Annotated in this window: 57 protein-coding genes and 1 riboswitch (2 of these 58 running past the window's edge); of the genes, 33 read left to right on the top strand and 24 right to left on the bottom strand. The window is 70.2% G+C overall.

Annotated features, from left to right (window positions below):
- A protein-coding gene (locus ACLQ2O_RS01910) for an ABC transporter permease (protein WP_425826466.1) crosses the window boundary here: on the top strand, positions 1–409 show its 3' portion. Its footprint begins 371 nt before the window's first position; the window shows 409 of its 780 coding nt (coding positions 372–780); its start codon lies off the left edge, out of view; its stop codon occupies positions 407–409.
- Positions 410–456: 47 nt separating this feature from the next.
- On the opposite strand, the gene ACLQ2O_RS01905 is transcribed toward ACLQ2O_RS01910, so the two are convergent.
- The 3 genes from ACLQ2O_RS01905 to ACLQ2O_RS01895 form a co-directional block, all read right to left on the bottom strand.
- Positions 457–918: a peptidoglycan-binding domain-containing protein gene (locus ACLQ2O_RS01905; protein ID WP_425826464.1), complete on the bottom strand. Its 462-nt coding sequence runs from the start codon at positions 916–918 to the stop codon at positions 457–459.
- A 103-nt stretch (positions 919–1021) separates the two neighbouring features.
- Positions 1022–2080: an acyltransferase family protein gene (locus tag ACLQ2O_RS01900; protein ID WP_425826462.1), complete on the bottom strand. Its 1059-nt coding sequence runs from the start codon at positions 2078–2080 to the stop codon at positions 1022–1024.
- A 136-nt stretch (positions 2081–2216) separates the two neighbouring features.
- Positions 2217–3167, bottom strand: coding sequence for a helix-turn-helix domain-containing protein (locus ACLQ2O_RS01895; RefSeq protein WP_425826460.1), 951 nt, complete (start codon positions 3165–3167; stop codon positions 2217–2219).
- 83 nt (positions 3168–3250) lie between these two features.
- Here ACLQ2O_RS01895 and ACLQ2O_RS01890 point away from each other — a divergent pair, with 83 nt between their 5' ends.
- Positions 3251–3505: a hypothetical protein gene (locus ACLQ2O_RS01890; protein WP_425826458.1), complete on the top strand. Its 255-nt coding sequence runs from the start codon at positions 3251–3253 to the stop codon at positions 3503–3505.
- Between the two features lie 251 nt (positions 3506–3756).
- A complete protein-coding gene (locus tag ACLQ2O_RS01885; RefSeq protein ID WP_425826456.1) occupies positions 3757–4578 on the top strand; it encodes a class I SAM-dependent methyltransferase in 822 nt (273 codons plus the stop codon).
- Between the two features lie 136 nt (positions 4579–4714).
- On the opposite strand, the gene ACLQ2O_RS01880 is transcribed toward ACLQ2O_RS01885, so the two are convergent.
- On the bottom strand, positions 4715–4858 hold the full coding sequence (locus ACLQ2O_RS01880; protein WP_344177384.1) for a hypothetical protein: 144 nt from the start codon (positions 4856–4858) through the stop codon (positions 4715–4717).
- Positions 4859–5017: 159 nt separating this feature from the next.
- On the opposite strand from ACLQ2O_RS01880, the gene ACLQ2O_RS01875 reads away from it, so the two are divergent.
- Positions 5018–5875 carry an Fpg/Nei family DNA glycosylase gene (locus ACLQ2O_RS01875; RefSeq protein ID WP_425826453.1) on the top strand — a complete coding sequence of 286 codons (858 nt, stop codon included), beginning with the start codon at positions 5018–5020 and terminating at the stop codon, positions 5873–5875.
- Positions 5876–5884: 9 nt separating this feature from the next.
- Here ACLQ2O_RS01875 and ACLQ2O_RS01870 read toward each other — a convergent pair whose 3' ends face one another.
- Positions 5885–6757: a hypothetical protein gene (locus tag ACLQ2O_RS01870; protein WP_425826452.1), complete on the bottom strand. Its 873-nt coding sequence runs from the start codon at positions 6755–6757 to the stop codon at positions 5885–5887.
- 232 nt (positions 6758–6989) lie between these two features.
- On the opposite strand from ACLQ2O_RS01870, the gene ACLQ2O_RS01865 reads away from it, so the two are divergent.
- Both ACLQ2O_RS01865 and ACLQ2O_RS01860 read left to right on the top strand, forming a co-directional pair.
- Positions 6990–7313 carry a rhodanese-like domain-containing protein gene (locus ACLQ2O_RS01865; RefSeq protein WP_425826450.1) on the top strand — a complete coding sequence of 108 codons (324 nt, stop codon included), beginning with the start codon at positions 6990–6992 and terminating at the stop codon, positions 7311–7313.
- A gap of 138 nt (positions 7314–7451) precedes the next feature.
- Entirely contained in the window at positions 7452–10889 is a 3438-nt protein-coding gene (locus ACLQ2O_RS01860; protein ID WP_425826448.1) for a phosphodiester glycosidase family protein, read from the top strand.
- Between the two features lie 75 nt (positions 10890–10964).
- Here the strand turns inward: ACLQ2O_RS01860 and ACLQ2O_RS01855 are convergent, their stop codons facing one another.
- Together ACLQ2O_RS01855 and ACLQ2O_RS01850 are read right to left on the bottom strand one after the other, a co-directional pair.
- Complete coding sequence (locus tag ACLQ2O_RS01855; RefSeq protein ID WP_425826446.1) at positions 10965–11615, bottom strand: PhzF family phenazine biosynthesis protein; 651 nt, start codon at positions 11613–11615, stop codon at positions 10965–10967.
- A complete protein-coding gene (locus ACLQ2O_RS01850) occupies positions 11612–11899 on the bottom strand; it encodes an antibiotic biosynthesis monooxygenase family protein (RefSeq protein WP_425826444.1) in 288 nt (95 codons plus the stop codon). Before ACLQ2O_RS01850 ends, ACLQ2O_RS01855 begins: the two co-directional genes overlap by 4 nt.
- Positions 11900–11972: 73 nt before the next feature.
- Here ACLQ2O_RS01850 and ACLQ2O_RS01845 point away from each other — a divergent pair, with 73 nt between their 5' ends.
- The gene (locus ACLQ2O_RS01845) at positions 11973–12884 is read left to right on the top strand and encodes a S66 peptidase family protein (RefSeq protein WP_425826442.1); all 912 of its coding nucleotides are present in this window, start codon (positions 11973–11975) and stop codon (positions 12882–12884) included.
- Here ACLQ2O_RS01845 and ACLQ2O_RS01840 read toward each other — a convergent pair.
- Positions 12878–13816 (bottom strand): helix-turn-helix transcriptional regulator, encoded by a 939-nt coding sequence (locus ACLQ2O_RS01840; RefSeq protein WP_425826440.1) that lies wholly within the window; start codon positions 13814–13816, stop codon positions 12878–12880. The two genes, ACLQ2O_RS01845 and ACLQ2O_RS01840, sit on opposite strands and share 7 nt — an antisense overlap.
- Before the next feature lie 61 nt (positions 13817–13877).
- Between ACLQ2O_RS01840 and ACLQ2O_RS01835 the strand changes: the two genes are divergently transcribed.
- Both ACLQ2O_RS01835 and ACLQ2O_RS01830 read left to right on the top strand, forming a co-directional pair.
- On the top strand, positions 13878–14276 hold the full coding sequence (locus ACLQ2O_RS01835; protein WP_425826438.1) for a RidA family protein: 399 nt from the start codon (positions 13878–13880) through the stop codon (positions 14274–14276).
- Entirely contained in the window at positions 14273–14713 is a 441-nt protein-coding gene (locus ACLQ2O_RS01830; RefSeq protein ID WP_425826436.1) for an SRPBCC domain-containing protein, read from the top strand. Before ACLQ2O_RS01835 ends, ACLQ2O_RS01830 begins: the two co-directional genes overlap by 4 nt.
- Here ACLQ2O_RS01830 and ACLQ2O_RS01825 read toward each other — a convergent pair.
- From ACLQ2O_RS01825 to ACLQ2O_RS01815, 3 genes are read right to left on the bottom strand one after another with little or no spacing between them, the layout of a single operon-like run.
- A complete protein-coding gene (locus ACLQ2O_RS01825) occupies positions 14700–16481 on the bottom strand; it encodes an alpha/beta fold hydrolase (RefSeq protein ID WP_425826434.1) in 1782 nt (593 codons plus the stop codon). The two genes, ACLQ2O_RS01830 and ACLQ2O_RS01825, sit on opposite strands and share 14 nt — an antisense overlap.
- 27 nt (positions 16482–16508) lie before the next feature.
- A complete protein-coding gene (locus ACLQ2O_RS01820) occupies positions 16509–18287 on the bottom strand; it encodes an ABC transporter ATP-binding protein (protein WP_425826432.1) in 1779 nt (592 codons plus the stop codon).
- The gene (locus ACLQ2O_RS01815; protein ID WP_425826430.1) at positions 18284–20050 is read right to left on the bottom strand and encodes an ABC transporter transmembrane domain-containing protein; all 1767 of its coding nucleotides are present in this window, start codon (positions 20048–20050) and stop codon (positions 18284–18286) included. Before ACLQ2O_RS01815 ends, ACLQ2O_RS01820 begins: the two co-directional genes overlap by 4 nt.
- Positions 20051–20198: 148 nt before the next feature.
- On the opposite strand from ACLQ2O_RS01815, the gene ACLQ2O_RS01810 reads away from it, so the two are divergent.
- A complete protein-coding gene (locus ACLQ2O_RS01810; protein ID WP_425826428.1) occupies positions 20199–21611 on the top strand; it encodes an MFS transporter in 1413 nt (470 codons plus the stop codon).
- Here the strand turns inward: ACLQ2O_RS01810 and ACLQ2O_RS01805 are convergent.
- Positions 21604–22626, bottom strand: coding sequence for a GTP pyrophosphokinase (locus tag ACLQ2O_RS01805; protein WP_425826426.1), 1023 nt, complete (start codon positions 22624–22626; stop codon positions 21604–21606). The two genes, ACLQ2O_RS01810 and ACLQ2O_RS01805, sit on opposite strands and share 8 nt — an antisense overlap.
- 165 nt (positions 22627–22791) lie before the next feature.
- Here ACLQ2O_RS01805 and ACLQ2O_RS01800 point away from each other — a divergent pair, with 165 nt between their 5' ends.
- From ACLQ2O_RS01800 to ACLQ2O_RS01775, 6 genes are all read left to right on the top strand, one after another.
- Positions 22792–23985 carry an ATP-binding protein gene (locus ACLQ2O_RS01800; RefSeq protein WP_425826424.1) on the top strand — a complete coding sequence of 398 codons (1194 nt, stop codon included), beginning with the start codon at positions 22792–22794 and terminating at the stop codon, positions 23983–23985.
- A gap of 77 nt (positions 23986–24062) precedes the next feature.
- Positions 24063–24926 (top strand): DUF3152 domain-containing protein, encoded by an 864-nt coding sequence (locus tag ACLQ2O_RS01795; RefSeq protein WP_425826422.1) that lies wholly within the window; start codon positions 24063–24065, stop codon positions 24924–24926.
- A gap of 55 nt (positions 24927–24981) precedes the next feature.
- The gene (locus ACLQ2O_RS01790) at positions 24982–25764 is read left to right on the top strand and encodes a hypothetical protein (protein ID WP_425826420.1); all 783 of its coding nucleotides are present in this window, start codon (positions 24982–24984) and stop codon (positions 25762–25764) included.
- On the top strand, positions 25761–26420 hold the full coding sequence (locus tag ACLQ2O_RS01785) for an alpha/beta fold hydrolase (RefSeq protein WP_425826418.1): 660 nt from the start codon (positions 25761–25763) through the stop codon (positions 26418–26420). Before ACLQ2O_RS01790 ends, ACLQ2O_RS01785 begins: the two co-directional genes overlap by 4 nt.
- A gap of 24 nt (positions 26421–26444) precedes the next feature.
- A riboswitch (TPP riboswitch) is annotated at positions 26445–26566 on the top strand.
- Positions 26559–27890 carry a purine-cytosine permease family protein gene (locus ACLQ2O_RS01780; RefSeq protein ID WP_425826416.1) on the top strand — a complete coding sequence of 444 codons (1332 nt, stop codon included), beginning with the start codon at positions 26559–26561 and terminating at the stop codon, positions 27888–27890. It overlaps the preceding riboswitch by 8 nt.
- Before the next feature lie 25 nt (positions 27891–27915).
- A complete protein-coding gene (locus tag ACLQ2O_RS01775) occupies positions 27916–28593 on the top strand; it encodes a class I SAM-dependent methyltransferase (protein WP_425826414.1) in 678 nt (225 codons plus the stop codon).
- A gap of 98 nt (positions 28594–28691) precedes the next feature.
- On the opposite strand, the gene ACLQ2O_RS01770 is transcribed toward ACLQ2O_RS01775, so the two are convergent.
- Both ACLQ2O_RS01770 and ACLQ2O_RS01765 read right to left on the bottom strand, forming a co-directional pair.
- A complete protein-coding gene (locus tag ACLQ2O_RS01770) occupies positions 28692–29264 on the bottom strand; it encodes a methylated-DNA--[protein]-cysteine S-methyltransferase (RefSeq protein ID WP_425826412.1) in 573 nt (190 codons plus the stop codon).
- Entirely contained in the window at positions 29257–29751 is a 495-nt protein-coding gene (locus ACLQ2O_RS01765) for an RNA polymerase sigma factor (RefSeq protein WP_425826410.1), read from the bottom strand. Before ACLQ2O_RS01765 ends, ACLQ2O_RS01770 begins: the two co-directional genes overlap by 8 nt.
- A 355-nt stretch (positions 29752–30106) precedes the next feature.
- Here ACLQ2O_RS01765 and ACLQ2O_RS01760 point away from each other — a divergent pair, with 355 nt between their 5' ends.
- The 6 genes from ACLQ2O_RS01760 to ACLQ2O_RS01735 all read left to right on the top strand — a co-directional run bounded on the left by ACLQ2O_RS01760 (position 30107) and on the right by ACLQ2O_RS01735 (position 34895).
- Entirely contained in the window at positions 30107–30244 is a 138-nt protein-coding gene (locus tag ACLQ2O_RS01760) for a hypothetical protein (protein WP_425826408.1), read from the top strand.
- A 135-nt stretch (positions 30245–30379) separates the two neighbouring features.
- Positions 30380–30931 (top strand): flavin reductase family protein, encoded by a 552-nt coding sequence (locus ACLQ2O_RS01755; RefSeq protein ID WP_425826406.1) that lies wholly within the window; start codon positions 30380–30382, stop codon positions 30929–30931.
- Between the two features lie 28 nt (positions 30932–30959).
- Positions 30960–32012: an ABC transporter substrate-binding protein gene (locus tag ACLQ2O_RS01750; protein ID WP_425826404.1), complete on the top strand. Its 1053-nt coding sequence runs from the start codon at positions 30960–30962 to the stop codon at positions 32010–32012.
- A complete protein-coding gene (locus ACLQ2O_RS01745) occupies positions 32009–32857 on the top strand; it encodes an ABC transporter permease (RefSeq protein ID WP_425826402.1) in 849 nt (282 codons plus the stop codon). The genes ACLQ2O_RS01750 and ACLQ2O_RS01745 overlap by 4 nt, the downstream gene beginning before the upstream one ends.
- Positions 32833–33561 (top strand): ABC transporter ATP-binding protein, encoded by a 729-nt coding sequence (locus tag ACLQ2O_RS01740; protein WP_425826400.1) that lies wholly within the window; start codon positions 32833–32835, stop codon positions 33559–33561. Before ACLQ2O_RS01745 ends, ACLQ2O_RS01740 begins: the two co-directional genes overlap by 25 nt.
- Positions 33558–34895 (top strand): LLM class flavin-dependent oxidoreductase, encoded by a 1338-nt coding sequence (locus ACLQ2O_RS01735; protein WP_425826398.1) that lies wholly within the window; start codon positions 33558–33560, stop codon positions 34893–34895. The genes ACLQ2O_RS01740 and ACLQ2O_RS01735 overlap by 4 nt, the downstream gene beginning before the upstream one ends.
- On the opposite strand, the gene ACLQ2O_RS01730 is transcribed toward ACLQ2O_RS01735, so the two are convergent.
- Positions 34872–35984: a DUF4132 domain-containing protein gene (locus ACLQ2O_RS01730; RefSeq protein ID WP_425826396.1), complete on the bottom strand. Its 1113-nt coding sequence runs from the start codon at positions 35982–35984 to the stop codon at positions 34872–34874. The genes ACLQ2O_RS01735 and ACLQ2O_RS01730 overlap by 24 nt on opposite strands.
- A gap of 165 nt (positions 35985–36149) precedes the next feature.
- On the bottom strand, positions 36150–37133 hold the full coding sequence (locus ACLQ2O_RS01725; RefSeq protein ID WP_425826394.1) for a zinc-binding alcohol dehydrogenase family protein: 984 nt from the start codon (positions 37131–37133) through the stop codon (positions 36150–36152).
- Between the two features lie 98 nt (positions 37134–37231).
- Between ACLQ2O_RS01725 and ACLQ2O_RS01720 the strand changes: the two genes are divergently transcribed.
- The 3 genes from ACLQ2O_RS01720 to ACLQ2O_RS01710 all read left to right on the top strand — a co-directional run bounded on the left by ACLQ2O_RS01720 (position 37232) and on the right by ACLQ2O_RS01710 (position 39762).
- Complete coding sequence (locus tag ACLQ2O_RS01720) at positions 37232–38089, top strand: glycerophosphodiester phosphodiesterase (protein WP_425826392.1); 858 nt, start codon at positions 37232–37234, stop codon at positions 38087–38089.
- A 250-nt stretch (positions 38090–38339) separates the two neighbouring features.
- On the top strand, positions 38340–38756 hold the full coding sequence (locus tag ACLQ2O_RS01715; RefSeq protein WP_425826390.1) for an ATP-binding protein: 417 nt from the start codon (positions 38340–38342) through the stop codon (positions 38754–38756).
- 37 nt (positions 38757–38793) lie between these two features.
- Positions 38794–39762 (top strand): DUF5926 family protein, encoded by a 969-nt coding sequence (locus ACLQ2O_RS01710; RefSeq protein WP_425826388.1) that lies wholly within the window; start codon positions 38794–38796, stop codon positions 39760–39762.
- A gap of 283 nt (positions 39763–40045) precedes the next feature.
- Here ACLQ2O_RS01710 and ACLQ2O_RS01705 read toward each other — a convergent pair whose 3' ends face one another.
- Positions 40046–41242, bottom strand: a complete 1197-nt coding sequence (locus ACLQ2O_RS01705) for an arginine deiminase (protein ID WP_425826386.1) — start codon at positions 41240–41242, stop codon at positions 40046–40048.
- Positions 41243–41446: 204 nt separating this feature from the next.
- Between ACLQ2O_RS01705 and ACLQ2O_RS01700 the strand changes: the two genes are divergently transcribed.
- The 3 genes from ACLQ2O_RS01700 to ACLQ2O_RS01690 are packed head-to-tail and all read left to right on the top strand — an operon-like array spanning position 41447 to position 44087.
- Entirely contained in the window at positions 41447–42196 is a 750-nt protein-coding gene (locus ACLQ2O_RS01700; RefSeq protein ID WP_425826384.1) for a glycosyltransferase family 2 protein, read from the top strand.
- Positions 42196–43755 carry a DUF2029 domain-containing protein gene (locus tag ACLQ2O_RS01695; RefSeq protein ID WP_425826382.1) on the top strand — a complete coding sequence of 520 codons (1560 nt, stop codon included), beginning with the start codon at positions 42196–42198 and terminating at the stop codon, positions 43753–43755. The genes ACLQ2O_RS01700 and ACLQ2O_RS01695 overlap by 1 nt, the downstream gene beginning before the upstream one ends.
- Positions 43756–43769: 14 nt before the next feature.
- Complete coding sequence (locus tag ACLQ2O_RS01690; RefSeq protein ID WP_425826380.1) at positions 43770–44087, top strand: cupin domain-containing protein; 318 nt, start codon at positions 43770–43772, stop codon at positions 44085–44087.
- Positions 44088–44194: 107 nt separating this feature from the next.
- Here ACLQ2O_RS01690 and larC read toward each other — a convergent pair whose 3' ends face one another.
- Both larC and larB read right to left on the bottom strand, forming a co-directional pair.
- On the bottom strand, positions 44195–45715 hold the full coding sequence (gene larC, locus ACLQ2O_RS01685) for a nickel pincer cofactor biosynthesis protein LarC (RefSeq protein WP_425826377.1): 1521 nt from the start codon (positions 45713–45715) through the stop codon (positions 44195–44197).
- Positions 45712–46428: a nickel pincer cofactor biosynthesis protein LarB gene (gene larB, locus ACLQ2O_RS01680; protein ID WP_425826375.1), complete on the bottom strand. Its 717-nt coding sequence runs from the start codon at positions 46426–46428 to the stop codon at positions 45712–45714. Before larB ends, larC begins: the two co-directional genes overlap by 4 nt.
- 131 nt (positions 46429–46559) lie before the next feature.
- On the opposite strand from larB, the gene ACLQ2O_RS01675 reads away from it, so the two are divergent.
- Positions 46560–47078, top strand: coding sequence for a DUF4446 family protein (locus ACLQ2O_RS01675; protein ID WP_425826373.1), 519 nt, complete (start codon positions 46560–46562; stop codon positions 47076–47078).
- A gap of 17 nt (positions 47079–47095) precedes the next feature.
- Here the strand turns inward: ACLQ2O_RS01675 and ACLQ2O_RS01670 are convergent, their stop codons facing one another.
- On the bottom strand, positions 47096–48685 hold the full coding sequence (locus ACLQ2O_RS01670) for a diacylglycerol kinase family protein (protein WP_425826371.1): 1590 nt from the start codon (positions 48683–48685) through the stop codon (positions 47096–47098).
- A gap of 105 nt (positions 48686–48790) precedes the next feature.
- Here ACLQ2O_RS01670 and serS point away from each other — a divergent pair, with 105 nt between their 5' ends.
- Both serS and ACLQ2O_RS01660 read left to right on the top strand, forming a co-directional pair.
- Positions 48791–50065: a serine--tRNA ligase gene (gene serS, locus ACLQ2O_RS01665; protein WP_425826369.1), complete on the top strand. Its 1275-nt coding sequence runs from the start codon at positions 48791–48793 to the stop codon at positions 50063–50065.
- On the top strand, positions 50062–50856 hold the full coding sequence (locus ACLQ2O_RS01660) for an HAD family hydrolase (RefSeq protein ID WP_425826367.1): 795 nt from the start codon (positions 50062–50064) through the stop codon (positions 50854–50856). Before serS ends, ACLQ2O_RS01660 begins: the two co-directional genes overlap by 4 nt.
- A 99-nt stretch (positions 50857–50955) precedes the next feature.
- Here the strand turns inward: ACLQ2O_RS01660 and ACLQ2O_RS01655 are convergent, their stop codons facing one another.
- Entirely contained in the window at positions 50956–51465 is a 510-nt protein-coding gene (locus tag ACLQ2O_RS01655; protein ID WP_425826365.1) for a WhiB family transcriptional regulator, read from the bottom strand.
- Positions 51466–52085: 620 nt separating this feature from the next.
- On the opposite strand from ACLQ2O_RS01655, the gene ACLQ2O_RS01650 reads away from it, so the two are divergent.
- Positions 52086–52883: an HAD family hydrolase gene (locus ACLQ2O_RS01650; protein WP_425826363.1), complete on the top strand. Its 798-nt coding sequence runs from the start codon at positions 52086–52088 to the stop codon at positions 52881–52883.
- A gap of 3 nt (positions 52884–52886) precedes the next feature.
- On the opposite strand, the gene ACLQ2O_RS01645 is transcribed toward ACLQ2O_RS01650, so the two are convergent.
- Positions 52887–53495, bottom strand: coding sequence for a bacterial proteasome activator family protein (locus ACLQ2O_RS01645; protein WP_425826361.1), 609 nt, complete (start codon positions 53493–53495; stop codon positions 52887–52889).
- A gap of 55 nt (positions 53496–53550) precedes the next feature.
- Entirely contained in the window at positions 53551–54081 is a 531-nt protein-coding gene (locus ACLQ2O_RS01640) for a CGNR zinc finger domain-containing protein (protein ID WP_425826359.1), read from the bottom strand.
- Positions 54082–54106: 25 nt separating this feature from the next.
- On the opposite strand from ACLQ2O_RS01640, the gene ACLQ2O_RS01635 reads away from it, so the two are divergent.
- Positions 54107–54277, top strand: a complete 171-nt coding sequence (locus ACLQ2O_RS01635) for a hypothetical protein (protein ID WP_184801156.1) — start codon at positions 54107–54109, stop codon at positions 54275–54277.
- 13 nt (positions 54278–54290) lie between these two features.
- On the opposite strand, the gene ACLQ2O_RS01630 is transcribed toward ACLQ2O_RS01635, so the two are convergent.
- On the bottom strand, positions 54291–54579 hold the 3' portion of the coding sequence (locus tag ACLQ2O_RS01630) for an FtsX-like permease family protein (protein ID WP_425826357.1). 2342 nt of this gene lie beyond the right edge of the window; the window shows 289 of its 2631 coding nt (coding positions 2343–2631); the start codon falls outside the window, past its right edge; it ends in the stop codon at positions 54291–54293.

Here is a 54579-nt window from a genome sequence, read left to right as displayed (position 1 = left end):
CTTCGGCATCGGCCTCGCCGCCGGCGCCCGGTACGACGGGGGCGTGGTCGGGTTCCTCGTCACGGTCGCGGCGTCGGTGCTGATCGGGACGGCGTTCGGCTCGCTGTCGAACGCGGTCGCGCTGCTCACCCGCCGGCAGGAGGCGCTGATCGGCATCTCCCAGTTCGTCTCGCTGCCGCTGACGTTCATGTCGTCGATCATGATCGACCCGAAGCTCGCCCCGCACTGGGTCGAGGTCGCCGCCCGCTTCAACCCGGTCGACTGGGCGACGATCGCCGCCCGTGAGTCGCTGTCCGCCAACCCCGACTGGGCCTCAGCAGGTCGCCACGGCCTCTACCTGCTGGCGTTCACGCTCGTCGTGGCCTATCTCTCCACCCGCGCGTTCCGCACGTACCAGCGCTCGGTCTGACCAGGGACAGGGGATTCGCCCCCGCGGCGAATCCCCTGTGGCGCAGGTCAGATCGGGCTGTAGCAGGTCGTGCTGTCGATGTTCTTCGCCGGGTCGTGCAGCCGCCAGTTCATCGCCGAACGGGTCTGCGGTCCGTAGATCCCGTCCGCCGCGACGCCGTACCGGCGCTGCACCGACTTGACCGCGTCGCGCGTCGTCACGCCGTAGTACCCGTTGACGACGATCTTCGCGCCGTAGCAGTAGTTCAGGGTCTGCTGCAGGCCCTTGATCGCGCCCGCCGGGTCGCCGAACGGCTCGGCCGGGTTCCGGTGCGGGAAGTCGCCGTACACGAGGTTGCAGCTGACGCTCGTGCTCTCCCACAGGCCCGGTGTGGTGATCTCCCACCCGTTGCCAACTGCGACGGTCCGGCTGCCGTCGCACTGCGGCGTCGGCGCGGCGGTGGCGGCTGTCGGCAGGAAGGCCAACGGGGCGGCGAGTGCGGCAACGGCGAGCCCGGTTCGAACGAACATCTTTTGACTCCTCACGCATCGGGAACACCTGTCCGGTTGCCCGATCAGCGAATCCCCATGCGGAAGATCACGGGACCGCGACAGGTTCGAGTCGCGGCTGTGATCAGGGATGGAGGCGGCCGATGGCGCGGAAACCGAGGCGCTGGAGGGGGACGACGAGCTGGGTCAGCGTGCGGTACGCCGGTTGTTCGACGTACCGGGTGAGGAGCCAGGCGAGAACGATGACGCCGCCGACGGCCCCGACGACCTGCTCGGGGCGACCGAGGCCGAGGCGCATCAGGTGGTAGGCGATCAGGTAGCCGAGCTCCTGGTTGAGCAGGTAGATGCCGAACGAGATCTTCGCCAGGAACTGGATCGGCCGGCGGATCGGCGTGAAGACCAGCCAGTCCCGGCCGCGTGCGGCGAAGGCGACCAGGATCAGCAGCGCGCCGATGCCGAGTGCCGACGGGAGGTCCGAGGTGTGCGCGTACTGCGCGTAGACGGTCGCGACGAGCAGCGCGCCGAGGTGCACCGCGCTGATCCGGCGCTGCGACCACAGCCAGAGCGCGATCCCGATCGCGAACAGCTGCAACCGGTGGAAGCCGAACCCGTTCCAGACCTGCTGCACCACCAGGGGACTGCGCAGGATCTGGTCGTTCCACTGCAGGATCACCGGCGCGACCGTCATCACCCACAGCAGCACGGTGATCCGCGACGGCGAGCCCATCCCGCGCGGCCAGAGCAGAGCGGCGGCGACGAACGCCATCAGCTGCAGCGGCAACGTCCAGTACGAGCCGTCGATCAGCCGGACGGTCGGGTCCAGCGACACGATCAGCGTCAGGTTGCCCCACAGGTCGCGCGGGGTCGGCAGGATCCAGTTGTCCGGGCCGAAGAGCACCAGCAGCGTGTACGTCGCCAGCACGGCCACCAGGTACGGCGGAAGGACCCGGGAGATCCGCTTCCACAGCCACGGCAGCGTCGGGCCCTTGCGGACCGTCACGCAGACGAAGTAGGCGCTGATCACCAGCAGCACGCTGGCGCCGACCTGGAACGGGTGGTGACCCAGGGGCTCACCCAGCTCGGGGTGCAGCACCGGGCCCTCGTACGTGGTGTGGCTGAGGACCACGGCGAAAACGGCGACGACGCGGACGACGTCCCAGCTCAGGCGGCGTGACGAAGCCACCTGGGGAGAGGGCGGTTCCAATTGCGACAACTCACAGACATCTCGACCGACTCCCCCTGTAACACCTCTGTGATCCTAGGCAGACGGCGTACGGCGATCGCAAATTGTGTGCGCGTTGTCACTCCCCGGCGTGCCGTCAGGCGGTCTGGAAGGTCCGCCGGTAGTTCTGCGGCGGGACGCCGACGACGCGACGGAAGTGGTGGCGCAGCAGGGCCGCGGTGCCGAAGCCGGCCTCGGCGGCGATCTGCTCGATGCCCAGCGAGGTCTGCTCCAGCAGGGTCCGGGCGTGCAGGACGCGCTGCGTGGTGACCCACTTGAGCGGCGTCGTCCCGGTCTCGGCGACGAAGCGGCGGGCGAAGGTGCGCTCCGACATCTGCGCCCGGCGGGCCAGGTCGGGCACGGTGTGCTCGACGGTCAGGTTCGCGACCATCCAGTCCAGGACCGGCTGCAGGCTCTCGCTCGACGACTCCGGGACGGGGACCTCGACGTACTGGCGCTGGCCGCCGTCGCGCTGCGGCGGGACGACCATGCGGCGGGCGATCCGGGTCGCGACCGCGCTGCCGAGCTCGCGGCGGACCAGGTGCAGGCACGCGTCGATGCCGGCCGCCGTACCGGCGCTGGTGATGATGTTGCCGTCGTCGACGAACAGGACGTCCGGGTCGAGCTTGGCGCGCGGGTAGCGCTCGCGGAAGAGGTCGGCGTACCGCCAGTGGGTGGCGCAGTTGCGGCCCTCGAGCAGCCCGGCCGCGCCGAGCACGAACGCGCCGGAGCAGACCGTCAGCAGGATCGCGCCGCGGGCCTCCGCCTTGCGCAGGGCGGACAGGATGCGTTCGTCGTACGCCTCCCGCCAGGTCGTCGCCGGCAGCGCGACCAGGTCGGCGTCCTCCAGCTCGTCCAGCCCGTACGGCGCGATGACGGCCGAATGGCTGCTGGTCCGCAGCGGCTCTCCCGGGCGGGTCGAGCAGACCTTGAAGTCGAACGCGGGCACGCCGTCGTCGGTCCGGTCGATCCCGAAGACCTCCGAGAGCACTCCGAACTCGAAGAGCGCGACGTCCTCCATCAGCACCACGGCGATCTTGCGCAACATGCAGGCCAGTATGGCAGAAATTTGCCGAAGGTGGTCAGTAGTGCCAATTGTGGCGGTATGTGAACGCTAGCATGATTACTGCCATGACCGGAATCGTAGTTCTCGCAGTCCTCGCACTGACCATCATCGCCGCCCTCGAGGTCAGCAACCGCCGCCACTCCAGCGGCCTCCCGGCCGGCGCGACCAACGACCGCGACCTGGCCAGGACCAAGCTCGACCTGCTCGCCCTCGGCGCGTCGGCCAAGCCCTTCACCCACAAGCCCGCCACCACCTCCGAGAGCGTCGTCCAGATCCGCCGCGCTCGCCTGCACACGACCCACGGCCGGCACGCCGCCTGACAGCTGCCCGTCCGGTCCAACCCGCCCAGCCTGGTGGTTGCCAGGTTTCGGGCGGGTTCCTGCTGTGTTTTTTGGCCTCGCCTCCGGCTCGGCGGGTTTTGGGGCTTTTTCGCCCGCTCTTCCCTCGTCGGTCGGTCGCTGCGCTCCCTCCCTCCTCAGTCCAGAGCGGGCAGCCCCAAAACCTTGGGGTGCTTGGGTCGGGGGCGTAAACCTGGGGCGGACTGTGTGGGTGGTGTGTCACCCTCGCTGGCATGGATGACTACCGGGTGGTCAATCGCGAGAGCTGGGACGAGCGGGTGGCGGCTCATGCTGCTTCGCCGGACTACAAGCTGGCCGAGTTCGAGAGTGATCCGTCGTTCATCTCGGACGTGGTGCGGTTCGATCTGCCGCGGCTGGGTGATGTGAGCGGTTTGCGCGGGGTGCACCTCCAGTGCCACATCGGGACCGACACCGTGTCCCTCGCGCGGCTGGGGGCGCGGATGAGTGGGTTGGACTTCTCCGGGCCCGCTGTGCAGCAGGCGCAGGGTTTTGCGGACAAGCTCGGGCTGGAGGTCGACTTCCACCAGGCCGACGTGTACGACGCGGTCGAGGTGCTCGGTGCGGCGTCGTACGACCTGGTCTTCACCGGCATCGGCGCGCTCGGCTGGCTGCCGAGCATCGACCGCTGGGCGGCCGCGGTGAGCGGGCTGCTGAAGCCGGGCGGGCGGATGTTCGTCCGCGAGGGGCACCCGATGCTCTGGGCGCTCGACGACGCGACCGAGGAGCTGGCGGTCAACTACCCGTACTTCGAGACCCAGGAGCCGATGGTCTGGGACGAGGGCGGCACGTACGTCGAGACCGACGTGCAGTTCCAGCACAACCTCACCCACGAGTGGAACCACGGCCTCGGCGAGATCATGACCGCGCTGTTCCAGCACGGTCTCCAGGTGACGGCCTTCGAGGAGCACGACAGCGCTCCCTGGGTCCCGCTGCCCGGCAAGATGACCAAGGACCCCGACTTCGCCGAGTGGCGCCTCACCGACCGTCCCGAGCGACTCCCCTGCACTTACACCCTGCAGGCCGTCAAGCTCTGACCCGCCTACTCACCCGTACGACGGCCGCCGGCGCACTGGTCCGGCCCAGCGGCGCCGTCCGGCCGCCGTACGAGGGCGCACGTCGGGCCCGGCGAGGGTCGTCCCTGCTCGCCGGGCCGGGCGGAGTCGGTGAGGCTCAGTGCGCGTTGCGGCGTTGCTGAACCTTCTGGAACATCTCCTTGGCCTTGCGCTGGTTCTCCGGCTTGCTCAGCTCACGCTGCGCGACCTGGGCCAGCTTGGCCACCACAGCGCCCTTGAGCAGTGTCTTCACGAAACCCATCGGGGGCCTCCTTCTCTTCTTGTGTCGAAGGTAGCGGCTCAGCCCAAGAAACCACCTGGGGAATCCGCCTGACCGACCCCCGGGTTTCCGCGCACCCGGACCCCGAAACCCCTACTGGCGAGTCTGTGAACTGTCCGTGCCGTACGGCACACTGGGATCGTGCCCGAGTTGCCGGAAGTCGAGTCGCTGGCGGGGTTCCTGCGGGAACGAGCCGTCGGACGGGCGGTCGTGCGTGCCGACATCACCGCGATCAGCGCCCTGAAGACCTACGATCCACCGATCTCCGCGCTGACCGGGCTGCTGATCGACGACGTCAGCCGGCACGGCAAGTTCCTCGACCTCGAGGCGTCCGGCGTGCACCTGGTGATCCACCTGGCGCGGGCCGGGTGGTTGCGCTGGCGTGAGCAGCAGTCGACGGGCCTGGTCCGGCCGGGCAAGGGCCCGATCGCGCTGCGGCTGATCCTGGACGACGAGTCCGGGTTCGACCTGACCGAGGCCGGCACGCAGAAGAAGCTCGCGGTGTACGTCGTACGCCACATCAACGAGGTCCCCGGGATCGCCAAGCTCGGCCCCGACCCGTTCACGCTCTCGCCCGAGGGGTTCGCCGAGATCATGCGCGAGGCCGGCCGGGTCCAGCTCAAGGGTGTGCTGCGCAACCAGTCGGTGATCGCCGGGATCGGCAACGCCTACTCCGACGAGATCCTGCACGTGGCGAAGATGAGCCCGTTCAAACCGGCCGCCAACCTGACCGACGACGAGCTGCACCTGCTCTACACCGCGATGCAGGAGACGCTGCGCGACGCGGTCGAGCGTTCGAAGGGCCTGGCCGCGCAGGACCTCAAGTCCGAGAAGCGCAGTGGCATGCGGGTGCACGGCCGCAAGGGCGAGAAGTGCCCGGTCTGCGGCGACACCGTCCGCGAGGTCAGCTTCGCCGACTCCTCCCTGCAGTACTGCGCGACCTGCCAGACAGGCGGCAAGCCCCTGGCCGATCGCCGCTTGTCCAAGCTGCTCAAGTAGCTCAGGTCGTCACCAGGGCAGCGAAGCGGAGCGGCGGCCGGCATCGAGTTGGACGACCAGCGGTGTCGCACCGGCCGTTCGTTCCAGCTGGATCTTTCGGCCGATGGTCGCTCCCGCGGCCAGCCCCTCGAACTCCCAGGTGTCCGCACTGCCGTGCCACCCCGCAGGCACCGGAACGCGGACAGACCCGCGAGCCGCCGTACGGCCGAAGTTCGTCACCTGCACCTCGAGCCGGCCGCCGCTCGAGTGCACCGACGCCAGTACGGTCCCCACCGGCGCCACCAGCGCGCGGGTGGCCACCAGGCCGGCGACCGACAACCGTGCGACCTGCCCGGCTCGGACCGGGAACGGCCCGATGACCTGGCCGACGACGTCGGCCATCGGTACGCCGTACGAGCGTCCGGCGACCTGCACCTGAAACTCATCGCCCGGCGCGAGCCCCTCGATCAGCCGCATCCCGGCCTCGGCCGGGCCGATCAGCCGGACGCCGACATCGGCCGTACGACGGGCGACCAGGTGGAACGTCGCTCTCGACAGCGTCGCCGGCGTGAGGTCCCAGACGCCGTCGGCGTTCGCAGTCGTCGTGTCCGGCGGGACAATTCTGAGCTTGCCCTGCAGAGCGACCTTCACCACCGTGAGCGCCGGGAGCTGGCCGGCCGGCAGGCGGACGACCAGGTCGTCGCCGTCGCGGCGCCAGGTGAGTGCCTTGCCGGTCCGCTCCTCGATGACGTGCCGCGGCGTGGTCGCCAGTCCCGGAAGCCGGATCTCGTGGTCGGCGGGGCGGCGGGTGATCTTGAGCAGCAGGACGCCGCAGTTCCGCAGGATCGCCTCACCCCACGGCTGCGGGCCGAACTCGCCGGGGATCCCCTCGACCAACGCCAAGCCGTGCCTCCCGTTGTCAGCCGATGCTGACCGTTGCCGACGCCGTCGCGCGGTCGCCGCCGTGACTTCGTCGTGCCGGCCGTCGTCGTCCGGTCGGGGGTCGCGGACGGGCGGCCCCCGGTCGACTTTCCGCCGCCTGACCGGCGGTGTCAACGCACGATCCACCGGCTGAGCATCCGCATTCCGTCGCTCCGGGTGTGATGGTTCACCCGCGGGCTGCAATGATCGGGGTATGACGCAGAACCCGATGATTCCCGCCGTCGTCGTCGCCGACGTGGACGACGCTTTGCTGGCCGAGGCCTTCGTGCTCGACGTGCGGGAGCCGGACGAGTGGAACAGCGGTCACATCGAGGGCGCGACGCACATTCCGCTCGGCCAGCTGCAGCAGCGGGTCGGCGAGGTGCCGCTCGGCCAGAAGGTGATCTGCGTGTGCGCGGTCGGCGGCCGCTCCGGCGTCGCCACCCAGTACCTGCTGTCCGAGGGCCGCGAGGCGATCAACCTCGACGGCGGGATGCACGCCTGGCAGTCGTACGGCCGCGAGATCGCCACCGACTGATCGGGTAGAAAATCTTCCGATCGACCGTCGGAGACGTTAGTTTGTCACCGTTCGGTCGATCGGCGTACACCCACGCCTCACACGGCAGTAGGACACGCCTCGTCGGATGGCCACGCCCGTCCACCGCCAGGAGGCTCCGTGTCCACGCCCGCTCTCTCCAGACCAGTACGTCGTACACTCACCGCCGGCCTCGTCGCCGGCGGACTGCTCCTCACCACCATCCAGCCTGCTTCGGCTGACCCCATCCAGCCGGTCGAAGCCCACCGCGGCTCCTCGGCCGCCTCCGACATCCCCGACGTCGCGATCGCCCCACCGGGCGAAGGCATCGTCACCCGCCGTACCGACAGCCCCGTCGCGCCCGGTGTGAACTACACCAGCTTCGACCGTCTCGACGCGCGCGGCTGGTTGCGCGGCGACATCCTCGTCGCCGACCTCGACCGTCAAGGCGTCACCGTCGACTACCTCAACCCCGGTACGGTCTCCGGTCGCGAGGTGCTCAGCCAGCAGGTCGAGCGGAAGAAGGCGATCGCCGGCGTCAACGGCGACTTCTTCGACATCAACGACACCGGCGCACCGCTCGGCATCGGCATCGAGCGCGACGCCGACGGCGGCGCCGGCCGCTTCGTCAACGGTCCGTCGGCCGGCCACAACGACACCGCCGTGATCGGCAAGGACGGCCTCGGCCGCATCGCCCAGGTCTTCCTCGAAGGCTCCGCGACCGACGACGACGCGAGCAAGGTCGACCTGACCAACCTCAACTCGCCGACGGTCAACGCGAACGGCATCGGCCTCTACACCCCGCAGTGGGGCGAGGCCGCCCGCACCCGCACGGTCGACGGCCTCCCGACCGTCCGCGAGGTCATCCTCCGCGACGGCGTCGTCGTCTCCACGGCGACCACTCCCGCGACCACCCCGCTCGCCGCGAACGAGCAGGCCCTCATCGGCCGCGAGACCGGCGCGACCGCCCTGCAGGCGTTCGAGCCGGGCGACAAGGTCGAGGTGAAGTACGGCCCCCGCGCCGATGCCGCCGATGCCGCGGTCGCGCTCAGTGGCAACATCCAGCTCGCCCGCGACGGCCAGATCCTGAACGTCGACGACACCGCCCTGCACCCCCGCACCGCGATCGGCTTCTCCGCCGACGGCCGCCGGATGATCCTGCTCACCGTCGACGGCCGGATGGTCGACTCCCGCGGCCTGACCGAGAAGGAACTGGCCCGGCTGATGCTGGACCTCGGCGCCGACGACGTGCTCAACCTCGACGGCGGCGGTTCGTCGACGATGCTGAAGCGCTCGCCCGGCGAGGCCACGCCCGAGGTGGTCAACAAGCCGTCCGACGGCTCCGAGCGCCTCACCCCGAACGGCCTCGGCCTGCTCCCGGTCAAGGGTTCGGGCCGGCTCAAGGGCTTCCAGATCGAAGCAACCGGTACGACGGCCGAGCCCGCCGACGCCGATCTCACCCGCAGCGCGAGGGTCCTGACCGGCCTGAGTCGCGTCCTCACCGCTCGCGGCCACGACGAGACCTACGCACCCGCCGCCGGTACGCCGTACTGGTCGGCCGGCAGCAACGCCCGAGTCACGAGCTCCGGCGTCGTCACCGGCCGCCGGGCCGGCGACGTTGTGATCACCGCCGCGAAGGGCTCCGCCAACGGCCGCTTCCCGATGACCGTGCTCGGCGAGCCGACCCGGCTCGCGCCGTCGAGCAAGCAGGTGTCCGTGCCGAACGCCACCACCAAGGGCTTCTTCAGCGTCAACGGGTACGACGCCGACGGGTTCTCGACCTGGGTCGAGCCGCGTGACGTCAAGCTGACCTACGACCAGGCGCTCGTCAATGTAGTTGCCAAGGGCAATGGATTCGAGGTGAACGCGCTCGGCACCGATGCCGTCTCGACCGTGATCACCGCGAAGGTCGGCGCGCTCAGCACCCAGCTCAGCGTCACCGCCGGGCTGAGCAGTGAGGTCGTCGACGAGCTCGACGACCTGACCCGCTGGCAGGCGAACGCCGTACCGGCCGGTGCCGCGACCGCGACCCGGTCGGCCGCTGAAGGTCACGACGGCGGTCAGGCGATCGCGCTCGACTACTCGCTGACCGGCAGCACCGCGACGCGTGCGGCGTACCTGTCGATGACGCCGCAGCAGGTCCTGCCCGGTCAGCCGCAGAAGGTCGGCGCGTGGGTGTACGGCGACGGCAAGGGCGCCTGGCTGCGCGCCAACGCGTACGACGGCGCCGGCGGCTCGGCGCAGACCCTCAACCTCGCGACCACCGTCGACTGGACCGGCTGGAAGTACGTCGAGGCCGACGTCCCGCCGGGGCTGACGATGCCGCTGAAGTTCTGGCGGATCTACGTCGTCGAGACGGTCCCGACCCGCCAGTACGCCGGGCGGATCGTCGTCGACGACCTGACCGTCCGGGGTGCTCCGCCGGTCACCGTGCAGCCGCCGGCCACGGTGGTCGACCCGATGGTGGTTGCCGACGGCAAGCTCGACGGGAAGCGGTGGAAGTTCGCCGTACTGTCGGACGCGCAGTTCACCGCGGACGACCCGGAGTCCGACTTCGTCCAGCAGGCCCGGCGGACGATCCGCGAGGCGCTCGCGCAGCGCCCTGAGTTCCTGGTGATCAACGGCGACTTCGTCGACCGCGGCTTCGCGAACGACATCGCGCTGGCGAAGAAGATCATCGACGAGGAGGTCGCCGGGAAGGTGCCGGTGCACTACGTGCCGGGCAACCACGAGAGCTACGGCCCGGGTGACCTGTCGGAGTGGACCAAGGTGTTCGGTGCGCCGAGCAGCACGTTCGACCACAAGGGCACGCGGTTCGTGCTGCGGGACTCGTCGCTCGGGTCGCTGCGCGCCGGTGGGTTCGCGCAGATCCTCGACCTGCGCAAGCAGCTCGACGACGCGGCGAAGAACCCGGCGATCCGCAACGTCGTGGTGATGGCGCACCACCCGATCGACGACCCGTCGCCGACCGCGAACTCGCAGCTCGGGGACCGCAAGGAGGCCGAGCTGCTGGTCCGTTGGCTGGCCGACTTCCGCGCGTCGACCGGCAAGGGCGCGGCGTACATGGCCGCCCACGCGGGCACCTTCGCCGCTACTCGTACGGACGGAGTCCTGCTCCCGCTGACGGGCAACTCCGGCAAGAGCCCCGCCGCCGCTCCTGACGCGGGCGGCTTCACCGGCTGGGCCCTGGTCGGGATCGACCCCAACGCCCGCGCCGCTGACGCCGGCGTACGCCACTGGTCGGCTCCCGAGCGCTCCTGGTTCCAGGTCGAGCTGCGTCCGCACGTAGACGCCCTGGAGCTGGCGGCCCCGACAACCCTCCGCCGAGGCCAGTCGGCCACCGTCTCCGCCACGGTCGTCCAAGACTCCCGCCGAGTCCCCGTAGCCTTCCCGGTCACCGCCGACTGGACCGGCTCGACCTTCCTCCACCTCGGCCCCGCCAAAACAGCCCCGTTCTGGGCCGCGGCCGCCTACGACCCCACCACCGGCAAGCTCACCGCACTACGCCCCGGCACGGTCGACCTGGCAGTCACCGTCAACGGCACCACCAAGTCCCAGCGAATCCGCATCGACTGGTAAACCATCACCGAGTACGACGACCACTGGCCGGCCCTGTTCGAGCAACAGTGCCGGCCAGTGCAGTCCTGCCTGACCTCAGCCGGCTCCGGTCACCAGGCACCGCCCCCCAAGCCTGACCCCGTCCCCCTCCGGCCGAACCCGAATCACCGAGCCCCGGCCGTGCACCACCCGCAGCTCCCGACCGAGCCGCCCGGCAAGCACCATCGAGGCAGACCCGCACGCCTCGTCCTCGGGCTTTCCCTCACTCGGCGCGAACATCCGCGCCCTCACCACCCCAGCCACCTCGTCGAGCCAGGCCCACACCTGCACCGGCTCATCCGCAGGCGCACCCGTCAGCCCCTCGACCCCAGCCGGCGACTCGGCCTGCCGGTGACGAACATCCGGTGACCAGTTCGCGGGAGCGAACAGCCACTCGACGCTGCCCTCCGCCCACACCTCGACCTCCCCGGCCTCGGTGGCGAACACCGACGGCGCGTGCCCGAGCGACCGCAGTACGGCGGCGGTGCCCAGCAGGGGATGCCCGGCAAACCGCCGTTCCAGCAAGCGGTTGTGAATCCGCACGGTCCGCAGATCCTCCGCGACGAACACCGTCGCCGGCTCGGTGGCGCCGGTTGCCAGGTGTTGGCGCTCGTCCGCCGAAGGCATCCCGGCCACCAGCACGACCGCGACCTCGTTGCCGTAGGCCCCGTTGTCGGCGGTGAAGACCCGAGCGGTCCGGCGAGTCACCCCTCGACGTCGGTGAAGTGTTCGACGTGGGGTGGGTTGGCGAAGTGCGGGCCGATCAGGCCGCGCCAGATGGCGAAGCCTTGGCCGGCCCGGAACGCCTCGTGGGCCTCCACCGACTCCCACTCGACCAGCAGGACGAACCGCGTCGGTGTCTCGATGCCGCGGGTCATCCGGATGCTCAGCGCGCCGGCCGCCTTCAGCTGCTGGCGGGCCTCCCGGTACGCCGCCTCGAAGTCGGCTTCCTGCCCGGCCACCACATCGATCAACGCAATCTCGAGAGCCATGTCCTCACCTTTTCACGGGGGTGGAAGGCCGCCCGGCGGTGGTCGGAGGCTGGACAGCGGATAGCGTTCAGGGGTGACGGAGCTGAGGAAAGCGCGGCGGCTGAAGGCTGGGGATCGGGTGGCTGTGGTGGCGCCCGCTGGGCCGTTGAAGGCGGAGCGGCTGGAGGCGGGGAGCGATCAGCTGCGCGGCTGGGGGCTCGAGGTCGAGGTGATGCCGTCGGCGCTGGCGCGCGACGAGCGGCTGCCTTACCTGGCGGGGAGTGACGAAGCTCGGGCGGAGGACTTCACCAACGCCTGGCTGGACGACCGGTTCCAAGCGGTGTTCTGCGGACGCGGCGGGTACGGCGTACAGCGGATGCTGCCCCTGCTCGACCTGGACGCGTTGGCCGCGGTGGAGAAGGTGTTCGTCGGGTTCAGCGACATCACCGCGCTGCACGAGGCGTTGAACGCGCGCGGCCTGGTGACCGTGCACGGCCCGATGGCGGCCGGGGTCGAGCAGCTCGCGACCGGCGGCGACCGGCTCAGGGACCTGCTGTTCGCGCCGGAGAAGATCACCGATCTGCTCGCGCCGCGCGGCGCGGCGACAGTGGTCCCCGGTACGGCGGAAGGCCGGCTGCTCGGCGGCAACCTCGCGTTGCTCGCGGCCAGCCTCGGATCGCCGACGGCGGTGATGCCCGCGGGCATCGTGCTGCTGGAGGACGTCAGCGAGGACGGGTACCGCGTCGACCGGCTGCTGACCCAGCTGCTGCGTGCGGGATGGTTCGACCAGGTGACCGGGCTCGTGATCGGCGACTTCAGCGAAGCCGACGACGGTGGGCTGGTCGCGGACGTCGTACGGGAACGTCTCGAGCCGCTGCAGGTCCCGATGGTCACCGGTGCCGCGATCGGCCACGAGGACCTCAACCTCGCCGTACCGCTGGGACTTCCGACGAGACTCGACGCCACCAACGGGGTGCTGCAGCCGCTCGAGCCCGCGTTTCAGTAGCGCTCGGCCAGCCACTGGCCGAAGACGCGAAGCCGTGCGCTCAGCGCGACCGGCTCGATGACGTCCAGCTCGAGGTTCAGGTACGCCAGCCAGCGCGCGGCCCAGTCGAGGTCGTTGGTGCCGAACTGCAGCTCGCACTCGTCACCAGTGTCGACCACGGCCGCGACGCTCGGGTCGACGAGCTCGCGGACCAGGTCGCCCGACGTGTGGACCGCCACCCGCACCTGATGCCGCCACCGCCCGTGCGCCAGCGACTGGGCGACCAGCTGCGCGGCATCGTCAGGCGGCGAGGGCGCCGGCAGGTGGATCCCGAGCGGCTGCGCCTGCGAGATCCGGTCGACGGCGTACACCCTCCACTCGTCCGCCCCACGCGCACAGGCGACCAGGTACCACAGCCGCCGCAACGCCACCAACCGGTACGGCTGCACCTCGACCGCCCGGTCGTCCGCAGTCCCCATCGGCCGGTGCCGGAACCGCACAGCCTCACCAGCCCGGCACGCCAAGGCCAGCTGCACCAGTACGTCGCCAGAAGCCCGTCGCGGCGAACGCCCCTGATAAGCCTGTACGTCGGTCAGCGCCGTCAACCGCGTCTGCCACTGCGACGGCACGACCTGCGTCAGCTTGGCCAGAGCCGTGACCGCAGCCGTCTCCAACCCCTCGACCCCCACCGCCGTCCGCAGACTCAGCGCCACCGCAGCGACCTCGTCGGCATCCAGCAGCAGCGGCGGCATCGCCCGCCCCTGCGCCAGCCGGTAGCCGCCGTCGCGCCCGGCCGAGCCGTCGATCCGGTAGCCCAGCTCGCGCAGCTGCGCGATGTCGCGCCGGGCGGTCCGCTCGGTCACGCCGAGCCGGGCCGCCAGCGTGGGCGCGGAGATGCCCGGGTGCGTCTGCAGCAGCGCGAGCGTCTCGAGCCGGCGGCTGGTGGTGCTCATAGCCAAAACTAACCCGGAAACCCGGACAGTATCTGACCGGGTAGTGGGTGATCCTTGATTCATGACCGAGAAAACACTGCTGCGCCCCGAAGGACTCGTGAACTCCCCGGCGTTCACCCACGTCGCCGTCGTCCCCGCCGGCATGACCACCCTGTACGTCGGCGGCCAGAACGCTGTCGACGGCGAGGGCAAGCTGATCGGCGGTGACGACGCCGCGGCGCAGACCGAGCAGGTGATGAAGAACCTGAGGACCGCCCTGGCGGCCGTCGGTGCCACCGTGCACGACCTGGTGTCGATGACCATCTACCTGGCCGACGACGTCGACCTCGCCAAGGCCTATCCCGTGGCCGCGGCCGGGCTGGAAGGCGCGGCACCGACCGTGCAGGGCATCCGCGTCACCAGCCTGACCGTTCCCGGCGCCCTCCTGGAGGTCAGTGCGATCGCGGCGATCGCCCCGTGAGCAACAAGCCGGATCGCGACGTGCCCGCCCACGTCGGCAGGACGAAGGACGCCGGCTGGCAGATCGGCGTCTCCAAGACCGTCGACCGCCCGGCCGACGAGGTGTGGGACTTCGTCACCTCGCCGGCCGGCGTCGCGATCTGGCTCGGCGAGGGCGTCACGCTGCTCAACGAGAAGGGCACCGGCTACGAGACCAAGGACGGCACCCGCGGCGAGCTGCGCAGCTTCCGCGACCTCACCCGGGTCCGCCTCACCTGGCAGCCCGCCGACTGGTCGCACGAGACGACCGTTCAGCTCACCGTCTCCGCGACCGGCAAGGGCAAGGCCCGCCTCGGGGTCCACCAGGAACGCCTGACCGACGCCGCCGAACGCGAGCACCAACGCAAGCACTGGCAGGGCGTCGTCAACCAGCTGGTCGCGGCGATCACTGCCGGCTGAGGTGCTCCCGCAGGAACGCGAACGCCTTCGGGTAGGCGTCGAGCTTGTTGGCCCGCTTCGCCAGCCCGTGCCCTTCGTCGCCGTACACGAGCAGCTCGCACGGCACCTTCCGCTTCTCCAGCGCGGCGACGATCTGCTCGGCCTCCGACAGCGGCACCCGCGGGTCGTTCGCGCCGTGGATCACGAACAGCGGCGCCTCGATCGCATCCACCTTGCTGAGCGGGCTGGCCAGCTCCAGGAAGGGACGGTCCGTCTCCAGGTACCCGTACTCCCGCTCCCGCGCCACCCGCCGGTACGACGAGGTGTTCTCCAGGAAAGTGACCAGCGAAGCGATCCCGACGATGTCCACCCCGGCCGCCCACAGCTCCGGCTGGAAGGCGAGCCCGGCCAGCACCATGTACCCGCCGTACGAGCCGCCCCACAGTGCGACGCGTGCCTGGTCGACCCCGATGGTCGGCAGCCAGGCATGCAGTGCGGCCAGGTCGCGGACCGAGTCCAGCCGCAGCTGCCGGTCGTCCAGCGAGTACCAGCGCTTGCCGTAGCCCGCGGAGCCGCGCACGTTCGGCACCAGCACGGTGCGGCCGTCCGCCACGAGTCCGGCGACCAGCGGGTGCCAGATCTTCCCGTGCTGCCACTCCGGACCGCCGTGCACGAACAGCACCGCCGAGCCGTCCCCACCGCCATCCGGCTGGTACACGTACACCGGCACCTGCTCACCGTCGAACGACTCCACCCGGTACGACGTCGGGTGCTGCAAGGCGGGCAGCTCCAGCGGCTCCGGCGCCCGGACGGCGTCGAGCGCGCCGGTCGCCACCGAGTACCGGAACACGTACGGCGGCTCGACCGGGCTGCTGTACGTGATCAGCAAGTGGCCACCGTCCGAAGACCAGTGCGGCGCCGCCTCGGTCAGGATCGCGCCGCACCCACCCGGCGGCAGCGCGATCGGTGCGATCAGCCCGCCGTCGATCCCGTGCAGCGCCAGCGACACCTCGCCATCGTTGCTAGTGGCAACCAATAGGTGCTGCCCGTCCGGGCCGGCGGAACCGATCAGGTCCTGGGTGTCGTCCGCCGCCACCACGCTCAGGGCACGGGTGCCCAGGTCGTACGTGAAGATCGCGACCCGGTCCCGGTCCACGTCGCCGGAGAGCAGGAAGCCGCTGGAGTCCGGCAGCCAGGACACGGCGTACACCGTGTTCGGATCGTCGTACGCCGTGACGTCGCTGACCTCGCCGGTCGCGGTCTCGACGAGCAGGACGTGGTGCGCGTTGGCCGGTCGGCCGGCGCGGGTCACGGCGACCCAGCGGTCGTCCGGCGACGGGTCGACGGCGCTCACGTAGCCGCCGCCGTCGTACAGCGTGGTCTCGACCCCGGTCGCCAGGTCCAGCGCGACCAGGTCGAAGTCGACCTCGTTGCGGCGGTTGGTGGTGAACAGCACGCGGCCGGGCCGCGCGGTGACCAGGTGGTGGAAGTACGCCGGGTCGTGGACCAGCGGCTCCTGCGACGGAGTGTCCGAGGTCAGGTCGAGCAGGAACAGCTGTCCCCGCTCGTCGCCGCCGGTGTCCTGCTCGACGACCACCTGGCGGCTGCCCGGGACGTAGTAGGCCGAGACGACCCGCTCGCCCGAAGTGGTCAGCGTGTGCCAGGTGCCGTCCGGTCCGACCTCGTGCAGCTGGCGGACGCCGCTGCCGTCGTACCCGATCAGCAGGCGCCCCTCCTGGTCGATGTCGAAGGCAACCAGGTACGGAAGGGAGAGCAGAGCGGGCAGCATGCTCCCGACCCTACCCACCCTTCCCCGTCATCTATCCCCGTGCCAGGAGTGCCACAGCGCCGCGTACGGACCGCCTGCGTCGACCAGGTCGTCGTGGCCGCCGAGCTCGACGATCCGGCCGTCCTCGACCACCGCGATCACGTCCGCGTCGTGCGCGGTGTGCAGGCGGTGGGCGATCGCCACCACGGTCCGGCCTTCCAGTACGCCGGCCAGCGAGCGCTCCAGGTGCCGGGCCGCGCGCGGGTCCATCAGGGAGGTCGCCTCGTCCAGCACCAGCGTGTGCGGGTCAGCCAGCACCAGCCGGGCCAGGGCGACCTGCTGCGCCTGCGCCGGGGTCAGCGTCGTACCGCCTGAGCCAACCTCGGTGTCCAGGCCGTGCTCGAACCCGGCGACCCAGGCGTGCGCGTCGACTGAGCGGAGCGCGTCCCAGAGCTCGGCGTCGGCCGCACTCGGCCGGGCCAGTAGCAGGTTGTCCCGCATGGTGCCGACGAACACGTGGTGCTCCTGGTTGACCAGCGCGACGTGGCTGCGCACCTGCTCGGCCGACATCTCGCCGAGCGCCGCACCACCCAGGGTGATGTCACCGAGGCGCGGTGAGTAGATGCCGGCCAGCAACCGGCCCAGCGTGGACTTGCCGGCCCCGGACGGTCCAACCAGCGCCACCCGGGCGCCGGGCTCCACGGTGAGCGTGACGCCGTGCAGCACGTCGCGGCCCTCCAGGTATCCGAAGCGGACCTCGTCGGCCAGCACGGTTCGCCCGTCCGGCTCCTCCTGCTCACTGACCGCGGCCGCCTCGATCTCCCGGACGCCGACCAGCCGGGCCAGCGAGACCTGGGCGACCTGCAGCTCGTCGTACCAGCGGATCATCATGTTCACCGGCTCGACGAGCATCTGGATGTAGAGCGCGCCGGTGGTCAGCGCGCCGACGGTGATCCAGCCCTGGATCGACAGCGCGCCCCCGAGCATCAGGACCGCGGCGAGCGCGATCGCGTGGGTCATGTTGATCACCGGGAACAGGATCATCCGCAGGTACAGGGTGTACCGCTCCCAGCCGACCCACTGCCCGATCCGGGTGTCGCCGAGCTCGATCCGGCGGCGGCCGAGCCGGTGCGACTCGACCGTGCGGCCGGCGTCCACGGTCTCGGCCAGCGCCGACGCGACCGCGGCGTACCCGGCGGCCTCCGACCGGTACGCCGAAGGCGCGCGGCGGAAGTACCAGCGGCCGCCGATGATCAGCACCGGCGCGGCGATCACCACGGCGACCGCCAGCTCCGGCGCGGTCACCACGAGCGCACCGATCAGCAGCCCGGCCCAGACCACGGCGATCGTCAGCTGCGGTACGGCGTCGCGCATGGCGTGCGACAGCCGGTCGACGTCGGTGGTGATCCGGGACAGCAGGTCGCCGGTCCCGGCCCGCTCCAGCACGCCCGGCGGCAGCGCCACCGAGCGGACCAGGAAGTCCTCGCGCAGGTCGGCGAGCATCTCCTCACCCAGCACGGCGCCGCGCAGCCGGGTGATCCGGACGAACACGGTCTGCACGGCCAGTGCGATCAGGAAGCCCAGCACGACGTACGGAAGGTCGACGTCGTGATCGCCGACGGACAGCTTCTCCACCACGTTGCCGAGCAGCCAGGGCCCGACCATGCCGCTCAGCGCCGCGACCGTGTTGACCGCGGTCAACCAGCCGAATGCTCTGCGGTGCCGCCGGAACAGGATCCTCAGGTAGGCCTTGACCGTCGCCGGACCGGCCACCGGGAGGCGGGCCGCCTCCTGCGGGGCGGCCGGGTCGTACTCGGGGCGCTTCACACCGACTCCTCGAGAGTTGGCTCGTCTTCACGGGTGACGACCGCGCGGTAGCGCCGGTCGGTGTGGACCAGTTCATGGTGGGCACCAACGGCGGCGACGCGACCGTCCGGCACGAACACGACCCGGTCGGCGCGGTCCAGCATCAGCGGGCTCGACGTGAACACCACGGTGGTACGACCGGCTCGCAGCGCCCGCAGGCCGTCGGCGATCCGGGCCTCGGTGTGCGCGTCGACCGCGCTGGTCGGCTCGTCCAGCACGAGTACGGCGGGGTCGACGTACAGCGAGCGGGCCAGTGCGACCCGCTGCCGCTGGCCGCCGGACAGGGACCGCCCGCGCTCGGTCAGGATCGCCTGCATCGGGTCGGTGGGACCTCCTGCCGGCAGCGACTGCCGCAGCACGTCGAGGATGTCGGCGCACTGCGCCGCCTCGAGCGCCTGCTCGGCCGTGACGGCTCCGCTCGACGGTACGTCGAACAGGTCGCGCACAGTCCCGGACAGCAGCACCGGGTCCTTGTCCTGCACCAGCACCGCCGTACGGGCGGACTCCAGCGGCAGGTCGTCGAGCGCGAGGCCGTCCAGCAACGCCGAGGCGTCGCCCGGCTCGGCCTCCGGGCTGTGACCACCCAGGTGGTCGGCCAGCCGGCCACCGGCGTCCGGGTTCCCGCAGACGACCGCGGTGAAGCTCCCGGCCGGCACCTCCAGCCCCGAGACCGGGTCGAACAGGTCGCCCTCGGGCACCTGGGCCGCGCCGGTCCCGCGGGTCTCGTCCATCCGCTGCAGCGAGAGCACGCGGGCCGCCCGGCGCGCGGAGACCTTGGAGAAGATGAACGCGCTGGCCGTCTCCTCGAAGGTGTGCAGCGGCACGAGCATGAACGTGATGAACCCGTACGTCGTGACGAGCTCACCGACCGAGATCCGGCCGGTCACCACCAGGCGGATCCCGAACCAGACGACCACGACCAGGAACAGCCCGAACAGCAGGACCTGCAGCGCCGCGATCAGCGACCACATCCGGGCGCTGTGCACCGCGCTCTGCCGGTACTCCTGCGAGGCCGCGCGGTAGCGGTCCAGGAACAGCTGCTCCCCGCCGATGCCGCGCAGCACGCGCAGACCGGCGACGGTGTCCGCGGCCAGCTCGGTCGCCCGGCCGCCCTTGGCCCGCTGCGCGTCGGCCCGGCGTTCGGCCGGACCCATCAGCGGCACGATCGAGAAGGCCAGGACCGGTACGGCGACCGCGACCACCAGACCGAGCTGCGGCTCGTAGAAGAGCAGCCCGACGACCACCGCGAAGCAGGTCAGCAGGGCAGCGGCGAACCGGCCCAGCACCTCGACGAACCAGCCGATCTTCTCGACGTCGCCGCTGCTCACCGCGACCACTTCGCCGGCCGCGATCCGGCGGGTCAGCAGCGACCCGAGCTCGGCCGCCTTGCGCATCAGCAGCTGCTGCAGGCGGGCCGCCGTACTGATCCAGTTGGAGACCACCGCGCGGTGGAAGAACGAGTCGGCGGCAGCCTTGGCCGCACCGAAGACGAGCAGCAGGCCGACCGCCAGGAACAGCTTCGGCCAGGACTTGTCGATCACGGCCTGGACGGCCATGCCGACCGCGACCGGGGCCGCGGCGATCCCGCCGAAGAAGAGCACTCCCCAGCCCAGCGCGGCAAGCTGGCCGCGGAGCTGCTGGTGCTCCAGCCAGAGGATGAGTCGGAGGCCGGACCGGGTGTCGGGCACACCCGGGTCGGCGAACGGAACAAGGCGCAACGACATGACGTCTCACAGGAGGCGTAGGAGGGGGTTTGGCGCCTGAACCAGGCGAATGGACCAAGCCTAGGCTCGCCGCCGTACGCCGTGCCAGCTCTTTTCACCAGGCGGTCTGTAGGCTGCGCGAGGGGCGGTCGACGGGAGGCTGGAACGGGTGCGTGACCTGACTCGGCGGCAGCGGTTGCTGGTGCTGGGAATCTGTTGCCTGAGCCTGTTCATCGTCGGCCTGGACTCCACGATCGTGAACCTGGCGCTGCCGGCCATCCGGTCCGACCTGGACGCTTCGGTGTCGAAGCTGCAGTGGACGATCGACGCCTACACGCTGGTACTGGCCAGCCTGCTGATGATCTCCGGCTCGACCGCGGACCGGGTCGGGCGGCGCCGGACCTTCCAGGTCGGGCTGGTGATGTTCGGGCTCGGGTCGCTGCTGTGCGGGCTGGCGCCGACGGTCGACCTGCTGATCGTGTTCCGGATGCTGCAGGCGGTCGGCGGCTCGATGCTCAACCCGGTCGCGATGTCGATCATCACCAACACCTTCACCGACCCGCGCGAGCGGGCGCAGGCGATCGGCGTCTGGGGCGGCGTGGTCGGGCTGAGCATGTCGGTCGGGCCGCTGGTCGGCGGCGCCCTGGTCGACTCGGCCGGCTGGCGGTACATCTTCTGGATCAACGTGCCCGTCGTACTGATCGCCCTGGTGCTGACCATGCGGTTCGTGCCCGAGTCGCGGGCGATGGTGGCGCGCCGGATCGACCCGGTCGGGCAGGTGCTCGTCGTTCTGCTGCTGGCGGGGATGACGTACGGGATCATCGAGGGCCGGGAGGCGGGCTGGACGTCGCCGCTGATCATCGGCTGCTTCACGATCGCCGTCGCCGCCCTGGTCGGCCTGGTCCTGTACGAGCGACGCCGGGACCAGCCGCTGCTCGAGCCCAGGTTCTTCCGCAGCGCGCCGTTCTCCGGAGCGACGCTGATCGCGGTCGCGGGCTTCGCCGCCCTGTCCGGCTTCCTGTTCCTCAACTCCCTGTACCTGCAGGAAGTTCGCGGCTTCACCGCGCTGCACGCCGGGCTGCTGACGCTGCCGATGGCGGCGATGACCGTGGTGTTCGCGCCGATCTCCGGCTGGCTCGTCGGCAACCGCGGACCGCGCCTGCCGCTGGTCGTCGCCGGGACCATGCTGGGCGTCAGCGGACTGATCCTGGCCCAGCTCACCACCAGTACGCCGACCCTGCTGCTGCTCGGCGGCTACCTGGTCTTCGGCCTCGGCTTCGGCATGCTGAACTCGCCGATCACCAACGCGGCCGTCTCCGGCATGCCCCGCGCGCAGGCCGGCGTGGCGGCCGCGATCGCGTCGACCAGCCGCCAGGTCGGCGCGTCCCTCGGCGTCGCGATCGTCGGCTCCGTGCTCACCGCCCAGCTCGTCGGCCCGCTCGAAACCGGGTTCGTCGACGCGGCCCAGCTCTGCTGGTACATCATCGCCGGCTGCGGCGTGCTCGTCCTGATCCTCGGCCTGATCACCACCGGCCGCTGGGCCCGCCGTACGGCGGAAGCGGTCGCGCAGGACCTCAGCTGATCCCTGCGCGGGCCAAAGCTTTGAGTCGCCCGCGGAGGATCTTCTGCCGCCGCTCCTCCTCCGGGAACAGCTCGACGTACGCCGAACCCTTCGCCGCGAGCAGGTCGTCGTCGAGCCGCCGGACCGTGCCGGCCGGGAAGCGGTGCGTCATCGCCGCCTGCACGGCCGCGCTGTCGATTCCCTGCAGCAGCTCGGTCAGCTGCTCCTCGGTGGTCACGCCGAGGTCGGACAGGATGCCCAGGATCCACACGTAGTGGTTGGTCTTGGCGTGCGGCGCGTCCGGGTACCGCCGGGTCAGGTACGTCGTCAGCGTGGCCGCAGTCAGGTCGCGCGGCGTCTCGTCGTCCCCGGCCGCGGCCAGCTCGCGGTAGAGCCGGTCGATCTCGGTGAACTCGTTGTCGGCCAGCTCCATCAGCGCCGCCGCGAGCAGGAACCGCCGGTCGAACTCCGGCTTGCGGTCCGGCGGGATGTCCAGCTTGTACCGGATGTCGTGCTCGAACTCGGCCCACGCGTGCTGGACCGCGGTCCGGACCTGGATCTCCATCACGAGGTTGCGCAGTACGGCGTACTCGGGCAACTCGCGGCGGGTCGCGTTCAGCCGGACCAGGTAGTGCTTGCTGGCGTAGCCGAAGACGCCCTGCGCGCGGGTGTGCGCGCCCATGTCGGTGTGCTCGACGATCTCGAACTCGGCCTCGATCACCTCGCAGACCCGGTCGACGGCCTCGACCAGGAACGTGATGATCCGGGCCGCGACCAGGTCGGTGATCTGGTTCAGCGGGTCGTCGTACTTCGGCCGGTCCGGATCGTCCGGCCGCGGTTTGGAGGCCTTCGACAGGAACGACTCCGGGTCCTTGGCCCGGGCGGTCGCGCTGAGGTAGTTGATGCCCTCTTCCTCGCCGATCAGCTCGTCGATCAGCGACTCCAGCTTGCGGGCACCGCCGACGTACTGCTGGTGCATGCGTTCGTACTGCGCCGCCGCCTGCTGGGCCCAGTCCCTGGCCTCAACCCCACCCATGCGCCGACCTTAGTGCGATCCGGGCCGCTACGGGTCGATGTCACCGTCTAGGGAAGTCTAGTGAATTCGCTAGACGGACCAAGTCTTTGACAGAGCAGCGACACGCGCTCGGGTTCGCTAGCGAAATCTAAGGAAAACGCTAGACGCGCTCATACAGTGACATCCATGGATCCGATCCGGAATCCCTATGCGCCCGGCGCCGGCCAGCGCCCGCCCGAGCTGGCCGGACGCGACACCGAGGTCCGGCAGTTCGAAGTGGTGCTCGAACGGGTCGCGGCGGGCCGCCCGGAGCGGAGCCTGGTGCTCAGCGGACTCCGCGGCGTCGGTAAGACCGTCCTGCTGAACACGCTGCGCTCGCAGGCGATCAAACGCGCCTGGGGCACCGGCAAGATCGAGGCCCGGCCGGACCAGAGCATCCGGCTGCCGATCGCGCAGGCGATGCACACCGCGATGCGCGAACTCGGCCACCGGCACCGCGACGACGAACGGGTCGACCAGTTCAGCGCCGTCCTGAAGGCCTTCGCGCTGCGGACCGCGCAGAACGACCGCAAGGGCATCAAGTGGCACCCGCCGGTCGACGTGGCCGCCGCCAAGGGCCGGGCCGACTCGGGTGACCTCGAGATGGACCTGATCGAGCTGTTCGCGGACGCCGCCGACCTGGCCGGCGACCTGTCGGTCGGGGTCGGGCTGTTCATCGACGAGATGCAGGACATCTCCGCCGACGACCTGTCCGCGCTGTGCGCCGCGTGCCACGAGGTCTCCCAGCAGAGCGCGCCGCTGGTCGTGGTCGGCGCCGGGCTGCCGCACCTGCCCGCCGTACTGTCGGCGAGCAAGTCGTACTCGGAGCGCCTGTTCCGCTACGTCCGGGTCGACCGGCTGGCCCGCGAGGCCTGCGACCGGGCGCTGATGATCCCGGCCGAGACCGAGGACGTGTACTTCGAGGAAGAGGCCCTCGACGAGCTGTACGCGCAGACCGACGGGTACCCGTACTTCGTCCAGGCCTTCGCGCACGCCACCTGGGACCACGCCCCGGCCAGCCCGATCACGGTCAAGGACGTCGCCGTCGCCGGACCGGAAGCCTCCGCCGAGCTCACCGTCGGCTTCTTCGGCTCCCGCTACGAGCGCGCCACGCCCGCCGAGCGCGAGTACATGCGCGCGATGGCCGAGCTCGGCGTCGGCGTGGCCGACGCCGCCGTCCCCACCTCCGAGGTGGCCGGCACGCTCAAACGCAAACCCCAGTCGCTGTCCCCGGCCCGCGACGGCCTGATCAAGAAGGGCCTCGTCTTCTCCGCCGAACGCGGCACCGTCGCCTTCACCGTCCCGCACTTCGGCAAGTTCCTCCGCACCCGGACGGCCTGACTTCTTCCACTCTTGACCGGAAGCTGACGTAGACCGGCCTTTCGGGAATTACCGCCGAGTCGCTAGGGTGAATCGACATGACCACCCTGCGGAACGGCCGGCGCGCGAGCACGCGTGCGTCCAGTTCCGCGCGCCGCCGCCGCAGCGGGCGGCACAGCCGCAAGAAGTCGTACAAGGCGCAGTGGTTCTCGGTGACCGCGCTGGCGGTGCTCGGGACCGTGATGATCGTGCACCCCGACGCCGGCCGGCAGAGCCTGGCGTCGTCGTTCGCCGAGCAGAGCGCGGTCGCGCAGCCGCCGGTCCAGCCGGTCGTCGTACCGACGCACCTGCCGACCGCGGTGCCGACGCTGGCCAAGCCGCAGCGGCCCGCGCCGACGTTCACCCGGCCGCCGAAGGGTTCGAAGCCGAACGTGACGGTCTCGACCGGCAAGCTCGCCGTGGTCCCGGGCTCGGCGAAGGCGACCCGGAACGTCGGCAAGCTGACCTACCGGATCGAGATCGAGCAGGGCCTCTCGCTGAACGGGGCAGCGGTCGCGACCGCGGTGCACAAGACGCTGACCGACCCGCGCGGCTGGCAGGCGCTCCAGCCGGTCAGCTTCGAGCGGACCGACAGCCTGGACTCCGACCTGCGGATCATCCTGGCGACGCCGAGCCTGACCGACAAGCTCTGCCTCCCGCTGGACACCGGCGGTGAGGTCTCCTGCCGGGTCGAGGACCGCGTCGTGCTGAACGCCAAGCGCTGGGTGTACGCCGTACCGGCCTACAACGGCGACGTCGACCTCTACCGCAACTACCTGGTCAACCACGAGGTCGGCCACGCGCTCGGCCACGGCCACTCCGACTGCGACCAGCCGAACACGCCCGCCCCGGTGATGATGCAGCAGACCAAGGGCCTCGGCGGCTGCCTGCCGAACGCCTGGCCGACGACCAAAGCAACCTAGATCCACACCCCTCGGCATGAGAGTCTGACGAGAAGACCGAGCCGAGGGAGCCCCGATGTCGTCACCGCAGTTCCCCACGTACGGCCGTGGCGACGACCCGGACGAGCCGGACCGCAGCCAGTACTACGCCAAGCCGGTCCCGTACGGCCAGGACGCGCCGCCAGAGCAGGCCCCCGTCGAGCAGCCGCCGGTGCAGGACCCGGGCTACGGCTATCCGACCGAGGGGCAGCACAGCTACATGCAGCCGCCCGCCTACCGTCCCGGCCACCCGTACGGCGCTCCGTCCGCGCCGCAGTCCCACCAGCTCCCGTCGTACGGGCCGGAGCCTCGCCGCGATCCCAGAGCCGCCCGTGTGGTCCTGCTGGCCGCGGTGATCGCCGCGATCTACGGTCTGCTCGTCATCTCGGTCCAGCGCGTCTCCCTGCGCGAGATCTCCCAGGCCCCCGGGTCCCCGCTGAACCACCCGCTGCGCACCGACGTACTGGACACCATCGGCCAGCTCCTGACGCTCATCGTCGGTGTCGCCGCCCTGGCGATGTGGCTGCGCGATCTCCAGTCCCGCCGGAAGGCTCGCCGCGAGCTGGACCCGTTCGAGCTCGGCGGCCTCGGCCTGGTGGCGCTGTCGCTGATCCCGATCCTGATCTGGCTCGGTCTGGTGCTCAGCACCGGGATGGGCGCGATCGACGACTCGCTGCACCGCCTGCCGACGGCGTACGGGTGGGGCGGCTTCGGTCTGCTCGTGCTCGCGCTGGGCCTCGCGCTCGGCTACCGCGAGCTGAAGCCGGAGGTACCCAACCCGGTCGTCCAGGCGGCCCCGGACCAGCCGCCGTGGGAGTGAGCGCTCCGGTCGTCCTCGTCCCCGGGCTTGGCCTCGGGCCGGAGTCGTACGCCCCGACGCAGCAGCACCTGGAGATCCCGTCCGAGGTCATCACCCTCCCCGGGTACGGCGAACCGCTGCACCAGGACGACCTCCGGGTCGACGCTCTGGCGGAGCGTCTGGCCCAGCAGCTGAAGCCCGGCACCGTCCTGGTCGGGCACTCGGCCAGCTGCCACACCGTGGTCGCGGCCGCACTCGCCTACCCGGACCTGGTCTCCGCACTCGTCCTGCTGGGCCCGACCGGCGACGTCAACGCCTCCGGCTGGCCCACGCTCGCCGGCCGCTGGGTCCGCTCGGCCGTCTGGGAGCGGCCGTACCTGATCCCCACCCTGACCAAGCAGTACTTCCGGACCACCTTCCGCGCGATGGCCCAGGCCGAGCAGGTGGCCCGGCACTACGACCTGGCCGCGGCACTGCCGCAGGTCGTCGTACCGACTGTGGTGCTGCGGTGTCCGCATGACCATCTCTGCCCGCCGCAGTGGGCCCAGCGGCTCGCGGACCTGGCCGGTGGCGAGGCGTGGACGCTGTCGACCGGCTCGCACATGCCTGTCCTGACCAACGGCCGGGAGCTGGCCGCGTTCATTCACCGGGCGGCCGGTGTATACAAAGCTGGATGACGGGTTATCGTTGACGCGATAACGACATACCTCCGCGGGAGCTCGCACCGAATTGCGGGCTGAGAGGGCGACAAGCAAAAGCCGGGTCGCCGACCGCCTGAACCTGACCGGGTAATGCCGGCGTAGGGAGCAGGTCGCATGACCACGACTGATGCTGTCCGCACATCCGGTACGACGACCGAAGCGCCGCTCGTACTGACCACCGACGTCCCGAGAACGCTCGGCTTCTTCGACCAGTTCACGCTCTGGGGAAATCTCGGCATCTCGCTGTTCGGCCCGGTCACCGGTGCGCTCGTCGCGGCGTACACCGGATCGCTGTGGCAGGGTCTGCTCGCCGTTGTCGTCGGCTGCGGGATGGGCGCGCTGGTGCTCGGGGGCGCGGCCGTTTTCGGTTCGCACACCGGCGCACCCGCGATGGCCAGCCTGCGCGGGCTGTTCGGCCGGCGCGGCTCGATGGCCCCGACCGTGCTGAACATCGCCCAGAACATCGGCTGGGCGACGATGGAGATCATCGTGATCTCGCAGGCCGCGGTCGCCGTGACCGGTGAGCGCTGGCGCTGGCTGTTCGTGATCCTGGCCGGCGTGATCGCGACCGCGATGGCCGTCCGGCCGCTCGGCAGCGTGAAGCTGCTCCGCAAGTTCATGGTCTGGTTGGTGCTGCTGGCATCGATCTACCTGTTCGTCCAGGTGCTCAGCAAGCCGGTGCACGATCTCCCGCAGGACGGCGTCTTCGGCTTCTGGCCGGGCGTCGACCTCGCCGCGGCCGGGGTCGTCTCGTTCGCTCCGCTGGCCGCCGACTACACCCGGCACTCGCGTACGAACAAGGCCGCGTTCGCCGGTTCGTCGCTCGGCTACGGCCTGGCCGCGATCCTGTACTACGCGCTCGGCGTCCTGGCCGTCGCGACCCTGCAGACCAACAGCACCGACGTGATCACCGCGCTGGTCACCCTGCCGGCCGGGGCGATCGCGCTGTTCGTGCTGCTGGTCGACGAGGTGGACGAGGCCTACGCGAACGTCTACTCGACGACGATGGCCGCGCACAACCTGGTCGGTCACCTGGACCGGCGCTGGCTGTCGGTCGGCATCGGCGTCCTGGCGACCGGTCTCGCGCTGTTCGTTGACCTGGGCAACTACACGCAGTTCCTCTACCTGATCGGTTCGGTGTTCATCCCGTTGTTCGCGGTGGCGATCGCGGACTTCTTCGTGGTCAGCCGGATGAACTGGAACGTCAGCGACACCGCGCCGTTCCGCTGGCAGCCCGCGGTCGCGTGGGTGTTCGGCTTCGTCGCGTACCAGCTGGTGAATCCCGGCACGGTCAGTGGCTGGTCGCCGTTCTGGCTGGACGTGCAGGCCACGGTGTTCGGCGGTGATCCGGTGCCGGGATGGCTCGGTGCGACGTACACGTCGATCATCGTCTCGATGGTCGCCGCAGTCGCTTTCGGCGCGATCGGGCGCCCGAGGAGACAGTGACCGGAGACTTCGCAATACTTGCGCAATGCTGAACTCCGCACTGCGCAGCCGGGCCGAGTACGCCGAAATGGGCGCCGAGGGTCTGGCCGCGCGTACTACGCCCGAGCGGGACGCAGCCGTCGTGAAGGCCGTCGAGGAAATGCTCGACGGCCGGGAGTCGGTGCTCGACCTCTGCTGCGGCTACGGCCGCGTCGCCCTGCCGCTGAGCAAGGCCGGCAAGGTGGTCCGCGCCCTCGACATCTCCCCGAACCTGCTCGAAGCCGGTCAGGCCAAGGCCGCCGAGGAGGAGCTGAAGGTCGACTGGGCGATCGGGTCGATGACCGACCTGCCGTACAGGTCGGACTCCTTCGACGCGGTGATCTGCCTGTGGACGGCGTTCCACGAGCTGTTCGGTGAGGACGAGCAGCTGTCGACGATCTGGGAGATCTCCCGGGTGCTCAAGCCGGGCGGACTGGCCGTCATCGAGGGCCCGGTGTGGGGACCGGCGACGGCCTCCGAGATCGCGAACGGACTGCGGCAGGGGCCGCAGCACCGGATCGTCACCACCGAGCACTACGGCACCAGCAGCATCCACTTCATCCACGACGAGGCCAGCTACGGCCGGCTCTGCGCGGCGGCCGGGATCAAGGACTACAAGGTCTACAAGCGTGAGTTCGGCGGCCGGCGCCGGCTGATCCTCGAGATCCACCAGCCTGAAAACTGACACGTCAGGAAAGTAAAGAAGCAGATCCCCACTCCACAATGGGTACCTGCTTCTTTACTGTATCGAGTGTAAATGTTTTGGGTCTTTGAGTGGAAAACTTAACTTTTCGATTCAAGATTCAAAAGAAAGCGCTTTGCGTCCAGCCCGCCGGCGTACCCGGTGAGTGCGCCGCTCGCCCCGATCACCCGGTGGCAGGGAAGCACCACGCACAAGGGGTTCGCGCCGAGCGCGGTGCCGACCGCCCTGGCCGCCTTGGGGCGCTCGATGTCGCCGGCCAGTTCGCCGTACGTCGTCGTCCGTCCGTACGCCGTGAAGCGGGGCAGGTCGGTCAGCACGAGCCGCTGGAAATCCGTCGCCAGCGTCAGGTCGACCTCGAGGTCGAACGTCCGCCGCTCGCCGGCGAGGAATTCGTCGAGCTGTCGGCGTACGTCGTCCAGCGGTGCGGGCTGCCGCAGCACCCGCGGCGAGACCGCTGTCGCCAGCCGGTGCGTCATCGTCTCCTCGTCGCCGAAGGAACTGGCGACGACCTTGCCCGCGGCGGTCGCCAGCAGCAGTTGGCCGATCGGGGTGTCGTGCAGCGTGTAGGAGACGTCCGCGGTCGGGAAGACCGGCGGGCGGGCGTCGAGGTTCGGCCCGTCGAGCCGGCTGAGGCGTCGTTCGAGGTCAGTCATCATCAACTCCGAGGGTGGTGCGCAAGGTGGCCAGCGCGTCGCTGACCAGGCGACGCGACGCGGCCGGGGTGGTGTCGAGCGCGGCGGCCACACCGTGGTGGTCGAGGTCGCCGACGTACTTCAACGTGACGGCGTACCGCTGCCGCTCGGGCAACGCACCTACCGCCTTCCAGAGCTCAGGATCAGGCCAGTCCGCCGCATCGGGCCCGTCCACCGCGATCGGCGGCGCCTCGTCCAAAGGCCGCTGCGGCTTCCGCGCCCGATGCACGTCGGTCGCACACCGAGCCGTGATCGTCAGCAGCCAGCTCCGCAAGTTCTTCGCCGAGCTCAACTTCGGGTACGCCGCAAACGCCTTCTCCCACGCCCGCTGCGCCACGTCGTCCCCGTCCACCGGCCCAGCCAAAGCCCGAGCCAGCCTGCTCACGTCCCGCCAGTGCTCGTCCACCAGCACCTGAAACGCCGGCAACCCAGCCCCACTAGAACCCATCACGCCAGTAGAACGCACCAGCCCCCCACCCTGTGAGCCCGCCCCACCCCACACACCCCCGCACCCCACACACTCCCGCACCCCACACACTCCCGCACCCCACACACTCCCGCACCCCACACACTCCCGCACCCCCGCACCCCCGCACCCCCGCACCCCACACACCCCCGCACCCTCCCCCTCCTCCTCTCTCTCACTCCTCTTTCCGGCCGGTGCGGCCTCAGCCCCCGCGACCTTCTCGGCCGCATCTCCGCCGACCCTCACCCCCGCTCCTTCTCAGCTCCTTCCTGGACGCCTGTCCCGGATGGCGAGATTGTCTAGTTTTCCAGTCGACTTTGATGAGACAGTAATTGACATGACGAAGACCGGACAGCGCCCCGCGAGCGGCCGAGAGGCCGACTTCGCCTTCGCGCTGCCGGTACTGACCACCCGTCTGCTGACCCGCCGCCGCGTCATCGACCAGATGCGCACGGCCAGCGCGACCTGTCGCTGACAGCCGCCGCCGTACCGGCCCGTTCCAGGGCCGCCGCCGAGAAGGCCCGTCGAGGCCGTTCGAACCACCACCCGCACCGGTCGCGGTAGACATCCAGGTCCGCAGCCGGATTCACCCCTGCCCCGAGGGAGTGTCATGTCCGTCCACGCGATCAACCCTGCCCAGAAATCCCGTCCCGGGCTCACCGTCGTGCCCGACCACCTCGACGAGCGGACGGTCGACGCCGACCTGTTCCGTTCCGTCTTCCGCCGGCACGCCGCCGGTGTCGTCGTGATCACCGCCGACGCGGGCCACGGCCCGGCCGGCTTCACCGCGACCTCGCTGGTCTCGGTCAGCTCGCTGCCGCCGCTGGTCTCGTTCTCGATCGCCGGTACGGCGTCCAGCTGGCCGGCGATCCAGTCCGCGCAGAGCCTGGTGATCAACTTCCTGGACGCCGGGCAGCGCGATCTCGCCGGCCGGTTCGCGACCAGCGGCATCGACCGGTTCGCCGAGCCGACCCGCTGGTCACGCCTGCGGACCGGCGAGCCCGTCCTGGACGACGCCCCGAGCTACCTGCGCGCGCTCGTCGAGCACCGGTTCGCCGTCGGCAGCAACCACATCGTCGTGGCCCGCCTCGCCGTCCACGCCGAGCGGCGCGAGCACGACCCGCTGCTCTACCACGACGGCCAGTACGTCACCACCGCCTGAACTCCCTGCCCCTGAAGAGGAAACCCATATGCTGAAGAACAAACTGGCTGTCCTGGCCGGAGCCGCCGCGGCGATCACGCTGCTGGCCGGCTGCGGTGGTGACGCCGAGGCCGGGGGCGGCCCGAAGCTCGCGCTCGACGCGGCCCTGCCGACCTCCGTGCCGGACGGCGTGAAGATCGTCGTCGGCGACCCGACCACGCAGAAGGCCCTCGAGCTGTCCGGACAGCTCGACAAGGTCTCGAAGTTCGTCCAGTTCGCCAACCTGAGCGGCGGTCCGCAGACCACCGAGGCGTTCCGGGCGAAGGCGCTCGACCTCGGCTCGGTCGCCGAGATCCCGTCGATCCACGCCACCTGGACCGGTCTGAAGGTCAAGAACGTCGCGGCCAAGTACCGCCAGGACGCGCTGAACCACCCGGTCTACCAGTTGGGCGTCGCGCCCGGCGTACAGGTGAAGTCGCCGGCGGACCTGCGGGGCAAGAAGATCGCGTACAGCCCGGGTCAGGCGCAGGGCGCGCTCGTGCTCAAGGTGCTGCAGAAGGCCGGGCTGACCAAGGAGGACGTCCAGCTGGTCGAGCTGCCCAGCACGGGCGACATCTACCCGAACGCCCTGGCCGCGAAGCAGGTCGAGGTCGCTCCGATCGGCGGCGTCTCGATCAAGCGCTACCTGACCAAGTACGGCAAGGACGGCGGGACCACGATCCAGCACGGCATCCGCGACGACGCCGGTCACCTCTACACGCTGACCTCGTCGCTGGAGGACAGCGGCAAGGCCGCCGCGATCCGCGCGTACGTCGCGGCCTGGGCGGTCGCGCAGGAGTGGATCGACAAGCACCCGAAGGAGTGGATCGAGGGCTACTACGTCAAGGACCAGGGCCTCACCGCGGCCGACGGTCAGTGGCTCGTCGACAACGCCGGTCACCCCGAGATCACCGCCGACTGGAGCGAGGGGATCAAGCGTCAGCAGGAGACCATCGACCTGCTCTCCCAGGAGACCGGCAACGACCCGATCAAGGCGGAGGACCTGTTCGACCTGCGCTTCCAGACCGTCGCCACCGACGCGATCAAGGCGGCGGCCAAGTGAGCGGCTCGGCCGCGACGCTCAGCGGCGTACGAGCTTCCAAAGCTGTCACCACCCAGCCGGTACGACGACGCCGCCGGCTCGGCCCCGGCAAGCCGATCCGGTTCGGCGCGCTGATCGGACCCGTGCTGCTGCTCGCGATCTGGAGCATCGGGTCGGCCGCCGGCTGGCTCGATCCACGGATCCTCTCCGCGCCGTGGACCGTCGTCACGACCACCGGTGACCTGATCGCCGACGGCCGGTTGCAGTCCAACCTGCTCACCTCGACGCAGCGGGCGTTCCTAGGTCTCGGCCTGGGCGTCGTGCTCGGCACGGTCCTGGCGCTGCTGTCCGGCCTGAGCCGGATCGGCGAGGCCGTGCTCGACGGGCCGATCCAGATCAAGCGCGCGATCCCATCGCTCGCGCTGCTGCCGCTGCTGATCCTGTGGCTCGGTATCGGCGAGACGATGAAGGTCACCACGATCACGCTCGGCGTCTTCGTCCCCATCTACATCCACACCCACAACGGCCTGCGCACGATCGACAGCCGGTACGTCGAGCTCGCGCAGACGGTCGGCCTGTCCCGCTGGACCTTCATCCGCAAGGTCGTGCTTCCCGGCGCGCTGCCGGGCTTCCTGCTCGGCCTGCGGTTCGCGGTCACCGGAGCGTGGCTGTCGCTCGTCGTGGTCGAGCAGATCAACTCCACCAGCGGGATCGGCTACATGATGGAGCTGGCCCGCACCTACGGGCAGACCGACATCATCATCGTCGGCCTGGTCCTGTACGGCGTACTCGGGCTGCTCTCCGACGGAGCCGTCCGCCTGATCCAGAGGAAGGCCCTGTCATGGCGACGCACACTGGCGGACTGACACTCAGCAAAGCCGTCGAGGTCCGCGGACTCGTCCGTTCGTACGGCGACCGCGCGGTCCTGGACGACCTCGACCTGAGCATCGCCCCCGGCGAGTTCGTTGCCCTGCTGGGGAAATCGGGCTCGGGCAAGAGCACGCTGCTGCGGGCACTGGCCGGGCTGGACCACGACGTGACCGGGACCGGCGAGCTGGTCGTGCCGGAGAACGTGTCGGTGGTCTTCCAGGACTCGCGGTTGTTGCCGTGGGCCCGTGTTCTCGACAACGTCGTACTGGGGCTGCGTTCCGACGACGCCGGTGACCGCGGCCGGAAGAGCCTGGACGAGGTGGGCCTGGCCGGCCGCGAGGACGCCTGGCCGAACGAACTGTCGGGTGGCGAGCAGCAGCGCGTCGCGCTGGCCCGCTCGCTGGTCCGGGAGCCCGCGCTGCTGCTCGCGGACGAACCGTTCGGCGCGCTGGACGCGCTGACCCGGATCAAGATGCACGTGCTGCTGCGCAAACTCTGCGCCGCGCACGAGCCCGCCGTACTGCTGGTCACCCACGACGTCGACGAGGCGATCGTGCTCGCCGACCGGGTGATCGTGCTGGACGAGGGCCGGCTGGTCGCGGAGGAACGGATCGAGCTGGATCCGCCGCGCAACTGCGCCGACCCGGCGTTCGCCACCGTCCGTACCCGACTTCTCGATGCCCTGGGGGTAACGCTATGAGCAGGCAGTTGCACCTGAACGCGTTCTTGATGAGTACCGGGCACCACGAGGCGTCGTGGCGGCTCCCGGAGAGCAACCCGACCGCGAACACCGACATCGAGCACTACCGGGAACTCGCCCGGACCGCCGAGCGCGGCAAGTTCGACTCGATCTTCTTCGCCGACTCGCCGGTGCTGTTCAGCGACGTCGGCCGGCGCCCGTCCGGGTCCTTGGAGCCGACCGTGCTGCTCACCGCGATCGCCGCGGCGACGTCGCGGATCGGGTTGATCGCGACCGCCAGTACGACGTACAACGATCCGTACAACCTGGCCCGTCGCTTCGCGAGCGTCGACCACGTCAGCGCGGGCCGCGCCGGCTGGAACGTCGTCACGACCGCGGGGCCGGACGCCGCGAAGAACTTCAACCTGGCCGACCAGCCCGCCCACGCGGAGCGCTACGACCGCGCGGCGGAGTTCCTGGAGGTCGCGTTCAAGCTCTGGGACTCCTGGCAGGACGACGCGACGCTCGCCGACAAGGAGTCCGGCGTCTGGGGCGACAACGACAAGGTCCAGCCGATCGACCACGTCGGCCGCCACTTCCAGGTCCGCGGCCCGCTCAACCTGCCGCGCTCCCCGCAGGGCTACCCGCTGATCGTCCAGGCCGGCTCGTCCGAGGACGGCAAGGGCCTGGCCGCCCGGTACGCCGAAGCGGTCTTCACCGCCCAGCAGACGCTGGAGGACGCCCAGGACTTCTACGCCGACCTCAAGTCGCGCACCGCCGCCCTGGGCCGCGACCCCGACACGCTCAAGATCCTCCCCGGCATCGTCCCGGTCATCGGCTCCACCGAAACCGAGGCTGCCGCTCTGGAGCGCGAGCTGGACGAGCTGATCAAGCCCGAGTACGCCCGCCGGCAACTGGCGAAGACGTTGAGGGTGACTCCCGAGGACCTCCCCTTCGACCAGCCCCTCCCCGCCGACCTCCCCGACGAGGACGAGATCGAAGGCGCGAAGTCCCGCTACACCCTCATCGTCACCCTGGCCCGCCGCGAGAACCTCACCGTCCGCCAACTCATCGGCCGCCTCGGCGGAGGCCGAGGCCACCGAACCTTCACCGGCACCCCCGACCAGGTCGCCGACGCCATCCAGTCCTGGTTCGAAGCCGGCGCCGCCGACGGCTTCAACATCATGCCCCCGGTCCTGCCGTCCGGCCTCGTCACCTTCACCGACCAGGTCGTCCCGATCCTCCAGCAACGCGGCCTGTTCCGCACGGAGTACACCGGCACAACGCTCCGCGACCACTACGGCCTGACCCGCCCGGCAGGCCGTACGGCGTCACTTGAAGAGGCGACGGCCTGACCCGGCGATCACGCGCAGGTCGTCGTACGTCTCCGCCAGCAGCACAGGCGGTACGTCGCCAAGCCGGACGGGGGTAGCCCCTCCGTCCGGCGCTGTCTGCCGGAAGGTCAGTGATCCCAGACCGACGGTGCGGTTCTCCTCGGGCAGCTCGTTACCGCTGAAGCTGATGACGGCGGTCAGCCCGATGGACGGGAACGGCTTCACGTACTCGTCGAACGACGGTCCGTCCAGGGTCTGCCCGCGGAGGTACCCGAGCTTGCGGGCTGTCGAGCGGAGCGCGAAGGCCAGCAGTCGGATGCCGTCGAACTCCGTCACCTGGTAGTCGCTCGCCGGCCGGTAGAGCTCCTTGCCGAACTGCTGGAACAAGGTGCTGATCCCGTAGTCGGCCAGGTAGTGCTGCCACCTCGACCGCGTCTCCTCGTCGACCACCGAGGTGTGCGCGATCGAGATCCGCGCGTCCGCCGGGAGGTCGACCAGGTCGTCGTCCACGTCGACCAGGCGGCCGTCGTCCAGCGGGCGGAACGCCTGACCAGCCTTCCAGACGAGCCGCTGGGTGAGCCTGCCCATCACCGGATGCTGGTTGAGGTGCACCTGCCAGTCCTGGTAGGTCCAGGTCCGGCCGGTGCACATCGCCTCGTAGAGTCGAGCGGTCTGCAGTTCGAGCGTCTTCTTGTCCGGCTCGAGCGGCACGGACCGATCGGCCAGTTCGTCGGTGGTCCAGCCCTTGCGCACGGCAAGCGCCGCAGCCTGCCGCGCCGCCTCCTCCTGCAGGCTCTTGGTGCGGAAGCGGGTGCCGACCGACAACACCAGTTGTGTGGCCGCCGGGTGGTCGGTCCAGGCCAGCATGCCGATGAGGGCCTTGCTCTGGGCGGCGCGGACGCCGTACCAGTCGTGCAGGTGCTGCTCGGCGAGGGCGATGGATCGTTCGCCGCCGCACACCGCGACGACGGCGAGCAGGCCCTTCAGGCCGATCGCGGCACCGCGGGCGATCCAGCGGTCCAGGAGGAAGAATCCGAAGTCTTCTTGTCCGGCAATCAGACCGCCGTACGATCTGATGATTGCGTTCGGCTCCGGGGTTTTGTTGTTCACCGCTTGGCAAACGACCCATTTCAGCAGTGTTGCCGGAATGACTTCGCCGGTGTCGGCCCAATACATCGACGGCAGGTCCTCGAAACGCAACCATTCCAGGCCTTTTGGGGGTTGGGGTAGCTGTTGCTAACGGCAACCATTATCTGGTCTGTCGGTCGGGGCATCTCAGTCGATCCGGACGACCAGCTTGCCGACTGCTCCGCCGTCCTCCATCAACTGGTGGGCCTCGGCGATCTCGTCGAGGGCGAAGACCCGGTCGATGCGGATCGGGAGCCGCCCGGTGGCGACCAGGTCGGTGTAGTGCTGGAAGGACTCCGGGGGCAGGTCGGACGACTCGCCGCCGTACGCGGTGAGGCGGACGCCGTTGGGGAGGTAGCCGATGGGGTAGAAGTCGGGGATCGTCCAGGTGTCGCTGAGCATGCCGGTGAAGCAGGTGGTGCCGTGGACGCGGAGGGATCGGAGGGTGTCGGGGAGGGTGTTCGTGCCGACCAGTTCCAGGGCCGCGTCGGCGCCGGGTGGGAGGACGGCTCGGACCTGGGTGGCGATGTTGCCGTCGTCGACCAGGGGGTGGTCGACGCCCAACGAGCGCAGGGTTTCCAGGCGGGCGGGGTTGCGGGTGGTGGAGAAGACCGTCAGGCCGTGCTCCTTGGCGAGGACGGCTGCGGCCGTGCCGACGGACGACGTGCCGCCGCGGATCAGGATCGACTGGCCGGGCTGGATGTCCAGGCCGGTGTGGAGCGAGCCGTGGGCGGTCTGGAGCATCTCGGGGAGGGCTCCGAGGGTGGCCCAGTCCAGCGTTGTCTCGACCGGGATGACGGAGGAGGCGGGGACGACCGTGTACTCGGCGTAGCCGCCGTCGAAAGCGCGGCCCATCCCGCCCATCATCGCGACCACCTGCTGCCCGCGCGCGAACTCACCGCCGGGAGCGAGGTCGACGGTCCCGGTCGCCTCGATACCGGGGACGATCGGGAAGACGGCGCCCGTGGCCAGGCCGGCGCGCAGGTGGTACTCGGAGCGGTTCAGCCCGAACGCCTCGACCTTGATCCGGATCCACCCGCTCGGCGGTTCCGGGACCGGGACCATCGAGACCCGGAGGTCCGCGGCCGCGACCGGCCCGGTCAGTACGACGGCCCGCATCAGCTCGTTCACCGGGCCAGTCTCCGCCATCCGGTTAACGGGCAACCGATTTCCACCACGGCGGCGTGGCTGACTAACACCCACCCAAAGACGCGTGCCAGAGTTGTGCCATGGCGAAACGCCCGAGCGTTGTTGCTCATCGCGGCGCGAGTGAGGTCAGTCCCGAACACACCTTGGCGGCGTACCAGCGCGCGGTCACGGCGGGGGCGGACGGGCTCGAGTGCGATATCCGGCTCACCTCCGACGGTCACCTGGTCTGTGTGCACGACCGGCGGATCGACCGCACCTCCAACGGCCGTGGCGTGCTGTCCACGATGAGCCTGCAGGAGCTGGACGGGTTCGACTGGGGGTCGTGGAAGAACCCGTGGGCCGAGCTCGACGACGAGGCCGAGCTGCCCAGCCCGGACCTGACCAAGGTGCTCACGCTGGACACGCTGCTGGCGACCGTCCACGACGCGGGCCGCCCGATCGAGCTCGCGATCGAGACCAAGCACCCGACCCGGTACGCCGGGCTGGTGGAACGGCGGCTGATCGAGGCGCTCGACCGGTACGGCTGGGCGCACCCGAAGGTCGGGACCGAGTCGCCGGCCCGGGTGATGTCGTTCTCCTGGTTGTCGCTGCGGCGGATGCGGACGATGGCGCCCGGCGTACGGACCGTCCTGCTGATGGATCGGATCCCGCTGCGCTTCCGCGACGGCTCCCTGCCGACGGGCGTCTCGTACGCCGGTCCGAGCCTGGAGCTGGTGACCGCGCACCCCGAGTACGTCGACCGCGCGCACAAGCACGGTCACCAGGTGCACGTGTGGACGGTGAACAACCCCGAGGACGTCCGGCACTGCCACGCGCTCGGCGTCGACGCGATCATCAGCGACCGGCCGGAGCTCGCGATCGCCACCCTGGCCGAGAACCCCGACCGCCCGCCGGCGCCGCCGTCCCGGACCCGCCGCCGGCTGGTCCGCCGGCGCTGACCAGTACGAGCGACCAGCAACCTGAACTCTCAGAAGAGCGGTTGTGAGTTACTTCTCAGTTCTTCTCCGGACGGGTAATCACGCGAATGCGTTGAGTGATTTGCACGTTCAATTCTGTCGCTTTTGTCACGGTTTCCCCGCAAACTCTGTGATCTTCCCCGTCGCTGTGTAACGGAACTCCTTCCGGTGTTTTCAAGCCCTTGTTCGTGGGCAGATGTGGAAGTGCTGTACCGACCCGAGGAGACCCTGCTTGTCCTCTGCGACTTTGCCCGCCGACGTGAGCGTCGTGGACGTCGTCCTACCGCACGAAGTGTCTGCGGTGGCGGCTGCCCGCCGACGCCTTCACGACTACCTGACGCGGGCCCGTGTCGCCGAAACCACCTGTGACGACGCCCAGCTGGTCCTGTCCGAACTGCTCTCCAACGCCATCCGGTACGCGCCCGCCCTGCCGACCGGCGACGTCCGCGCGGCCTGGTGGATCGACAAGGCCGGCGTGCACCTGGAGGTCACCGACGGTCGCGGCGACACCGAGCCGCAGCGGATCGTCGAGGCGCATCCGGAGTCGATCGGTGGCCGCGGGCTCGCGATCGTCGACATGCTCAGCTCCGACTGGGGTGTCCGGACCGGCGACAAGCAGCGCACCGTGCACGCCGTCGTACCGCTCTGACTAACTCCCTCACGCCGGATCCTGCAAGACTGCGGCCATGGGAAAGAAGTCGCGCAACCGCGCCAAGAACACGACTACCGTCGAACTGGACCCGGCCGACCTCGCTGACGTCGGCCCGCGGGAGCCCTGCCCGTGCGGTTCGGGCAAGCGGTTCAAGCAGTGCCACGGCAAGGACCGGGCGCAGGCCGCCGACGCGTTCGTGGTCCGGCCCTTCGAGGGGCTGTCGGCCGAGTGCGACCTGATCGCCTTCCGGGAGATCGTCCCGGCCGGGGTGGCGGAGGTGACGCTGGGCGGCGAGCACCAGGGCAAGAAGGTCAACCTGGTCACGCTGCTGCCGATGGCGATGCCGGGTCTGGTCCGCGACGACGAGACGATCTGGATCGGTCTGCAGACGCACGCCTCGACCGGTGACCCGAGCCGCGACGTCGCGCACGCGATCACCGCGGCGCTGGCGACCGAGCCGGGCAACCCGATCCAGCTGGGCGACCTGCTCAAGGACGGCCCGCGGCTGCAGGACCTGATCGACACCAAGGAGCCGATCGTCGCCAAGGTGCACGAGGGCTTCGACTACTGGGTCGGCGAGAACGTCGAGGACCCGACCGGCGAGGTTGCCGCGGGCCTGGAGCGGGCCAACGCGGCCGCAGCCCCCACGGTCCGGCTGGAGTCGGTCGAGGCGGCGTACTGGACGCAGATCGGCGACCGCCGGTACCTGCGCTGGGTGATGCCGCACAGCGAGGACGACCTGCTGAACGCGCTGGCCCGGCTGCACGCGGCCGGTTCGTCGACGCTGGTCGACGGCAGCCGCCTGATCGGGTCCTTCCGGGCGCTCGGCGTGCTCGCCCCGGTCTGGGAGCTGCCGACCGACACCGAGGCCACCGACCTGGAGAAGCCGGTCGCGGACTTCCAGACCGCGCTGGACAACGCGCTGAAGGCCAGTACGCCGCTCAGCACCGAGGAGCGCGCGGCGAAGGCCGGCCTGGCCAGCCGTCAGCTCACCATCCGCTGACGCCGTAGACCCCGCGGTACGTAGTCGGGACCTCGAACACCTCCGCGGGACCTCGGACACGTTATTTCCTGTCCGAGGTCCCCGGATGGTGTCCGAGGTCCCCGCGTCGACGACATGCGAAAGGCCCCGCACCTGAGGTGCGGGGCCTTTCCCAACGTGGACGGCCCAAGTCCTGCTGACGGGGGAGCAACAGGGCCTGGGCCTAGGCATGAAGAGTACTCACAAGTTGCCTGCTCGACAACCCCCGATTTCACTCCGCGTGTCGTCAGGCTTACTTGCGCCTTCAACCATCGATAGGGGCCCTGAGCACCGGGCAGGACATGCAGCGCGGTCCCCCGCGGCCGGACCCGAGCTCGGACCCGGAGATCCGGATCACCTCGATCCCGGACTCCTCCAGCCGCGCGTTGGTCTCCACCGTGCGCTCGTACGCGATGCAGACCCGCGGTGCCAGCGCGAGGGTGTTGTTGCCGTCGTCCCACTGCTCGCGCTCGGCGGTGACCGGGTCGAGACCGGTGTCGATCCGCCGCAGGGTGTCGATCCCGAGCGCCTTGGCCGCGGCGACCAGGAACGGCTCGGGCTCGGCGACGTGCAGCTGGTCGCCGTCGGCGGTGACCGCGAGCGCCCGCATCTCCTCGGCCATGTTCGGGTACATCAGTACGGCGTCGACGTCGACCATCGTGCAGACCGTGTCCAGGTGCATCGTCGCCCGCTGCTGAGCAATGGGTACGGCGAGCACGGTGTGCGCGAGGTCCTTGGCGAACACCCGCTGCGCGAGCCGCTCGACACCGGCCGGCGTCGTCCGCTCGCCGACCCCGACCGCCAGGACGCCGGGACCGAGGGCCAGCACGTCGCCGCCCTCGACGTGCTCGAGCTGGTGGTCGTACACCTTGTCGGCGCCGGCGAACCGCGGGTGGAAGCGGTAGATCAGCTCGGTCAGCTGGCTCTCGCGGACCCGCGCGGGCATCGCGAGCGACGTGACCGCGACCGAGTCCCGGATCCAGACGCTGGAGTCGCGGGTGAAGAGCAGGTTCGGCAGGGGATCGATCAGGAAGTCCTCGTCCGCCAGCAGCGACGTGACCAGCCCACCGGCCCGGACCTCGTCGTTCCGTACGCCGGCCATCAGCGCCTCGGCGAGCTCGGCGGGGTCGAGCGCGGTCAGCGCGGTGCGCAGGTAGTCCCGCAGGGTGTCGCCCAGCCGCAGGTCCTCGATCGCGCCGGCGACCGCGGTCGCGCGCGCCTCGGGATCGGCGAGCGCCTCGGTCAGCAGGGTGCCCAGGTAGAGCACCTCGACGTCGCGGTCGCGCAGGGCCTGGGCGAACGCGTCGTGCTCGTCCTGCGCCCGGCCGACCCATGGGATGCCGTCGAAGAGCAGCTTGTCGTTGTTGCGCGGGGTCAGCCGGCGCAGCTCGTTGCCCGGCCGGTGCAGCATCACCGTCCGGAGCGGGCCGACCTCGCTGTCGACGCCGTACGCCTCAGTCATGCCTGTCCCTCTCGTCGGAGTTCCCGGTTGTCGTCCACGCTACGGCAGGCGGGCGGCCGCCGTACGGAAGCTGGAATCTGTCTGATTGTCCGACAATATGTACGGGAAAGCGAACCGGAGCCGGTCCTTCGAAAGAACGAGATGTCCACAGGCGGCGGGTGCGGAGGCCAAGGATCGGCTCGCGAGCAATTAGGCTGCGGTGCTGTGTCCGGGAATGATCAGCCGTCGGTCGAGCCGCAGCGTGGTGTTGCCTGCGTGATTCCGGCGAAGGACGAGTCCGCGCGGATCGCGGCCACCGTGGACGCGGTCCGCAAGCTCGTCGGTGTCGACCTGGTCGTCGTGGTCGACGACGGGTCCACCGACACGACCGCCGAGCAGGCCGAGCAGGCCGGTGCGGTCGTCGTCCGGCACGAGCGGAACCAGGGCAAGGCCGCGGCGATGGAGACCGGCGCCGCGGAGGTCGCACGGCGCGACGGCGCTCGCGCGCGGCACCTGCTGTTCCTGGACGCCGACCTGACCGACACCGCGGCCGGCGCCGAGCCGCTGATCCCGCCGGTGCAGGACGGGCGGGTGGACATGACGATCGGGACGCTGCCGGCGCAGATCCGTGCCGACGGGAGCAAGACGGGCGGACGCGGGTTCGTCGTACGGCTTGCGCGGGACGGGATTCAGCAGGCGACGGGTTGGGCGCCGGAGCAGCCGCTGTCCGGTCAGCGCTGCCTGACGCGCGCGGCCTTCGACGCGGCGCTTCCGCTGGCGAGCGGGTTCGGGGTGGAGGCCGCGCTGAGCATCGACCTGGGGCGCAAGGGCTTCCGCATCATCGAGGTACCGATCGACGTCCGGCACCGTGCGACCGGGACCGACCTGAAAGGCCAGCTGCACCGCGGCCGCCAGTTCCTCCACGTACGCCGGGCGCTCGCCGCCCGCAGCGCATTGCCCCGGAAGACCACCTGATGAGCACCGAAGTGACCGACAACCAGCAGCAGGTCCGTGCGGATCGTGACGGCCGCCGAGCGGTCGGCCTCTACCTGGTCTCCACTGCACTGATCGTCGCTGCCGGTCTGCTCGGACCGTCCGTGGTGGTGCTGACGCTGACCAACCGGCACGCCTGGCTCCCGTCGTACTGGTTCGACAGCAAGCCGAACGACTGGCTCGTCACGGTGATGATCTACGTCGCGATCCTGCTCGGCGGCTACGGCGTCTACCTGGCGACCCGCGCGCTCAAGAACGGCTGGGCCCCGCGCGTCCAGCGGTTGGTTGCCCTAGGCATCGGTACGACGGCCGCCATCACGCTGGTCCCCCCGATGGCCTCCGGCGACGTGCTGATCTACGCGGCGTACGGCCGCATCATGTCGCTCGGCGGCAACCCGTACACGACCGCCCCCGCCGACACGATCCGCCTCGGCTACGACCCGGTGATCGCCGCGACCGAGCGCCCGTGGCAGGGCGCGCGCAGCGTCTACGGGCCGATCGCGACCTGGATCCAGTGGTTCTCCTCCTGGGTCGGCGGCGACTCGATGCAGCTGACGGTCTGGATGCTGCAGCTCACCGTCGCGGTCAGCCTCGTCGTCACCGGTCTGCTCCTGCTCAAGCTGGTCGGGCCCGACCTGGTCAACCGCCGGCGGATCGCGATGCTCGCGCTGGCCAACCCGCTGCTGCTGTTCACCGTGCTGGCCGGCGCGCACAACGACGCGATCGCGGTGATGTTCGCGGTGATCGCGCTGGTGCTGTTCCGCCGGCACGTGTTCGCGGCCGGCATCATGCTCGGCGTCGCCGGCTGCACCAAACTCTCGATCGGACTCGTCGGCGTAGCCATGCTCTGGTCGCTGCGCGCCGATCGGCGCCGCGCGCTGTGGTTCTGCCTCGGCGGCGCTGTCTCGATGGCCGGCCTGTACGCCGTGGTCGGCCTGCAGGCGTTCCAGCAGGCGCGGTCGCAGACGTCGTTCATCTCGACCGGTACGCCGCACAAGGTGATCTTCAGCCTGTTCGACCTGTTCCTGCCCGGCGCGCTCGTGCGGACCGTGATCGGGATCGTCGCGTGGGTCGGCCTGATCTTCGTCGCGATCCTGCTCTCGCAGGTCTTCCCGAAGTCGCTGGTCCCGAAGACACACCCGGACGACCCGACCCCGGCCGCCATCCGGTACACGGCGATCTACGCGGTCGCCTGGCTGCTGACGGCGATGTACACGCTGCCCTGGTACGACGTGATCGCCTGGACCGCGCTGGCCGCGGTCGCGGCGTCGAAGGTCGACAAGCTGATGGTGATCCGGACGACCATGCTCGCGATCGCGTACGTCCCCGGGCGAGATCCGAACGCGCGCCAGGTCGCGGCGTCGCTGTCGGAGTCGCTGGAGTGGTTCAGTGCGCGGCTGCGGGACACGGTCACGCCGGCCGTCGAGCTGGCGGTGCTGGTGCTGCTGATCATCTGGGCGCGGCGCGATGGGGCGCAGTGGTGGCCGTACGACTGGCCGAAGCGCAAGGCGAAGAACGCTGAGAAGACCGTCTCCCAGTAGGTAGTCTCTGCCGGATGCAGAAGCTTGTGGGGGCGGGGCAGTACCGGACCGCGGAGCCGAACCATTTCGCCGAGCACCTACGGACCGAGTCGCTCTCGGTCGGCACGTACTCGATCCCGGCGGGCGGCGTCGACGACCAGGCGCCGCACCGCGAGGACGAGATCTACGTGGTGACCGCCGGCCGGGCATCCATCGTGACGCCCGGCGGGACCGAGCCGGTCGGGCCCGGCGACGTGCTGTTCGTGGCGGCGGGGGAGCCCCACCACTTCGCGGACGTCACCGAGGACCTGGCGCTGCTGGTCTTCTTCGCCCCGCCGTACTCGGGGCGCTAGCGTTCGAAGACGCGCGATGCGTCCGAAGAAGCGCGATGCGTCCGAAGACGCGAGCGCTATAGCCTCGGGTTCTTCGGACGCATGCGACTTCTTCGGACGTTGGTGGGTCAGCCCCAGAGGTCGTGGCCGGCGGCGATCGCCCGGGCCAGGACCGACTTGACCGGCTTGTCGAGGGCCGCGGCCGCGGTGACCACGTCCTCGTACTCGGGCTGCACGTTGACCACCTGCCCGCCGTACCGGGCGATCTTGACGTGGATCCGCTGGCCGCTCACCTCGACGCTGGCGAACTCACGGTCCGCCGCGTGCTTGCGGATCGGGAACTCGCGCAGGCCGATCGCGGACGTCTCGGTGAGGATCACCGAGCGGACCACCTCGGCGTTCGCGCTGCTGGTCAGCACCGAGAGCGTGTGCGCGGGCCGGCCCTTCTTCATCAGGATCGGGGTCAGCCACGCGTCGGCCGCACCCGCCTGCAGCAGGCGCGCGAGCACCTGCGGCCAGATCCGCGGGTCGAGGTCGTCGACGTTCGTCTCGTAGACGAGCTCGGTCGACGGCTGCACGGTCGCCTCGCCGATCACCACGCGGACGATGTTCGGCACCTCGACCGGGTCGCGTCCGCCGGCACCGACCCCGGTCTGCAGGATCCGCAGCGGCGGCATCAGCCCGAACTCGTCCGCCAGCGTCGCGAGCAGCGCGGCACCGGTCGGCGTCGTCATCTCGTACGGCGCGGTGCCGCCGACCACCGGCGCCTCCGCCTCCCGCAGAAGGTGCAGCACCGCAGGCCCCGGAATCGGAATCCCGCCGTGCTGGCCGCGTACCTGCCGTCCACCCCCGAGCGCGATCGTCGACACCACGATCCGATCCAGCTCGAGCGAGACCGACGCGGCAGCAACCCCCACGATGTCGGCAATCGCATCCAGCGCCCCGACCTCGTGGAAGTGCACGTCATCGGGGTCGACCCCGTGCGCCGACCCTTCAGCCCGAGCCAACCGAGCAAAGGTGTCGAGCGCCCGCTCCCGCACGGCGGAGTCCAGCCCAGCCCCCTCGATCACCGCCCGAACCACAGCCCAGCTACGAGTCGCACCCCCGTGCCCGTCCTCGTCGTGCCCGTGTCCATGGCCCACCGCATCGGCAGGGAGGGAGGAGGGGGTGTCCGCCCCCCCGAGCCCTCCGGCTTCGCCGTGGGCAACCCCGGGCCCTCCGGCTTCGCCGTGGGCAACCCCGGCCCCGCCGTCCGCGGCCTCGTCGTGCCCGTGGCCCGCGCCGACCGCATCGGTGGGGAGGGGAGAGGGGGTGTCCGCCGCCCCGGGCCCTCCGGCTTCGCCGTGGGCAACCCCGGCCCCGCCGTCCGCTCCGTGCCCGTGTCCGTGACCATGGCCGGTGTCCGCAGGCACGTCGGCGTACGCCGCGTTCGGGTCGTTTTCCGGGTGGGGCTCCTCGTTCACGTACACCGATGCCTTCGTGGCGGCGATCTGGTGTCTCAGCGTCTTCTCGACGCGGACGGACAGCGAGCGGTCGACCGCTGCGACGGCAGCGTTCACCAGGCCCACGTCCGCCCCCGCGTCCAGGAAAGCCCCGAGGAGCATGTCGCCGGAGGCGCCGGCTGAGCAGTCGATCCAGGCGACTCTCACTGTTCCTTCACCTCCGCCGGTGCCGCGCGGCGTGCGACGCGGGCCGCGAACACTCCGGCTCCGAAGCCGTTGTCGATGTTCACGACCGTCACCCCCGGTGCACACGAGTTCAGCATCCCGAGCAGCGCGGCAACCCCACCGAACGAAGCGCCGTACCCAACAGAAGTCGGTACGGCGACCAGCGGCACCCCCGTCAGCCCGCCAACAACACTCGGCAGCGCGCCTTCCATCCCGGCGACGACGATCAGGCAGTCCGCCGCGGCGAGCCGCTCGCGCACCCCGAGCACCCGGTGCAGCCCAGCCACACCGACATCCGTGATCAGTTCGACCCCGGCCCCGAAGACCCGAGCCGTCGTCGCGGCCTCAATGGCGACCGGCGCGTCCGACGTACCAGCGGACACCACAGCCACAGTCCCGCTCGGCTCCGGCACGGTCCCGAGCACCGCCGTACGCCCCACCGGATCGACAACAGCCTCTGGCAGCTCGGAAGCGACCAACTGCTGCGCCTCCGGCGAGAGCCGGGTGGCCAGGGCGGCGCGACCACCGTGGGTCGCGTGCAGCGTCCGGAGCAGCTCGACGATCTGCTCGGGCGTCTTGCCGGCGCCGTAGACCACTTCCGGGTCGCCCGTGCGCTCCAGACGGTCGGTGTCGAGACGGGCGTACCCGAGGTCGTGAACGCCGGGCAAAGGTCCAGGATCATGCGGAGGAGTCACCCCGCGAATCTACGTCGCCGCACGCTGATCCGCCGATTCGAGCCCACCCGGACCCCGCTCAACGAGCGCCGCGCAGCCCGCACGGACACGCAGAGCACCTGACAAACCACACAACCGTTAGGCTGCGGACCGTGTCTTCGACGTTAGCCGGTGGTTTCGGGATCGCCGCACTCTTCGTGGCGGTGCTCGCCCTCGTGTTCGCCGTGCAGGCGTTGCGGGGTCAGACCGCGGCGGCCAAGGACGTGCCGCCCGCGACGCCGCCGAAGACCGAGCTGCCCCCGCGCCCCGATCCCAAGCCGGGCACGGTCGGTGCGCAGCTGCACACGCTCGGTCGTCAGCTGGAGCAGACCCAGGCCGGCCTGAAGCTGTCGCTGCAGCACCTGGCGATCGTCCGGTACGACGCCTTCGGCGACATGGGCGGCCGGATGTCCTGGTCGGTGGCCCTGCTGGACGACAACGGCGACGGCGTCGTGCTGACGTCGATCAACAGCCGCAACGACGCCCGTTCGTACGCCAAGGAGATCAAGGCGTTCGAGAGCGAGGCCAAGCTGTCCCCGGAGGAAGAGGAAGCCCTCGAGACCCTCCGCAAGCAGGCCGCCGCGGCCTGCGACCCCCGAGCAGGACTGACCGGCCCCAGCTCACCGGCCTAGCGCCGTACCGGCCGAGCTCAGCGCCGCTTGGGCACCCGTACGACGAGCGCCCCCGGGTCGACCTCCGCGGACAGGAACTTCCCCGCGCCGATCCCGTCCCCGTCGAGCTGCCGCTGGACGTCGGCCGCAGCGGTGATCTCGACCTTCCGCGCCGTGAACCGCTCGAGGTACATCTCGGTCCGCTTGGTCCGCGTCATCACCCGCCAGAACACCAGCGGCCACTGCGTCACCCGCCGCGGCGCGATCACCACCACGTCGATCAGCCCGTCGTCGGGCCGTGCGTCGGGCAGCAGCGGGATGTTCGCCTGCAGCATGCCGACGTTGCCGATCACCACGGTCCGGACCCGGCGCTCGATCGGTTCGTCGCCGTCGATCGCGATCCGGACCTTCACCGACGGGTGGTTGATGTTCTTGGCCGCCGACACCAGGTACGCCGTCCAGCCGATCTGCGCCTTCAGGATCGGCGGCGCCCCGGTGATGATCGCCGCGTCCAGGCCGAGCCCGGCCATCACCGCGAAGCGGTCGGTGTCGAGCCCGTCGCCGTGCACCTTGACCAGGTCGATCCGCCGTTCCCGGCCGTCCAGGATCCGTTCGAGCGCGTCGTCGAGGTCGAGCGGGATGTGCAGGTTCCGGGCCAGCAGGTTCCCCGTGCCGGCGGGAATGACCCCGACAGGGATCGCGGTGTTGGCCAGCGCGGCCGTGACCACCCGAACCGTCCCGTCACCGCCCGCGACCAGCACCAGGTCCGACTCGTTCTCGATCGCCCGCTTGGCCATCGCGTTGCCGGCGTCGTCCTCGCGGGTCTCCAGCCACAGTGGGTCGTCGAACCCGCGGACGGCGAGCGCGCGGGAGACCTTCCGCCGGAACGCGACGCCGTCCCCGACCTTGATCGGGTTCACGATCACGGCGGCGCGCGGGGGCGTCGTACGGGACTCGTCCGTCGGCGTACGACGCCGCCGGCGGCGCAGACCGGGCCGCAGGCCGAAGCCGATCGAGGTCGCGGTCAGGATCGCCAGCCCGAGCGCCCAGCCGCCGAGCACGTCGGACAGGTAGTGCACGTTCAGGAAGATCCGGTCCGCCGAGGCGAGCAGGACGACGGCGATCGTCGGCAGCAGCACGAGCGTCCGGAACCGGCGCCGCCACCCGCGGACCGACGGCAGCACCACGCCGAGCGCCCCGGCCATCACGAAGGCGGCCGTCGCGTGCGAGGAGACGTACGACCAGCCGTCGGTCTCGACCAGCATCGCGGCGGGCCGGGCCCGGTCGAAGATGTGCTTGACCGCCTGGACCATCCCCAGCTCGGCGCCGGCCGACACGACCAGCCAGACCGTCAGCAGGCGGGCCCGGCGGTGCCACAGGTAGATCCCGACCACCACGATGACGCCGCGCATCGTCCACGGCAGGACCACCGCGCCCAGCACCTGCCACAGGTCCACCCAGCTCGGCCGGCCTGCCCCGTACGACGCGACGCGCGCGGCCACGGAGTCGTCCCACGCGCGCAGCGGCGGCCAGTGGCCGAAGACCAGCAAGGTGACGACCGCGAACGGCAACGCACCCAGCACGACCGTGACCGCACGGCCGAGATGACTGGGTGGATGGTGGTTCATCGCCCGCGTACTACCCCCTCGAAGAAACCTGGCCGTCCGGCTGGTGCAAGCTCATCATCCCGAATAAAATTCCGCGTTCATGACACGCCCCGATAGCCTGAGCGTGTGATCGATGCCAAAGTGCTCCGTGAGAACCCCGATGTCGTCCGTGACGCGCTGACCAAGCGCGGCGAGAGTCCGGCCAAGGTCGACGAGATCCTGGTGGCCGACTCCGAGCGTCGATCGTCGATCGCGGCCTTCGAGTCGCTGCGGGCGGAGCAGAAGGGCCTCGGCAAGCAGGTCGCGCAGGCCAAGGGCGACGAGCGGACCGCGCTGCTGGAGCGGACCAAGACGCTGTCCACCGAGGTCAAGGCCCACGAGGCGACCGCGAACGAGGCCGAGAAGCGCTTCGACCTGCTGTCCCGCGCCCTGCCGAACCTGGTCTCCGACCAGGCCCCGGTCGGCGGCGAGGACGACTTCGTCGTGCTCGAGGAGATCGGCAAGCCGCGCGACTTCGCCGCCGAGGGCTTCGAGCCCCGCGACCACCTGGAGCTCGGCGAGCTGCTCGGCGCGATCGACATGGAGCGCGGCGCGAAGGTCTCCGGCGCCCGGTTCTACTTCCTCAAGGGCGTCGCCGCGCAGCTCCAGCTCGGCATGCTCCAGCTCGCGATCAACCAGGCGGTGGAGTACGGCTTCACCCCGATGATCACGCCGACGCTGGTCAAGCCCGAGGTGATGGACGGCACGGGGTACCTGAACGCCCACGACGACGTCTACCGCCTGGAGGAGCCCGAGCTCTACCTGGTCGGGACGTCGGAGGTCGCGCTCGCCGGGTACCACATGGACGAGATCGTCGACCTGTCCAACGGCCCGATGCGGTACGCCGGGTGGTCGTCCTGCTACCGCCGCGAGGCCGGCTCGTACGGGAAGGACACCCGCGGGATCATCCGCGTCCACCAGTTCGACAAGGTCGAGATGTTCTCCTACTGCAGCCTCGAGGACGCCGAGGCGGAGCACCAGCGACTGCTGGGCTGGGAGAAGGAGATGCTCGACAAGATGGAACTGGCCTACCGGGTGATCGACACCGCGACCGGTGACCTGGGCGCCTCGGCGTACCGGAAGTTCGACTGCGAGGCGTGGGTGCCGACCCAGGGCGCGTACCGCGAGCTCACCTCGACGTCGAACACGACCGACTACCAGGCCCGCCGGCTGAACATCCGGCACCGCGACGCCGACGGCAAGACCCGTCACGTCGCGACGCTGAACGGCACGCTGGCCACCACCCGGTGGATCGTCGCGATCCTGGAGACGCACCAGTTGCCCGACGGCTCGGTCCGGGTCCCGGCCGCCCTGCGCCCGTACGTCGGCGGCCGCGAGGTCCTCGAACCGGTCCGCGGATGACGGCGACCGACGGCTGGCGGCCGCAGGCCGTTGCCCTCGACATCGACGGCACGCTGGTCGACCACGACGAGCGGATCTCTGCCGCCGTGGTCGACGCCGTCCGCCGGGCGGCCGCGCAGGTGCCGATCGTGCTGGCCACCGGCCGGTCGGCGGCGGCCACGGTACCGATCGCGGAGCTGCTCGGCCTGCAGCGCGGATTTGTTGTCGTGAGCAACGGTGCGCGCACGCTGAGCTACCCGGCCGGTCAGATCGTGGACGAGCGCACCTTCGACCCGACGACCGTGATCGCCTCGGTCCGCGAGCACGCGCCGAACGCGCGGATGGCGGTCGAGGAGGCCGACGGCGGGTACCGGGTGACCGCGCCGTTCCCCGAGGGCGACCTCGGGGGTGACGCGTTCCGGGTGGTCTCCGACGCCGAGCTGGCGCCCGAGCCGGTGACCCGGTTGATCATCCGCGACCCGGACGCCTCGGAGGCGGACTTCATCGAGCTGGCCGAGCGGCTCGGCCTGCACGGCGTCAGCTACTTCGTCGGCTGGACCGCGTGGCTGGACATCGCGCCCGAGGGCGTCGACAAGAGCACGGGGCTGAAGGTCGCGCTGGCGCAGCTCGGCCTCGACGCGTCAGGGCTGGTCGCGATCGGTGACGGGCGCAACGACATCGAGATGCTGACGTACGCCGGGCTCGGGGTCGCGATGGGCGCGGCACCGGACGAGGTGAAGGCGGCGGCCGACGAGGTGACCAAATCGGTGCAGGACGACGGCGTGGCCGCCGTGCTCAACCGCTGGTTCTGACAGTTCTCCAGGGCAACGAAAGAGGCCCGGAATCCCTGCTGTGCAAGGGTTCCGGGCCTTTGCTGTCACCGATAGTCCGCTGGCGGGCCGAGTATCGGATCAGGCGACGCGGGTGCTGCCGGTGCGCGGTGCGGGGCAGGGCTGGTCCACCACGGCGTCGAACGCGTCCAGGACGGCGCTGACCTCCGGGCGGGCCCGCGGTGCCTTGGCGGCCGGGCTCTGACCTCGGCGAGCCCTGCGCAGATGACGTTTCACGGTCGACAGCGAGCATCCGAGCCGCATCGCGAGCGACTCGAGGCTGTCGTTGGGGTACTGGGTCCGCAGTCGCAGGACCTCTTCGTGGCTGACCGGCCGGCGGGTCCCGCGGGCCCCGGCGAGCTGGTCGAAGTCGTCGGCCTGGACCTCGACGTCCAACAGGTTGCGCATTGAACGACGTTGTACTGCGGTGGTTCCGGCGACGAAGCCGCTGACGTCGTGCTCGGCCACCGCGCTGAACAGGCAGTCGGTGAACAGCGGGCAGGAAGCACAGACCAACTTGGCTTCCCGGACCAGCTGGTCGTAGCGCTCCCTGGTCCGACGGGTCGCCGACGCGGGCGGCGGCTCCTCCATCAGGCGGTGCTGGAAAATGTCAGATCGTGCGATACAGCCGGTCATGGCCCCTTCCATGATGGAAGATGTGTCGACAGCCGCACGGGCGGACCTGGCCCCCGGTGGGTTGGCGGTGTTGACAGTCATCGTGGCTCCCCAAGTTCCAGGACCCGGTGAACGAACGATGAAGCCTGTTCGAACACCCGAGCCCACTAGCTGATGGACCGACGCTCGTTGCCGACCCACCCCGTTTGTCCGGCGCTAGGCGCACCGATCCATAACTGTTGACGCCGCCGATCCGGTTTTGGTTGCACCCAATTCCGCACCAGTTCCTCGACGTTCTTCCCGGCGTGGGTCGGACCGGATGTGGATGATCCGGAACAGGCGTACGACGTGTGCGAACCGCCTCTGGTTCCCCGCCGGCCACCGCATGAAATCATGCACAAACCCTGCGGCGCAGGGGAACTTGCTGCCTTTGCAGCATCCTGCCGTAACGGTCTGGTGACGTTGTTCAATGGTCAATCAGATTGCATGGAAAACGATCTCCAGATGGTTGCGCGATGACTCCCCGAGGGGGTAAGGGGATCTTTCCTGAAGGGGCAAAAGGTCTGCCCGAAGACCGTTACGGTAGGTACGTGTCGATGCGCAGAACACCCCGCCTGGTGGCCACCGATCTGGACGGCACGCTGGTCCACAGCGACTCGAGCGTCTCCCCGTTCACCCGGAGCACCGTGCTCGCGGTCCAGGAGGCCGGCGCCGTCTTTGTGATGGTCACCGCCCGGCCGCCGCGCTGGCTGCACGACCTGTCCGAGCTGGTCGGCGCGCACGGGGTCGCGATTGTTGCCAACGGCGCCATTCTGTACGACGTCGCCGGGCGCAAGGCGATCCGCACCCGGCTGATCGATCCGGCCGTCGCGCTGGAGGTCGCGCTGGCGATCCGGGCCGCCGTACCGGAGGTCGAGTTCGCGATCGAGCGACCGGACCGTTACGGACAGGAACCGCACTACCTGAACCGCTGGCCCAAGCCGGACGACACGTTGATCGCCGCGATCGACGAACTGCTCGCCGAACCGGCCGCCAAGCTCCTGGTCCGGCACCGCAGCCTGCACTCCGACGAGCTGCTGGCCCGGGTCGCGCCGATCGTCGGCGAGCGGGTGGCGGCCAGCCACAGTGGCGGGACCGGTCTGGTGGAGATCGCCGCGAGCGGGGTCTCGAAGGCCGCGATGCTGGCCGATTTCGCCGCGGAGCAAGGAATCTCGGCGAGTGAGACGATCGCCTTCGGGGACTCGCTGAACGATCTCCCGATGCTCACCTGGGCCGGTACGTCGTACGGCGTCGCCAACGCGCACCCCGAGGTGCTCGCCGTCGTCGATCAGGTCTGCCCGACAAACGACGAGGACGGTGTCGCCACCGTCCTCGCCGACGTGTTCAATCTCTAAGAACTACAGGTACATCCCGCCGCTGCCCGGCCCGTCGGTGGTGCCGTTGGCCTGCGGAGTGCCCGGGAACGGGCCGCCCTCGGGCATCTGCTGACCGCCCGGCAGCGCGCGGCGCATCTGCTCGAGCTGCTGGCGGGCGGCCATCTGCTGGGCGAACAGCGCCGTCTGGATGCCGTGGAACAGGCCCTCCAGCCAGCCGACCAGCTGGGCCTGCGCGATCCGCAGCTCGGCCTCGGTCGGCGTGCTGTCGTCGGTGAAGTCGAGGCTCAGCCGCTCGAGCTCCTCGACCAGTTCCGGCGCCAGGCCGCTCTCCAGCTCCTTGATCGAGGCCTCGTGGATCGCCTTCAGCCGCTGCCGCGACGCCTCGTCGAGCGGAGCCGCCTTCACCTCTTCGAGCAGCTGGCGGATCATGTTCCCGACCCGCATCACCTTGGCCGGCTGCTCGACCAGCTCGGTCACCGAGCGTGGCCCCTCGTTCGCGTCGTCGTCGTTCTCGTCGCGCGGCGGCCCCTCGACGGCCATCCCGTCCGGCCCGACGATCAGGATCTTGCCGTCCTCGGTCCGAGCCCCCGCCATCGGGACTTCCTGGCCCTCGTTGCTCTCCTCGCTCATCTGCCCATCCTAGAAGCACTGTCGTCCCGGGTCTGTGGTGAGCGCTCCGGGAGTCTCAGGCAGTGCGCGCGCGGTGCCGTCGTACGGCGTCGCGGTTGGAGCAGGCGGGACTGCAGTAGCGCTGCTTCCCGCCACGGGACAGATCGGCGTACACCTGGTCGCACCCGTCCATCGCGCAGCGTCCGAGCCGGGAGATCCCACGGCCCGCCAGGTGCAGCGCCGTACCGGTGCTGATCAACGTCGCGACCAGCCGCCAGACCGGTACGCGGAAGGGCCGGTAGTGCATGTGCCAGCCGTCGCCCGCGTGGTTGGTCAGCCGTGGGTGCTCGGTGTACTTGGCGAGCATCTCGTTCACCAGGTCGACCCGCTTCTGCTCGTCGGACGCGTCGACGACCGCCAGCCACTCGTCCAGCACGATCCGGACTGTGGCGACGTCGTCGTCGGTGACCTGTCCGTCCCGCACGTGACTCTCGTCGATGCCGCTTTCCACGCAGCGCGCGGCCAGCTCGGCGGGCGTCGAGGCCGGGTGCGTGACCAGGTTCACCGCCAGCAGGACCGCATCGGCGCCGTAAGGGTTGAGATGCATAATGCCATTACAGCACGATGGATCCATGACCACCAGACAAGAACTTCACCGGCACCGCTGGCGGGTGGCGTCGTCACACCCCGTCAGCGAAGGACTGCTCACCTACCAGAGCTGCGCCTGCGGCCAGTGGCGCGTTACCAGTACGCCGCTGCACCCGGTCGCGCACCCCGACCTGGCCCGGACCCGGGCCAAGTAGGGGCGCACAGCAACTAATCGACCCGACGTACCATCGGCAGCCGCGAGCGCGTCATCAACCAGGCCAGCGATCCGGCGAACAACGGCACTACGATCACGATGGCACCGATCTCCTGCCACGGGATCACGAAGCTCGGCGACCCGAACGCCGCGTGCGCCGTGTAGCCGTACAGTGCACCGACTCCCACGCCCAGCAGACATCCCAGCTGTCCGAGCACCCACGCCTGCGCCGCGGCCAGGTTGCGCCGTCGTCGCGGTGGCGCGCCGACCGCGGCCAGAGTGGCCAGGTCGGCCCGGCCTTCG

The sequence above is a fragment of the Kribbella sp. DT2 genome (genome assembly GCF_049844575.1).
In the GTDB taxonomy this organism is placed as follows: domain Bacteria; phylum Actinomycetota; class Actinomycetes; order Propionibacteriales; family Kribbellaceae; genus Kribbella.
The sequence above is the reverse complement of the archived record's forward strand: the minus strand, read 5'-3'. Positions and strand labels throughout refer to the sequence as shown.

Excerpts from the sequence above, each read along its gene's own strand:
- ACLQ2O_RS01850 (WP_425826444.1), bottom strand. The coding sequence starts at position 11,899 with ATGGCTCTCGAGATTGCGTTGATCGATGTGGTGGCCGGGCAGGAAGCC.
- ACLQ2O_RS01645 (WP_425826361.1), bottom strand. The coding sequence starts at position 53,495 with ATGAGCGAGGAGAGCAACGAGGGCCAGGAAGTCCCGATGGCGGGGGCT.
- ACLQ2O_RS01895 (WP_425826460.1), bottom strand. The coding sequence starts at position 3,167 with ATGTTGCGCAAGATCGCCGTGGTGCTGATGGAGGACGTCGCGCTCTTC.
- ACLQ2O_RS01815 (WP_425826430.1), bottom strand. The coding sequence starts at position 20,050 with ATGTCGTTGCGCCTTGTTCCGTTCGCCGACCCGGGTGTGCCCGACACC.
- ACLQ2O_RS01735 (WP_425826398.1), top strand. The coding sequence starts at position 33,558 with ATGAGCAGGCAGTTGCACCTGAACGCGTTCTTGATGAGTACCGGGCAC.
- ACLQ2O_RS01865 (WP_425826450.1), top strand. The coding sequence starts at position 6,990 with ATGACGCAGAACCCGATGATTCCCGCCGTCGTCGTCGCCGACGTGGAC.
- ACLQ2O_RS01780 (WP_425826416.1), top strand. The coding sequence starts at position 26,559 with ATGACCACGACTGATGCTGTCCGCACATCCGGTACGACGACCGAAGCG.
- ACLQ2O_RS01660 (WP_425826367.1), top strand. The coding sequence starts at position 50,062 with ATGACGGCGACCGACGGCTGGCGGCCGCAGGCCGTTGCCCTCGACATC.
- ACLQ2O_RS01710 (WP_425826388.1), top strand. The coding sequence starts at position 38,794 with ATGGGAAAGAAGTCGCGCAACCGCGCCAAGAACACGACTACCGTCGAA.
- ACLQ2O_RS01800 (WP_425826424.1), top strand. The coding sequence starts at position 22,792 with ATGGATCCGATCCGGAATCCCTATGCGCCCGGCGCCGGCCAGCGCCCG.
- ACLQ2O_RS01795 (WP_425826422.1), top strand. The coding sequence starts at position 24,063 with ATGACCACCCTGCGGAACGGCCGGCGCGCGAGCACGCGTGCGTCCAGT.
- ACLQ2O_RS01690 (WP_425826380.1), top strand. The coding sequence starts at position 43,770 with ATGCAGAAGCTTGTGGGGGCGGGGCAGTACCGGACCGCGGAGCCGAAC.
- ACLQ2O_RS01750 (WP_425826404.1), top strand. The coding sequence starts at position 30,960 with ATGCTGAAGAACAAACTGGCTGTCCTGGCCGGAGCCGCCGCGGCGATC.
- ACLQ2O_RS01765 (WP_425826410.1), bottom strand. The coding sequence starts at position 29,751 with ATGGGTTCTAGTGGGGCTGGGTTGCCGGCGTTTCAGGTGCTGGTGGAC.
- ACLQ2O_RS01770 (WP_425826412.1), bottom strand. The coding sequence starts at position 29,264 with ATGACTGACCTCGAACGACGCCTCAGCCGGCTCGACGGGCCGAACCTC.
- ACLQ2O_RS01695 (WP_425826382.1), top strand. The coding sequence starts at position 42,196 with ATGAGCACCGAAGTGACCGACAACCAGCAGCAGGTCCGTGCGGATCGT.
- ACLQ2O_RS01755 (WP_425826406.1), top strand. The coding sequence starts at position 30,380 with ATGTCCGTCCACGCGATCAACCCTGCCCAGAAATCCCGTCCCGGGCTC.
- ACLQ2O_RS01890 (WP_425826458.1), top strand. The coding sequence starts at position 3,251 with ATGACCGGAATCGTAGTTCTCGCAGTCCTCGCACTGACCATCATCGCC.
- ACLQ2O_RS01655 (WP_425826365.1), bottom strand. The coding sequence starts at position 51,465 with ATGGAGGAGCCGCCGCCCGCGTCGGCGACCCGTCGGACCAGGGAGCGC.
- ACLQ2O_RS01650 (WP_425826363.1), top strand. The coding sequence starts at position 52,086 with ATGCGCAGAACACCCCGCCTGGTGGCCACCGATCTGGACGGCACGCTG.
- ACLQ2O_RS01825 (WP_425826434.1), bottom strand. The coding sequence starts at position 16,481 with ATGCTGCCCGCTCTGCTCTCCCTTCCGTACCTGGTTGCCTTCGACATC.
- ACLQ2O_RS01840 (WP_425826440.1), bottom strand. The coding sequence starts at position 13,816 with ATGAGCACCACCAGCCGCCGGCTCGAGACGCTCGCGCTGCTGCAGACG.
- ACLQ2O_RS01720 (WP_425826392.1), top strand. The coding sequence starts at position 37,232 with ATGGCGAAACGCCCGAGCGTTGTTGCTCATCGCGGCGCGAGTGAGGTC.
- ACLQ2O_RS01740 (WP_425826400.1), top strand. The coding sequence starts at position 32,833 with ATGGCGACGCACACTGGCGGACTGACACTCAGCAAAGCCGTCGAGGTC.
- ACLQ2O_RS01885 (WP_425826456.1), top strand. The coding sequence starts at position 3,757 with ATGGATGACTACCGGGTGGTCAATCGCGAGAGCTGGGACGAGCGGGTG.
- ACLQ2O_RS01880 (WP_344177384.1), bottom strand. The coding sequence starts at position 4,858 with ATGGGTTTCGTGAAGACACTGCTCAAGGGCGCTGTGGTGGCCAAGCTG.
- ACLQ2O_RS01835 (WP_425826438.1), top strand. The coding sequence starts at position 13,878 with ATGACCGAGAAAACACTGCTGCGCCCCGAAGGACTCGTGAACTCCCCG.
- ACLQ2O_RS01790 (WP_425826420.1), top strand. The coding sequence starts at position 24,982 with ATGTCGTCACCGCAGTTCCCCACGTACGGCCGTGGCGACGACCCGGAC.
- ACLQ2O_RS01640 (WP_425826359.1), bottom strand. The coding sequence starts at position 54,081 with ATGCATCTCAACCCTTACGGCGCCGATGCGGTCCTGCTGGCGGTGAAC.
- ACLQ2O_RS01635 (WP_184801156.1), top strand. The coding sequence starts at position 54,107 with ATGACCACCAGACAAGAACTTCACCGGCACCGCTGGCGGGTGGCGTCG.
- ACLQ2O_RS01760 (WP_425826408.1), top strand. The coding sequence starts at position 30,107 with ATGACGAAGACCGGACAGCGCCCCGCGAGCGGCCGAGAGGCCGACTTC.
- ACLQ2O_RS01805 (WP_425826426.1), bottom strand. The coding sequence starts at position 22,626 with ATGGGTGGGGTTGAGGCCAGGGACTGGGCCCAGCAGGCGGCGGCGCAG.
- ACLQ2O_RS01775 (WP_425826414.1), top strand. The coding sequence starts at position 27,916 with ATGCTGAACTCCGCACTGCGCAGCCGGGCCGAGTACGCCGAAATGGGC.
- ACLQ2O_RS01670 (WP_425826371.1), bottom strand. The coding sequence starts at position 48,685 with ATGAACCACCATCCACCCAGTCATCTCGGCCGTGCGGTCACGGTCGTG.
- ACLQ2O_RS01705 (WP_425826386.1), bottom strand. The coding sequence starts at position 41,242 with ATGACTGAGGCGTACGGCGTCGACAGCGAGGTCGGCCCGCTCCGGACG.
- ACLQ2O_RS01905 (WP_425826464.1), bottom strand. The coding sequence starts at position 918 with ATGTTCGTTCGAACCGGGCTCGCCGTTGCCGCACTCGCCGCCCCGTTG.